The organism is Bacillus bruguierae (genome assembly GCF_037104725.1).
Classification (GTDB): domain Bacteria; phylum Bacillota; class Bacilli; order Bacillales; family Bacillaceae_G; genus Bacillus_A; species Bacillus_A bruguierae.
In genome coordinates this window covers 57,672-115,342 of sequence record NZ_JBAWSX010000007.1, presented here as the reverse complement: position 1 = coordinate 115,342, position 57,671 = coordinate 57,672, and the positions used below count along the sequence as shown (strand labels likewise).

Genomic DNA, 57,671 nt, shown 5'->3' with positions numbered 1-57,671 from the left:
TGGTTGTGATTCTCATATGCTTCTTTCCGATTACACTTAGTATTTTAGAAGGCTTTCAAACGGTAGACAAAGCGATGTTAAAGCTGCTGCAAACAATGCGGGCAAGCAAGTGGCAAGTCTATCAAAAAGTGAAGTTTCCAGCAGTACTGCCATATTTTTTTTCAGGATTAAAAATTGCCGTTACATATAGCGTAATGGGGGCTATTATTGGAGAATGGCTTGGGGCAAGTGAAGGTTTAGGCGTTATGCTGACAAGAGCGACGAAATCTTTTTTAACAGCTCGTGTGTTTGGAATCGCTGCTGTTATTGCCTGTGTGACACTACTCTTGTATTTTATTGTTGAATTTATGGCAAGACTAACAGCACCGTGGGTTTACAGAAAGGATGGAGAGAAATGAAAAAAGGGTTAAAAGCGTTATTAGCAGCTTCTTTATTATTTACATTTGCAGGCTGCTCAGCAGGGAAGAAAGAAGAGAGTAAAGAGAAGAAAGTAACCGTAGTATTGGATTGGTTTCCAAATACAAACCATACTGGCTTATATGTAGCAAAGACGAAAGATTACTATAAAAAACAAGGGTTAGATGTAGAGATTATTCAGCCAGGTGAAAATACGTCTGCTGAACAAATGGTTGCATCAGGAAAAGCTGATTTTGGTGTAAGTTATCAAGAGAACGTAACAACAGCAAGGGTTGAAGATATTCCAGTTGTATCAATTGGTGCGGTTATTCAACATAATACATCTGCATTTGCATCTTTAAAAAAGGATAACATCACATCTCCAAAAGCATTTGAAGGAAAACGATATGGCGGTTGGGGAGCACCGGCTGAAGAAGCTACTTTAAAAACAATTATGGATAAGCATCAAGCAGACTATAATAAAGTGCAAAAGGTTGTACTTGGACAAACAGATTTCTTTAAATCTATTGGCCGTGATGCTGATTTTGAGTGGATTTATTATGGCTGGGATGGTATTGAAGCGAAGAGAAAAGGCATTGAGCTAAACACGATTATGCTAAAAGATTTAGATCCAGCGTTAGATTATTATAGCCCTGTTATTATTACTAGTGAAAAACATGCAAAACAAGATAAAGATTTTGTGAAGAAGTTTATGAAAGCAACAACAGATGGCTATAACTTTGCAATTAAGGAGCCGCAAGCATCAGCGGATATTTTAATTAAAAATGTACCGGACATTAATAAAGAGTTAGTACAAGAAAGTCAAAAATGGTTAAGCACGAAATACCAAGATGATGCGAAAGCGTGGGGAGTACAGAAGGAAGAGGTATGGACGAATTATATGAATTTCTTATATGACAATAAGGTCATTAAAAAGAAAATTGATGTGAAAGCGGCCTTTACGAACGAATTCCTTCCGAGCGAAAAATGAACGGACTACAAGTAAAAGACGTTAAAAAAACATTTGATGGGAAAACAGTACTAGAGCATATGAACGTCTTGGTTCAAGAGGGTGAATTTGTCTCTTTCGTTGGACCAAGTGGTTGCGGAAAAAGTACGTTATTAAACATTGTTGCTGGGATTGAACAAGCAAATGATGGAGATGTGCTTTACGAAAACGAATCTGTTATGAATCGTAATATTGTTAGCTACATGCCGCAGCAAGATCTTCTGCTTCCATGGCGGTCTGCTCTTCATAATATTGTATTACCTTTAGAAATTGAAGGGCAATCCAAAAGAAAACGATTAGAAATTGGGATGGAAGCGCTAAGGCAATTTGGACTTGATGAATATGCAGACCATTACCCAGATGCTTTATCAGGTGGAATGCGGCAGCGTGTTAGCTTTTTACGTACGTATTTATGTGATAAACCGATTATGCTGCTTGATGAACCCTTTGGAAAATTAGATGCATTTACAAAAATGGAAGTGCATAGCTGGTTACTAGAATCATGGCAAAAAGGGAAACAAACAATCATTATGGTTACGCATGACTTAGACGAAGCGATTTTGTTATCAGATCGTGTCTTCATTATGTCACAGCAACCATCAACAATTGTTGGAGAAGTGAAAGTGAACTTACCGCGCCCTAGAACGATGGACATGTTAACGTCAGAAGAATTAAAAGAAGATAAAACAGAGATATTAAAAATATTGGCTCCTTATATGAGGAAATAAAGTATGGCCTCTTAACAGTTATTATTACAATTACTGTTAAGGGGTTTTTATTATATAAATTTATTTTGATATTTTGACATATAAGTCGCTGCTGTGCAAAACATGATCCGCATGTACTTTCTCCTTTTGTTTTAAACCTCGCATGTGGCAGAAAAAGGCCCTGACCGCTTCTATGCATGGCCAGATGCTCTCGTTTCCCTAAAAAGAAAGGGATTTTTACGGATTCTAAGCAGGAGTTTTAACAAATTTGCAGAATTTAGCATATGATAGAATAAATTTATGATTTTTGTTTATTCTATATGCAAATAATAATTTATAAAGAGGTGAAAGGATAAGATGACTTTATCAACTGTTCTTCAAATGGTTTTGGCTTGATAAGGGAGAAGTCTGCCCAATTTTTGAGTAAAAGCCAACCGAAAGACAGTAGATAAAGAACCTTATTCCTTTTTTACGATAATAATTTGTAATGGATAAGGTGTGTTTGCCTTATCCATTTTTACGTTTAGCGAATTGAATATTGTTTTTTTGTACTGTTCTCTCGTTTGGCTTTAGATGTAAAGCGAAAAGGAGAGAGTAAAATGAGTATGTTATCAGTTGAAAATCTTACCCATATGTATGGGGATAAAATAATCTTTCAAAATATTGGTTTTCGATTACTCCGAGGTGAGCATGTTGGTCTTGTAGGGAGCAATGGAGCGGGTAAATCGACATTACTGCGTATATTAGCAGGAGAGTTACTTCCTGATGAGGGAATGATTGAATGGTTTCCTCATATGAATATCGGTTTTTTACAGCAACATATAGATTTGCAGGCTGGAACAACTATTATGGAGTATTTACAAAGTGCCTTTGCCCACTTGTATGATATCGAAAATAATATGCTGCAAATAGCAGAAAAAATGGCAGTAGGTGATAACCTTGAAAAATTGTTAGTGCAATATGGAGAGTTACAAAGTGTACTAGAGCATTCTGATTTTTATCATATTGAGGAAAAAATAGAAATGGTCGCTGCGGGGTTAGGAATTTTAGAACTTGGTATGGATCGTAATGTAGAACAACTAAGCGGCGGCCAACGAACAAAACTGTTATTAGGAAAATTATTGTTAGAAGAGCCGCATGTTTTATTACTAGATGAACCAACAAACTATCTCGATAACGTGCATATTGAATGGCTGATGGGGTATTTGAAAAATTACGAACATGCTTATATTGTCGTTTCGCATGATGAAAGATTTTTAAATGAAATTACGAATGTCATTTATCATTTAGAGCATAAAGGACTGAAACGTTATATAGGTAATTATCAAACATTCATAACAAACTATGAGCAACATAAACAGCAATTACAAGTAGCGTATGATAGGCAGCAAAAAGAAATGGAAAGATTAAAGGATTTTATTCAAAAGAATAAAATTCGTAAAGCAAAACAAGCAAAAAGTCGTGAAAAAGTATTAGCAAAAATAAATCGAATCGGAAAGCCAACTGCTGTGCTGCAACCACGTTTTATGTTTCAGGTGTACTTGGAGCCTGTTAGCCGAATTTTAGAGACGAAAGATATGCAGATTGGCTATAAAGAGCCTTTATTTAGTCCTATTGATTTACAAATAAAGCGAGGTGAAAAAATTGCTATCGTCGGCTATAACGGGATTGGAAAAACAACAATGTTAAAAACATTGCTCGGGTATTTGCAGCCTTTAAGTGGCATAGTGCAAATAGGAGAGAGTGTAAACCCAGCTTATTTTGCACAAGAAGAATTTGCCACGGAGCAAACACCGCTTGAGGAAGTATGGTCATTGCGGCCGGATATGACGCAAAAACAGATTCGGCAGGCATTGGCAAGATGCGGTTTAACAGAAGAGCATATTTTACAGCCGCTTTGCTCTTTAAGCGGCGGGGAACAAACGAAAGTACGCTTATGTGAATTAATGTTGAAAGAAAGTAATGTACTTGTTTTAGACGAACCGACGAATCATTTAGATATTCGGGCAAAGGAAGCACTTAAGGAAGCTCTTATGGAATATGAAGGTACGGTTCTGCTTGTTTCTCATGAACCAGATTTTTATAAAGAATGGGTGACGCAAGTTTGGACGGTGCAAGACTGGTGTAAACGCGCTTAATAGTGGGGAAAGTATTTCTTGTTAATGGAATAAACTATAAAAGAGAGGAGGTGGTGGAGTCATGGATATCTTTTCGATTCTTGCTGAGGAACGTATTCGGCAAGCGATGAAAGATGGTGAATTTGCAGACCTGCCAGGGAAAGGGAAACCTCTTCAGTTAGAAGATTTATCGATGATCCCAGAAGAACTTCGCATGAGTTACAAGATTTTAAAAAATGCTGGTGTGATCCCTGAAGAAATGCAGTTACAAAAAGAGATGTTAAAAATTGAAGATTTATTGGCTTGTTGTCATGATGAGGCAGAGAGAAAACAATTACACGAAGAATTAACAGCGAAATCACTTCGTTTTCAGCAACTGATTGAAAGACGCAAATTAAAAGAAACGGCTTCATTTAATATATACCGCGATAAGATATTTCGAAAATTTTTGTAAGGGAGTTCGTATAATTTTGAAGTAAACAAGAGCTAACAATTGCTATCTGTACTATTAGTTTGAAATTAATCATAATATAGGTAAAAATGTAATTTTATTGGAGGATATGGAGGGAGTTTTGGCGAAATATTTAATTGTGATTGCTTTCCTTGAAAAATATAAATCGTACTCTAGTTGAAGGGTGAAAGGGGGATTTTAGAATGGAAATGGTAGTAGGCGTTATGTTTTTTATTTTACTGTTTGCCATTATTGTAAAGGCAAGTGCATCCAGTGGAAGAAAAAGAGGACGAAAACGATATAATTCCGATTCAACGGATAGTACAGGATATAGTGCACCAATATTTTTTGCAGGATCTAGTGATAGCTCGGGAGATTGCGGAAGTTCTTTTGGCGGAGATGGTGGCAGCTGTGGCGGTGGAGATGGCGGCGGCGGTGGAGATTAATGTAGAAACGCGCCTGAAAAGGCGCATTTTTTATTGTTTTGAAATGTAAACAAACGTTTGATTAGTTGGGGGAAAGCCTTGTGAAATGTATTAAACAAACGTTTGATTAATAAAGAGAAAAAGAGATAAAGAGGGAATATAGAATGGAAAAAAAGCCGAAAGTAAAAAACAAAGGGAAAATGATTGCATTTGCTGTAGTAGCAGGGGGAGTTGTTCTATTTAAGGTGGCGTTAAAAGTAGGGAAATTGTATACGATTCATAATTGGATCGATAAGATATTTTCTTAAATAAGAAAATTGCCTCTTGTAAGGAAGGGGCAGTTTTCGTTAAAATTAGACTGAACGGTCGGTTTGGTGAGGTGTAATGATGAGAAAGAGTGCTGAAGAAATTAAAAGAGAAATTGCTTATAAAGCTGAACAATTATTTTCAAAAACAGGGTATGCAGCAACATCTATGGAAGATATTTGTGAAGTTACTGAGCGGAGTAAGGGCAGTATTTACTACCACTTTAAAAGTAAAGAAGAATTGTTTTTATTTGTAGTGAAACAGCATACGTACGATTGGCTGGAAAAGTGGGCAGAAAAAGAAAAACAATACCATACAAGCACGGAAAAGTTATATGGCCTTGCTGAATATTATGTGGAAGATGTCCAAAACCCAATTTCTAGCACAATTGAAGAATTTCTAACGAGTCAAGTTGTAAGGAAAGATATAATGGATGAAATGATAGCCTTAACTCGTGAATCGTATAGTATTTTTAAGAAGCTAGTCGAAGAAGGGATGGCATCAGGTGAATTTCGCCAAGACGATGTAAATGATCTCATGTACGTTGTGAACGGTCTATTAGCTGGGCTTGGACCATTATATTATGAAATGAATGCAGAGGAAATGAAGCGGATTTATAAAAAAGCAATTGATGTTTTATTACAGGGAATGGCAGCTGGATCGTAATGTCAGCAGCTTTTCTTTTAAAACAAATTAGACTGAACGGTCGGTTTAGTGAAGGGGAGATATGATGAATGCTTTGTTAAAAAATCGAGTGTTTCTGCTTGTAATCGCTTCTGATATTTTACAGCAATTTGCGATTTGGATCCGAAATATGGCGCTTTTGTTTTTTGTTATGGAACATACAAATAATGATCCTGTTGCTGTCTCTTTATTGTCTGTCATGGAATATGCACCTATATTCATTTTTTCATTTGTTGGAGGTGCCTTGGCTGATCGGTGGAATCCAAAGCGCACAATGATTACAGGAGATATATTAAGTACGCTATCTATCGTCATGATTGTTTTCTTATTAAAGCTTGGATATTGGCAAGCGTTATTTGCTGCAACATTTGTGTCAGCGGTCGTCAGCCAATTTTCACAGCCAGCAACTTCACGCGTTTTTAAACATCATGTTGAAGAGGAACATGTTAGTGCAGCCATTGCAATATCTCAAAGTTTACAATCATTGTTCCTTATCTTTGGTCCAGTCGTAGGAACATTCGTATATACACAGCTTGGGTTATTTGTATCATTCTATAGCTTAATCATTATTTTTGCTTTATCAGCTCTTTGTCTTTCATTTCTGCCAGGATGGATGAAAGAAGTAGAGACGCGACAATCTTCATTATGGAATGATATAAAAGAAGGTTGGTTGTATGTGTTACGTTCGAATCCTTTACGAATGTTGGTGGCTACTTTTTCGATTATTGGCTTAGCAGCAGGTTTAGTACAACCGCTTGAAATCTTTCTCGTTGTGGAGCGATTAGGAATGGAGAAAGAAGCTGTCCAATATTTAACTGCAGCTGATGGCATTGGGATGTTAATTGGGGGCGGTGTGGCAGCTATGGTTGCTGCAAAAGTAAAGCAGAAACATCTACTTGTTTTTGGAATGCTTGTTTTAGCAGTCTCATTTGTTGTAGAAGGATTTTCGACTTCGTTTTGGATTACAGTATGCATGCGGTTTATAACAGGAGTTTGTTTAGCTTGTGTAAACATCGTAGTCGGAACGTTTATGATTCAACTTGTAGATGAGAACATGATTGGCCGGGTAAATGGAACGGTATTACCGCTATTTATGAGCACACTGTTAATCGGTGTTTCGCTAGGAGGAGTATTGAAGGAGACAACTTCGCTCGTAATCGTATTTAGCATAGCGGCAGTATTAGGATTAGCAGCTATTTTACCGGTACTTCGAATGAAAATGACACAAAAACAAGAAGGGTAAAAGAGAGGATACACTAGGAAAAGTAAATCCATCATAAGAACGCTCTCCCATATAAGCTGGGAGAGCGTTTTATTATAATGTTTCTGGTTTTTGAGAAGGTTCTGTTACAGAAGTAGACGAAACCTCTGGTACACGTGTTAACAGAAATCCTCCAATGATAAATAGTACGATAACACTTAAAACACCAGCGTTTGTTTTACCAGTTAACTGCGTTGTGACACCGACGAGAACTGGGCCCATAATGGCTGCAAATTTACCAAAGATGTTATAAAAGCCGAAGAATTCGTTTGCGGATTCTTTCGGAATAAGCTTTGCAAAATAGGAACGGCTTAACGCTTGAATCCCTCCTTGTGAAGTAGCAACGAGCATCGCTAAAATCCAGAAATCTAATGTTGTTTGTAAGAAATAAGCGTACGTACAAATAATAATATACATAATAATCCCAACATATAGCATTTTCTTGCCAGTAAATGTTTCAGATAACTTGCCATATAACAAGGCAAACGGACCGGCGACGATCTGCGTGACGAATAAAATAATTATTAAATTTGTTGCGCTAATTCCAAGGTCTGTTCCGTATGCTGTTGACATTGTAATGATTGTGTCGACTCCATCAATATAAAAGAAATAGGCAAGGAGGAAGAAGAAAACTGTTCGGTATTGACGGATATTTTTAAATGTATGAATAAGACGCTTAAAGCTTGTCACAACAGGATTGGGATCACGTTCGATAAAATAGTGTTGTTCCACATTTTTTAACATAGGGATTGTAAAGAGTCCCCACCAAAGCGCTGTAATTGCGAATGAAATTTGGCTTGCCACGCCGACTGATAATGGGATGATCTCTTTTTGCGAAAGAATAATAAGAGTCATGCAGCCGATAAATGGAATCGTGCTCCCAATATAGCCAAGGGCAAAGCCGCGTGTTGAAATACGGTTCATTCGTTCCTCTGTCGTCACATCTATTAAAAAAGCATCGTAAAAAATATTTGCTCCTGCAAATCCAATTAAGGCGAGCATATAACAGCAAAGTAAGAGAATCCACTGCGAAGTTGGTACGACTGCTAACATACTTGTAAAAATAATGCCTAATAGGAAAAAGAATGTGAAGAAACGTTTCTTAAATCCTTTATAATCAGCAATTGTGCCAAGAATTGGAGCGAGTATAGACACCATAAGTGTTGCAAAGGAATTGGCATATCCCCAATATGCAGTTGATGTTGTGCCTGCAAGACCAGCTTCTTTAGCAGCTGCTTTAAAGTAGATTGGAAATATAGCAGTTGTAATAACGAGTGAATATACTGAGTTTGCCCAGTCATATAATATCCAGCTTTTTTCTGGCCTGGACATTTTTTTCATATATGTTCCCCCTCTAATCAATGTAATGTTATTGTACAAAAAGGAATTTGTAAAAAAGATAAACTAACTGAAAATTTACATAATTTTTACATAGCTTTACAATTCCAATAAATCCTCTATAACCGTACCGTCTGTTTCACCAAGATGTAATCCAAGTAATCTTGCAATTGTAGGACCTTCATCAATTAGTCGCATGTGCGGAATAATCGCGCCTTGACGAATTCCTTTACCGGCTGCCATAAAAATCGTTTCGTAATTTGGCTTTGATGGAGAATAGCCGTGGGTACCAAACGTATACTTTTTACTAGAGGTCACATCTTTTCTTGTAATCTCTCTTATAAGGTCTCCAGTATGATTTTCTAAAAAGTAATAGCCTTCTCGTGCTTCCAGCATAAAGAGGCAATTTCCATCGGCACCGAAATCTTTTGCTTCCTCATCAGTTAATAGAAATTCTATGCCGTTTTCTTTATCTTGTATGAGTTCTTGTAGTAAACGGTGTACACTTCCGATTGTTTCTGTATCATTTTTATCTTTTACGTATACATATGCTGAGCCGTCACAGCTTTGACAATAAGCTTTCCAATTTATTACTTCTCCTTTTTTATTTACAGTAAGGAGTCCTTTTTCACGCAATAAGACATTTAATTGGATCGCTTTATGTTCATCTAATGCGCTGTGATCCCCCAGTACAACGATGGTTGTTTCTTCATACATATCGCTTTCGCGCAGCGCATCAATAATTGCACCTAGACGTTTGTCATGGCGATGAATCGCTGCGACTGTTTCCTCAGAAGAAAATCCATGATAATGGCGCTGTGTATCTAAGTCAGTGAAATGAACAAACATAAGATTTGGTTTTTTCTTTTGAATTGTATGTACCGCAGAAGCAAGTACAAAATCATCTAGCTCCGGTTGTGACAACCCATTCCGAATGTGACCAAAACGCTGATTTAATTCTAGTTGATACAATGGACTCCCGCTAAATAAGGAAACGAGCACTTGATTTTGCCATGGACGATTTGGAAAAATTTCTGGCATGTTGTAGTCAATTTTTGCTTTTCCTGTTACCGGCCATAGAAGTGCAGCTGTTTTTAAATTTGCTTTTCGCGCTTCATCATAAAGGGTTGTTCCTTGAATCGAGCGACGGTACCAGTGCCAGTCCGGGGATTCTTTTCCGGGCTGTAGTAATGTATTGTTCACAACCCGATGCTTTGCAGGGTAATTTCCGGTCACAATCGTTGTATGGCACGGATATGTAACAGATGGATAAATACTTTCAACTTTTTCGGCGTATGCACCACGTTTTAGTAAAGAACTGAAGTGAGGAAGGGTTTGTAATATAGGAAAATCTAAAGCTGATAAACAATCAAAAGATAAAACAATAACATGTTTTGCTGCAGGTTTGTTCATAGAAAATACCTCCAAAAGTTCTACAATCTATTTATATATATTACTATTAATACTTGGTAATAAAAACTACTGCTAATAAGAAAGTTTTTTTAGAATTTTGAGACTTATAAACATATAATAGAATTAAGGGAGTGAAAATGATGGAATTTTTTTTAATGAGTAGCATAATCACAACGGTTCTCATTTTTTTTATTTCGTTCACATTACGCAAAAGTTTTCCTAATCGTTCGCTTGATATTTTGTTCGGACTTATTATGATTATCATTTGCTTGGTTGGTTTTTTATGTACGTTATTTTTTATTGGTGGATGGGAAGGCATGGGATATGGTTTCTTATGTTTTTTTCTATTAATTGGAACACTTATTGGGATGATACTTCATCAAATCGTGAAATTTTTCCGTGAGAAATATATGTAACAAAAGTATAAAACAAAATAAACTGAAAATAATATATAAAAATCAAAAAATTCCCTATTGCGTTATAATTGGGTGTGTATTATGATAATCAACAAATTTATATTGTTATGACGATGAAAAAGGATTAGTACATATTCCATCTTTTTGCAGAGAGAGAATCCAGTGGCTGAGAGATTCTTAAAAGACAATATGGAACCTACCTTTGAGTTCTGCGTATGCAGCGGGAATTCCCGTTATCAAACAAGAGAGCATATACATATTGTATATGAATCAGGGTGGTAACGCCGGCAAAAAGCTCGGTCCCTATTTTAGGGATGCGGGCTTTTTTTATTTTTAGAAGGAGGAAAAGAAGATGAAAAAAGAACAAGTACAAGCCATTACAAAAATGGAAGAAGATTTCGCACAGTGGTATACGGATATCGTAAAAAAAGCTGAACTTGTTGATTATTCAAGTGTAAAAGGATGTATGATTTTACGTCCATATGGGTACGCTCTTTGGGAAAATATTCAAAAAGTAATGGATGAAAAGTTAAAAGAAACAGGTCATGAAAATGTATATATGCCAATGTTTATTCCAGAAAGTTTACTTCAAAAAGAGAAGGATCATGTAGAAGGTTTTGCGCCGGAAGTAGCGTGGGTAACGCACGGCGGGGATGAGGAATTAGCTGAGCGTCTTTGTATTCGTCCGACATCAGAAACGTTATTCTGTGAGCATTTCTCGAAAATTGTTCAGTCGTACAATGATTTACCAAAGCTATATAATCAATGGTGCTCTGTTGTTCGTTGGGAAAAAACAACACGTCCATTCTTACGCACAACCGAATTTTTATGGCAAGAAGGTCATACAATTCATGAAACAGCGGAAGAGTCACAGCAAGAAACGATTAACATTTTAAATATATATGCGTCGTTTTGTGAGGAGTATTTAGCGATTCCGGTTATAAAAGGGCAAAAGACGGAAAAAGAAAAATTTGCAGGGGCGAAAGCGACCTACACAATTGAAAGTTTAATGCATGATGGCAAAGCGTTACAAACGGGTACGTCGCATAATTTTGGCACGAACTTCACAGAAGCATTTGATATTAAGTTTCTAGATCGAAATGGGAAGTGGCAATATGCCCATCAAACATCTTGGGGTGTATCAACGAGAATGATCGGCGGCCTTATTATGGTGCATAGTGATAATAATGGACTTGTATTACCACCAAAGATTGCACCAACGCAAGTAATGATTGTACCAATTGCACAGCACAAAGAAGGCGTGTTAGAAAAAGCAACTGAGCTGCAAACTCGTATTCAAAAAGTTGCGCGGGTGAAAATGGATGCAAGCAACAAAACACCAGGCTGGAAGTTTAACGAATATGAGATGAAAGGTATACCAATTCGTTTAGAAGTAGGGCCGAAAGATATTGAAAAAAATCAAGTTGTCCTTGTGCGCCGTGATACGAAAGAAAAAGAATTTGTAGCTATAAATGAATTAGAAGAACGTATTACAAAGTTACTTGAGGATATTCAGCAGTCTCTATTTGAAAAAGCAAAAGCGCTGCGTGAAGAAAAAACGTATACGGCTATTACTTTTGAAGAGATGAAGCAAGTAGCAGCAGAAAAGCAAGGATTTATTAAAGCAATGTGGTGTGGAAGCCTTGCTTGTGAAGAAAAGTTAAAAGAGGAAATAGGCGTTACATCACGTTGTATGCCATTTGAAAAAGAGGAATTAGCTAAGCAATGTGTGTGCTGTGAGAAAGATGCAAAGCATATGGTGTATTGGGGTAAGGCATATTAAAGAATGGATATAGTTACTTGTGTGGCAGTAAATGAGTATAAGAGAAAAAGGTTAGTGAAATGCTAACCTTTTTCAGCATTGTAAAGTGCATTTTCTTTGATTTTATTAAATATTAATAATCTTCAAATAATTATAATAGTGGTATTTATGCTATAATATTAGATGAGAAAATAAGGAAAGGAAGTGAATAGAGAATATAAAAATCCTTATATTCTAATAAATAATGGAAAGAACAACGAAGCAAATAATAGCAGGTACATTTATAGCGACAGGAGCATCTCTTATTTCTACAAATGCTTTTGCACAAGAAGAAAGCACAGCTACAGTAAACGCGACAAATTTAAATATACGTCAACAACCAACAACACAAAGTCCAATTGTCGGACAAGTAAAGCAAGGAACAACTGTAAAGGTATTAGAAGCACAAAAAGATTGGGCAAAAATTTCTTACAATGGTAAAGAAGGATATGTTTCACTGCAGTTTTTAAAGATAGCAGGAACGAAGCCTACAATAGAATCGAAGCAACAACCGAGTATTAATAGTGAACAACGTGAAACGGGTGTTGTAACAGCAGCACGTTTAAATGTTCGTAATAGTCCTGAAATAGGTAGTACTCTTCTTGGAAGTGTTCAAAAAGGAGAGAGTGTTACCATTATAGGAAAAGCAAATGGTTGGGCAAAAATTGAATACAAAGGAAAAGAAGGATATGTTTCGCTAAAGTTTGTGAAGTTAGAAGGTAAGGCAGCAGAGAAGTCGGCAGAAAATATTGTGACAGGTACACAAGAGACAGGAATAGTAACAGCAGTAAGTCTGTGGGTAAGAAGCGAAGCAAACAAAAGCAGTGAAATTCTCGGGGATTTAAAACAAGGCGAGAAAATAACGGTACTGGGGAAAACAAACGGCTGGGCGAAGATTACATACAAAGGAAAAGAAGGATATGTTTCGCTAAAGTTTGTGAAGTTAGAAGGTAAGGAAGCAGAGAAGCCAGCGGAAAATATTGTGACAGGTACACAAGAGACAGGAATAGTAACAGCAACAAGTCTGTGGGTAAGAAGCGAAGCAAACAAAAGCAGTGAAATTCTCGGAGATTTAAAACAAGGCGAGAAAATAACGGTACTAGGAACAGCAAACGGCTGGGCGAAGATTACATACAAAGGAAAAGAAGGATATGTTTCGCTAAAGTTTGTGAAGTTAGAAGGTAAGGAAGCAGAGAAGCCAGCGGAAAATATTGTGACAGGTACACAAGAGACAGGAATAGTAACAGCAGCAAGTCTGTGGGTAAGAAGCGAAGCAAACAAAAGCAGTGAAATTCTCGGGGATTTAAAACAAGGCGAGAAAATAACGGTACTAGGAACAGCAAACGGCTGGGCGAAGATTACATACAAAGGAAAAGAAGGATATGTTTCGCTAAAGTTTGTGAAGTTAGAAGGAAAAGCAGCAGAGAAGCCGGCAGAAAATATTGTGACAGGTACACAAGAGACAGGAACAGTAACAGCAGCAAGTCTGTGGGTAAGAAGCGAAGCAAACAAAAGCAGTGAAATTTTGGGGAATTTAAACCACGGCGAGAAAATAACGGTACTAGGAACGGCAAACGGCTGGGCGAAGATTACATACAAAGGAAAAGAAGGATATGTTTCGCTAAAGTTTGTGAAGTTAGAAGGTAAGGAAGCAGAGAAGCCAGCAGAAAGTATTGTGACAGGTCCGCAAGAGGAAGGAACAATAACGGCACCAAGTTTACGAGTAAGAAGCGAAGCAAACAAAAGCAGTGAAATTTTGGGGAATTTAAACCACGGCGAGAAAATAACGGTACTAGGAACAGCAAATGGCTGGGCGAAGATTATGTACAAAGGAAAAGAAGGATATGTTTCGCTAGAATTTGTACAAATTCGTACAAGTTCGAATGCTAGTAATGGAAATAATGGACAAATAACAGAAGAAAGAGGGATTGTAAATACATCTTTATTAAATGTACGTCAAGGTCCTTCAACAAATACTTCAATTGTAGCGCGCTTGAAAAATGGTGAGTCAGTTTCAGTACTAGGCAAGGAAAATGGTTGGGCGAAAGTTCGAATAAACAGCGTAGAAGGTTATGTTTCTTTACAGTTCTTAAAGTTAAAACAAGCATCTTCTTATGAAGTGGTCACAGAAACAGGAAAAGTTCAAAAATCGAATGGTGTGGAAGCAGAAAAAGAGCTGCAAACAAGGCAAGAAGACGGTTATATTGTTAGCGATGGAAAAGTTGTGGATATGAAACAAGGTTTTGTACGAGCAAATGGTGTGATTAATATTTATGATATTATAACTGGTAAAAAGTTAACATATGTACGAGAGGGAGCTGACTTAAAGTTCGTAAAAGTGGATGGAGATCGTGTACATGTGAAAATTTATGGTACGACAGGATATGTCAATATAGAGGATGTTACTTTATTTCCAAATATGCTTCATGAATCAACGTCATATTATACAGTAAAAAGTGGAAGTCTTTATCATTATGTATATGATCATTCTAAGGGTGAGTATACGACATATAAAATCGGCAATGCGCCGAAGCATTTACAAGAAGGGAATCGCTATGAGGCATTTGATAAAACGCAAATCGGTGGACAAGATAGTTATCAATATTTTGAATATGTGCCGATTCGTGTTACATCTACTTATACAGCGAAAGACATTGATAATTTTTTAATGAAATATAGTGCAGACAGCCCGTTGATTGGAACTGGAGAATATTTTGTTAATGCAGCACAAAAATATAATTTAAATGCAGGGTACTTATTATCTCATGCCATTTTGGAATCCGGTTGGGGAAAAAGTCGTATTGCACAGGATAAGAAAAATTTATTTGGTTTTAGCGCGGTAGATTCTGATCCTTATAACGGTGCAACGGCATTTCAAACATGGGAAGAAGGTATTAACTTCTGTGCTTCGTATATTGATCAAAACTATTTAAATCCAAATGGCTGGACATATAATGGCGGGAATTTGGGGGATAAATCGCAAGGTATGAACGTCATGTATGCAAGTGATGAGAATTGGGGACAACAAATTGCTTCTCTTATGAATAGACTTGATGCCATGAACGGCGGAAAAGATTTGAATAAATATCAGCTAGGTATGCTGCAAGCAGGATCTGTGTTATTTAAAAATGTAGGCGGTGCACAAGCAAGTGTAGCACCTCGTAATATTACAGTTGCAATTAAGAATACGATTCAAACTTCAAGTGGAACATACTATGAGCTAGTTTCTGATAACACAGCGTATAATAGTGTGTATGCGAAAGTAAACTCTGTAAAACTTATATCCTCATATTAAAAAATAGCTAGATTCGTAATGTTGATATTACAGGGAAATCGGTCAATTGAAATGAATTCTTAATCATTTGGCATAAGTGAAGGACCTAGTTCCAGCGCATGAACGATTTATATGTCAAATATCGTCCAAGGGTCTTTATCCCGCATTAACGGGCAGTACAGGTTGTGGAAGCATGGAGAAGAAGACTGTCCGTAAAAGCCCGATTGGGCGGGCTTTCCATCAGTGAGAAAGTCGTCACTGATGGAAGTTTCACTTTATATTGTGTCGAATCGCCGATATATTAGTGGACACGTAAAAGGCCCTGACCGTTTCTATACGCGGCCAGATGTTCTCATTCCCTCCTAAAAAAGAATGGGGTTTTTAGGAGGGGATAATTTTGGAATTGTTTACTTCTTACATTGGTGCAGAGAAATAAAATAGATGTTTTCATATAATCGAAAAATTATTCTTTTTCTCAATCTATGAAAAATGCTACAATATAAAGGAAGAATACAATATTTTCCTAGTTGAAAAATGGTTTGTAGAAAGGAAGAGACTTCATGCCTATTATTTTAGAAAAAGGACAGAAGATCGACTTAACAAAAGGACAACCAGGGTTAACAAAATTACAAGTTGGCTTAGGATGGGATCCAATTGGAAAATCGGGTGGATTATTATCTTCACTGTTTGGAAGTAAGCCAAATATTGACTGTGATGCATCTGTGATCATGCTTGAGAATGATCGATTTTTACATAAACATGATTTAATTTATTTTGGAAATAAATTATCTTCTTGTGGAAGTGTTACTCATTCGGGTGATAATTTAACAGGTGAAGGTGGAGGCGATGATGAAACTATTTTTGTTGAATTACAAAAAGTTCCATCTAGAGTGAACCGCCTAATTTTTGTTGTAAATATTTATGATTGCGTGAACCGTCGCCAAGACTTTGGAATGATTCACAATGCGTATATTCGTATTCAAAATCCGCAAACACGCGAAGAGTTAGTACGTTATAACTTAACGGATAACTACGGTGGAAAGACAACTTTAATTGCTGGTGAAATGTACCGTCATAACAATGAATGGAAGTTCTCAGCAGTCGGAGAAGGAACGCAAGATAAAAATTTAAGTGAAATCGTTACGCGTTATCAATAATTTTTAAGGAGGCGCTATATATGGCAGTTATTTCATTACAAAAAGGACAAAAAGTAGATTTAACGAAAACAAATCCAGGTCTTTCAAAAGTAATTGTTGGTCTTGGCTGGGATACAAATAAATATGATGGACAGGCTGATTTTGATTTAGATGTAAGTATTTTCTTAGTTGGGGCTAATGGTAAAGTTGGCGGAGGGGAAGATTTCATTTTCTATAACAATCCAACTGGAGCAAATGGTTCTGTACAGCATTTAGGTGATAATCGTACAGGAGAAGGCGCAGGGGACGATGAAACAATCAAGGTTGATTTGAAAAATGTTCCTGCGCATATCGAACGCATTTGTTTCACGATTACAATTTATGATGGAGAAGGTCGTCGTCAAAACTTTGGACAAGTATCTAATTCCTTTGTTCGCATTTTAGATGAAGAGAAGAACACAGAGCTAATTCGCTATGACTTAGGTGAAGACTTCTCGATTGAAACAGCAGTTGTAGTCGGTGAATTATACCGTCATAACAATGATTGGAAGTTTAATGCAATTGGAAGCGGATTCCAAGGTGGATTGGCAGCTTTATGTAAAAACTTTGGTTTAGATGTAGAGTAAATAATCTATGTAAATAGAGGTGAATCCCTATGGTCATTCAGTTACAAAAAGGACAAAAAATTGATTTAGGTAAGACAAGCCCAGGCCTTACGAAAGCGATTATTGGTCTTGGATGGGATATTAAACAATATGACGGCGGATCTGATTATGATTTAGACGCATCTGCTTTTTTATTAAATCAAGAAGGTAAATGTACGAAAGAAACAGATTTTATCTTTTATAACAATTTACAATCTCCTTGTGGTTCTGTTACACATACAGGTGATAACCGAACTGGAGAAGGTGCAGGTGACGATGAACAATTAGTTGTTGATCTAAGCAAAGTCCCAGCTGATGTACACCGTATTGCGATTACAGTTACCATTTATGATGCTGAGGGCCGCCGCCAAAACTTTGGCCAAGTTGCTAACGCATTTGTTCGTTTAGCGAATGAAGAAACAAATGAAGAAGTGCTTCGCTATGATTTAGGGGAAGATTTCTCCATTGAAACAGCGGTTGTCTTTTGTGAATTATACCGTCATAATGGACAGTGGAAGTTTAATGCTGTCGGAAGTGGCTTCCAAGGTGGACTAGGTGCGCTTGTAAGAGCGTATGGCTTGGATGCATAAGAAGGAAGCGACTTTCGTTTCCTTCTTTTCCGCTTTTTAGAAATTTAAAAACAGAATAGGAGTCAAGAACTGTATGGAGATTTTACACGGAATTCTTGATACGTATGCCCAATTCTTTGATTTAGATATGTGGGTAAAAGTATTACAAGATCCAGTATCTTGGGGATTAATTGGTACGCTTGTTATTTTGGAAGGCTTGCTATCTGCTGATAACGCGCTTGTACTAGCTGTTATGGTAAAACATCTTCCAGAAGAAAAGCGTAAAAAAGCTTTATTTTATGGACTTATTGGTGCGTATGCATTTCGTTTTATTGCCATCGGAATTGGTATGTACTTAATTAAATTAGCGTGGGTAAAAGTACTTGGTGCTCTTTATCTTGCATGGCTTTCTTTGAAACACTTCATTGATAAATCTAAAGACAATGAAGAAGATGAAGAAGGTCAAGGTATGAAGCAAGACAGCATTCTATTTAGAATGTTTGGCATGTTCTGGGGAACAGTAGTAATGGTTGAGTTAATGGACATTGCGTTCTCTGTGGATAGCGTTCTTGCGGCATTTGGTGTTTCAAATGAAGTATGGATTTTACTTCTTGGCGGAATGCTTGGTATTTTAATGATGCGTGGGATTGCCGGTGTATTTTTAAGATTATTAGAACGTATTCCAGAACTAGAAACGACAGCATATATATTAATTGCAATTATTGCTGGGAAAATGTTACTTTCTGTATTTCATATTGAAATGCCGCATTGGTTATTCTTTATAGTTTTAGTTATTGCATTTGGTGCGACATTTATTTTACATTATATGAAAACATCTCGCCAAACTCGTGAAGAGGTGGCAGCTTCTAAGAAAGAGGATTAATAGGTTAATAGACTAAATGGGTTTGCTCGTCATATGAGCGCCCATTTTTTATAAACGTTTCGTTTGGAGGTGAACAAGTATGTTTTCACGTTTTACATTTCACCCACAGCTACTCGGCGGGGAAGAAGCATTAAAACAGTTTGAAGTCGGTTTAGCAAAGCGGCCGCATTATGAAGTCACAGAGAATGATCTGCATTTTAGCTACATAGGATGTCGCATTCTTGGAGTACCAAATGATACGGATGAGTACTATAATCAATTATTTGAGTATAGTCAAAATGAGAATATCACTGTACTTCATGAACAAAATTTAAATAAAGTCATTCCTTCAGAGAAGCTTCGTGATATTCAAGAAGTTTTTTCACTGCACCAACAGGCAGCAAGCGGTTTAACTGTAAATCGTCTCGTTGCTCATTTATCGGGAAAGCGTTTATTGCCCGAAGTAGATCATCCCGATATACAACACTACATACATACAACTTTCATTTCAATTTTAAAGCTGTACGAAAAACAACATAATCAATCATTAAAAACAGAAGGTTTTCGCCGTTTTTTAATTGATATGATAAAGTTAAGTGAAAATTACGTTTCAAAATGGTTTTCACAAAAGGATTATAAAGTACAAATGCCGCAAATTATCTGGTACGGTGATGCGTCGGAAAGTCGAATTTACTTTTTATACTTCCTTATTATGCTCGGATGTGATGTATTGTATTATCATCCAGAAGGAAAAGATGGTTTTGAAACAATCGATGAAGAAAATCGAACATTTGTGATTTCGCATCCAGGTCGAATTGCATTAGAATCATTTCCGGATAAAAAGAGAGAGCGCGTTGCAACGGTTGCTTATCAAGCCTCAAAAGAGATTGAGCAGGTGCTTCATCATGATAATTCGCTCTTGTATAAACCGTGGCAATTTAGGGCGTATACGCCAGTTGCTCGGACGTTAAAGACAACATATGATGAACTGTTTATCATTACGAAAGAAAAAGCATTTATAAGACCAACATTCTTTGTAGAAAATCAACATATTTATATCCCATCGTTATTTGCAAAAGTGTCTGGTGTCTCTAAAAATGAGAAAGAGTATTTTCAAAGATTAAAAACGTTAACATCATATGAAAATAGTCTGTTAATCAATCAGTTTCCATTTACAAAGGAACAGAAAGCGAATTTTCAATTTCATTATCGTGATGCGTTAAACCGTTCTGGAAAACTTGATGCACAGAACATCATTCAAAGCCATTGGTGGCCACATAAACGCTTACCGGAAGGGTTGCAATATGGCATTGCAGAGGCAATGATTCATACATGTGAAAGCGGGCTTTGCAAAAAAATAGGGAATGAAACAGAGCAAGACATTGCTTTATATGTGTTTGCGCAGCTTTCACAAATTCCACCGAACATACTTGAGCAGCTTGAGAAATTTGATTATTCGCAAGAAGTGCCGAAAATAGTCATATTTAACAATGAGAAAAATGGAGAACTTACGCGTTCTGATGCGGTATTAATGCTCTTTTTAAATCAAATTGGTATTGATGTTTTCCATTTTAATCCGACAGGACGTAATGATATCGAGCAGTACATTGAAGCAGGAGCATTTGATTCCCATTGGTTAGAAGAAGTAAGCTTTGATGTGGAGTTTCACGGCGTTTCGTCTTATAAAAATTTATCAAATACTTTAAAAGGGTTATTCCGGCCATTTTTATAAAGAAAGGAAGATACATATATGAATCCGATTGTATTAGATCCAACAACAGAATTGAATGAACAAACATCACAAAATCTTCGCCTGCAGTTAAGACAAGATCCTGAAGTGCAGCGCATTTATAATGGTGTAGATATAAAAGATCAATTGGAACTCATTGAGTTAGGGAAAGAGCCATCTGTAGAAATTTCAAGGTTTGCAGATCAAATCTTGCATACGATGACATTATCTAAGGTAGAAGATTCGGGTGAGCTATTAAAACAGCTTGGGAAAATTATGGACAAGTTTGATAGTAAAGATTTCGTTGAAGAAAAAAGCGGTTTTTTCTCTCGTTTATTTAAAAAAGGAAATCAAATGATTGAACAAATCTTCAATAAGTATCAAACGATGGGACGCGAAATGGATAAAGTATACGTGGAAATCACGAAATATCAAGATGAAATGAAGCGCTCAATTGGTACGTTAGATGGCTTGTATGAGCAAAACTTAAAATACTATTTAGATTTAGAGAAATATGTTGTTGCGGGTGAAATGTTACTTGAGCGTCTGCAAACAGAATTAGTTCCAATGTATGAAGAGCGCGTTCGTAATAATGATCAACTTGCAGGAATCGAGCTGGAATCATTAAAGAACTCTGTAGAGATTTTAGAGCAACGCATTGATGATTTAGAAAAAGCGCGTATGGTTGCGCTATTAACAGCACCGCAAATTCGCATGATTCAACGTGGTAACAACAAGTTAATCGGGAAAATTAATACAGCGTTTATTACAACAATCCCTATTTTTAAAAATGGTATTATTCAAGCTGTAAATGCAAAACGTCAAAAGCTTGTTGCGGACTCCATGGCAGAACTTGACCGCCGTACAAACGAGCTGTTGAAGAGAAATGCACAAAATATCGCGACGCAAAGTGTAGAAGTAGCGAAATTAGCGGGTTCTTCAAGTATTAAGATGGAAACACTTGAAGAGACTTGGAATATTATTTCGAAAGGTGTTCAAGAAACACAACAAATTGAAGAACAAAACAAACGTGAGCGTGAAGAAAGCCGTAAGCGTATGGCAGAATTAACGGATAGAATTAAGAAAGAAATGCAAGGGTAAGGATAGAAAAGGCAATGAAGAATCTCCTCATTGCCTTTTCAATATTTTTATTATTTCATTTATTAGCAGCGGGACGATACTTAATAATAAAACAAAGCCCCAATCTTTTACTGTTAAAGTATGTACACCAAATATGCTTGCAAGAGGCGGGATCGAAATAATACATACTTGTATACATACGCCGATAAGAAGAGAAAAAACTAAATATTTATTTGTAAATATCCCGATAGAGAAGATTGATTTTGTACGTGATCGTAGATTAAAAGAGTGAACGAGCTGTGAAAAGCTTAGTGTGACAAAAGCCATTGTTTGGGCATGTAATAAAGCATCTTCTGCAATTTTTGATGGAAAGAGAGGAAAAAGATTCGTATCCCCTGTATATAATTTTGCGCCAACAATAAAGGCGATTAACGTGATGAGCCCAATGATAATCCCGTTTAGAATGAGAAATGGTATACTGCCGCTAAATAAGCTTTCTTTTACACGGCGCGGCTTTTCCTTCATAACATCCGGATCTTCTGGATCAACCCCGAGTGATAATGCTGGAAGTGTATCTGTAATTAAATTCACCCACAAAATGTGAATGGGACGAAGGGGTGTAGCCCAGCCGAGTAAAATAGCTAAAAAGAGTGCAATGATTTCTCCGAAGTTACAAGAAAGCAAAAATAGAATAGACTTTTTAATGTTATGATAAATGTTTCTTCCTTCTTCGACTGCTTTGACAATTGAAGAGAAATTATCATCCGTTAACACCATATCTGCTGCACCTTTCGCCACATCTGTTCCGGTAATCCCCATTGCTACGCCAACATCTGCTTGTTTTAAAGACGGGGCATCATTTACCCCATCCCCAGTCATAGAGACGATATTTCCTTTTGCACGTAACGCTTTTACAATTTTTACTTTATGTTCAGGAGAAACGCGAGCAAAGACGTTTAAATGATTAATTTCGTTTGCGAGCTGTTCATCTGAAAGATTGTCTAATTGTGTTCCAACTATTACTTCAGATTCTTTTTTAGCAATTCCAAGTTCTTTTGCAATGGCAAAGGCTGTATCTTTATGATCTCCTGTAATCATAACGGTGCGAATGCCAGCCTTCTTGCACTCTTTAATAGCTGCCTTCACTTCTAGGCGAGGCGGGTCAATCATCCCTACAAGACCAATGAAGATAAGATTTTCTTCTGCCTCATAGATGTTAATATGCTCATTATCGTATTGCTTGAAAGCGAATGAAAGTACTCGTAACGCTTCTGTTGACATCGTTTGTGCTGCTGCTACTATTTCATTTTTATCACTTTCGGTTAGCGGCTGAACAATGCCATCTTTAAAAATATGTTTGCATCTTGGTAAGAGTCTATCGATTGCCCCTTTTGTCATGCTAAAGTAGCTGTCTTCGTATTCATGCAGCGTTGACATCATTTTGCGATTGGAGTCAAAAGGAAATTCACTTAGGCGTTTATGCTTCTTCTCTAAAACATCTTTTTGAAGATCAAAGGCAGCTCCCGCAACAAGAAGTGCAATTTCTGTTGGATCTCCAGTTTGTGATTCAGAATTATAAGATGCATCGTTACATAAAACCATGTTTTCTAATAATAGGCGCTGAACATCATTATTTACGTTTAAATTTTCTAATGCATCATATGTACAGTCACTATAAAAGTTGGTAACTGTCATTTTATTTTGCGTTAATGTACCTGTCTTATCTGAGCAAATAATCGTAACAGAGCCAAGTGCCTCGACAGCTGGAAGTTTACGGATAATGACATTTTGTTTAATCATACGCTGTACACCGATTGCGAGAACAATAGAGACGATAGCTGGTAAGCCTTCCGGGATCGCGGCGACTGCTAAACTAATAGCGGTCATAAACATTTCTAACGTGTCACGGCCTTGGAAAAAGCCAATAAAGAACATGATGATACATATCGCTACAGAGACAAAGCCTAAATATTTTCCAACTTGCGCTAAGCTTTTTTGAAGAGGGGTTGTCTCATCATCAGCTTGATGCAAGAGAGTAGCAATTTTTCCTATTTGTGAATGCATGCCTGTTTGGGTAGCTACTCCAACACCGCGACCATAGGTAACAAGCGTTGACATAAAAGCCATATTCTTTTGATCACCTATTGGTACTTTTTCGCAATTTTTCTTGGAAGGATTATACGCTGCATCTTTATCCACAGGAACGGATTCGCCTGTTAAAGCAGACTCTTCAATTTTTAAATTTGCTGCTTCGAGGAGCCGTAAGTCGCATGGAATATAGCGACCTGCATCAAGTAGAACAATGTCTCCCGGAACGACATTTTCTGATGGAATTTCTTTTAATTCACTATCTCGTTTTACAATTGCTTTTGGAGTCGCCATCTTTTTTAAAGCTTCTAGAGCCTGCTCTGCTTTTGATTCTTGAATGATACCAATTACAGCATTTAAAACGACAACAACAGCAATAATGCTAGCATCAGCCCATTCGCCTACAAAGGCAGAAATAAGAGCGGCAATTAAAAGGACATAGACGAGAATATCATTTATTTGGGCAAAAATACGTTGACCCAAAGTTCTTTTTTTCTTCATCACGAGTTCATTTTTTCCGTATTTTTTTAATCGGGCTTTCGCTATTTCTTCACTTAAACCTTGTTGTTCATTTGTTTCTAGTTCACGTAATGTCTGAGTTTTTGTCTTACTGTACCAATTGCTCATATAAAAGCACCTCCAGTAGAAAAACAGTTAGCAATTGTAGCGTAGAAATTTTGTATTGTAGTATGTACTTTGATGTGAAGTCTTTGATGAGGGGGTTACTATTATTGTACAGTATTTAGAATGTGTGCGAATGAAAGTGGGAAGTTGTCATAAAATTGTTGGAAATGAAAGGAAATGCCTGTGAGAGAGGGATATGTTTTATCGAATGATAAAAATTATTGTAACTACTCAGCTATACCTTTTAGAAATTTAGAAAAGGGTATGATTCTAGTGAAGATGTGCCTCTCTATTACTTGTAAATTCATTTTTTGGCATATAGACTTCTGTCTTGCAAACAGGGCAGGAGCCTGCATTTATTGTCTACTTTTGTTTTCAAACCTTGCACGTGGCAGGAAAAGGACCTGACCGCTCCTATGCATCGCCAGTCCCTCTCGCCCATTTAAAAAATGCTTTTCTGCCTTTTTTTCATAAAGTAACTGAGTAGTTACAAATTATTTTAATTTGGACATAAAAAGAGGCGGCTACCAAAAGCTTGGTGATTACCGAGTTTTTGGTAGCCGCTTTTTGTTATTTCTTGATTAGTGTGCCTAATTCTTCTGTAATAGCTTGCATTTCGCTAATGCTGAATGTGTCGCGTTTCATAACGTGTTCATAAATATCACGTAAGTCTTCATACATGTCTTCATTGAAGTTTGAAGCTCTCATTGCACCAGCGTTTACCATACGTAATTTTTCTTTAATTGCTTCTACCATATATTCAACGTTCTCTTGTGTTTTTACGGATAAATCCACGGAAGTGTCCCCCTTTAAAATAGCATAGACTTATCTTAACATTTTTTTATCATTTTCGTTAATGGAAGTTTGCAATCATAGTGAATGCCCTCTCCTTAACACTTCTACGAGTTGTTTGAAGAAGGGGACTTCTGTTGGACTTTTGTTAAATTGGTACTTATTTTCTTTATAAGTAATTGTTGATTGTTTATACTAAATATAACAAATGCATCGTGAAGGGAAGAAACAAATATGGTTCGAGTTTTATTTGTTTGTCTAGGAAACATTTGTCGTTCTCCGATGGCAGAAGCAATTTTTCGTGAGCTTGTCAAAAAAGAAAAATTAGAAACAGTAATTATTGTTGATTCGGCTGGAACTGGGGATTGGCATATCGGCCATCCGCCTCATCATGGCACACAAAAAATTTTAATGGAAAATGCAGTGTCCTTTGAAGGAATTAAAGCTCGTCAAGTAGAAAAAGAAGACTTAACAAAGTTTGATTATATTATTGCAATGGACAATAAAAATTTAGACGATTTAAAGGCTTTAGGTAAAGCAGGCGGTTATATTGGCAGACTATCCGATTTTGTTCCAGACGGTGGCTGGACAGATGTTCCGGATCCATACTTTACAGGGAACTTTCAAGAAGTATATGACCTTGTAACAGAAGGATGTGCAAAATTGTTAGCGTTCATTCGACATGAGCAGGGAATATAAGGATGTTAGTTCAGAAAGTATAATGTGAAACTTTCATCGGTGGTCTTTAGTGATGATTAGTTACACCAATTAAGCTCTTATGGAGAGTGATCTCAAGTGTTTTCCTTTGAGATTTTATTGTTCGTTAGAGTGAGATAACTTTCTAACAAAATAGATGAAAGGGTGAAGGAATATGGCGAAGAAGGGAAATCTTGTACGAAATATTGCAATCGGTGTAGCAGCAGGTGTGGCGGTTTCTATGTTAAAGAAGGAAAATCGTGAAAAGGTGAAGTATACAGCAGGAAAAGCGAAAACAAAAATGATTGAAATTGGTGAAAATGCAAAGCTAAAAGAAAAAGTGCAAACAGTTACAGATAAAGGTCGTGAACTTGCTGACTTTAATGTTGTAAAAGCAAAAGTAGCGGAAATTAAAAAGTTAACACCAGCTGTTGTTGAAACTTTAAAAGAAACGAAAGATATTTTTAGTAAGAGGAAGAACAATGTAAAAGAACAACCAGAAACAATTGAAATTCAAGGAATCGTGCCAACTGAAGAGTTAAAATCAGAAGAAGAGCTGGTTGCCGCAGAAGATGGCGGTATGAAGGAATTTATTGCAGAAGAGAAAAAATCAGAAGCGTTTATCGAGTTAAAACAAAATAAAGAAGAAAAGAAAAGCGTTTAAAAAAGATGAAAACATTTTTACAAAAAGCAAGAACTCATCATGTTTTCACATTTGGAAAAGATTTATATGATCGAACATTGCGAGATGATGTAGCGGGCTTAGCAGCACAGCTCGCTTATTTTTTCTTGCTTTCTCTTTTTCCAGCGCTCGTTTTTTTAATAACACTTCTGGGATATATTCCGATTCAGACGGAAGATGTATTAGCCTTTTTAAAAGATTATGTTCCTGAAGATGCAATGAGTTTGATTGAAGTAAATGTACATACAATAGTAAATAAGCAAAATGGTGGATTATTATCATTTGGTTTACTTGCCATGTTATGGTTTGCATCCAATGGTGTCAATGCGGTGATGAAGGCATTCAACCGTGCCTATGATATTAATGAAACACGTTCATTTATTACAACAAGGGCATTATCAATTGTATTAACATTGGCAATGATTTTTATGATTGTCTTTGCTTTAATTCTACCTGTATTTGGTCAATTAATTGGAGCAGCGATTTTTAAAGTTTTAGGTTTATCTGAGGAATTTTCATTCATTTGGAGTATTGTTCGATTACTACTAAGTTTTCTCGTATTATTTGGTTTGTTTTGTTTTTTGTATAAATTCGCTCCAAATCGTCATGTAAAGAGAAGAGAAGTGGTGACCGGGGCATTATTTGCTACAATTGGCTGGATTGTGGTATCGTATTCATTTGCATACTATGTCGATAACTTTGGAAATTATTCTAATACATACGGTAGTCTCGGCGGTATTATTATTTTAATATTATGGTTTTATTTAACCGCATGGGTGATTTTACTTGGTGGAGAAGTTAATGCGATTTTAAATTGTTATCGAACGGGTGACAATAATTCCCGTAATCAAAAATAATCTTCTGTTCCATACTAAGAGGGAATAGGGGGGATTATTCATGGGTCAAAATAAAACTGGCAATAGCAAAAATGATAAAAATCAACGTAAACAACGCAGCAGCTCGCAGCCAAAACATAAAACGAGCAGCAGTGCAAACGGACATAATAGTTATCATTAAAAAAGGGGTTCCATATCGGAACCCTTTTAATTATTTGCTTTTAATAATCGTAATCCATTTAAAATAACGAGAATAGTACTTCCTTCATGACCGATGACACCTAATGGAAGTGCTAAAAATTGTAGGAAGTTTGAACAAATAAGCAGCATGATGACAGTCAATGAAAAGATAACATTTTGCTTTACAATGCGATTCATTCGTTTTGATAAGCGAATTGCTTGTGCTAAGCGGGAAAGTTCATTTTTCATTAAGACAACGTCAGCCGTTTCTAAAGCAACATCAGTTCCTTCGCCCATAGCAACTCCAATACTTGCTGTTGCTAATGCAGGAGCATCGTTAATTCCGTCACCAACCATTGCTACTGTACCGTATTTCTCTTTCAATTGTTTTATTGTTTCTACCTTTGTTTCTGGTAAGCAAGATGCGTAATACTCTTTAATATTACTTTCAGCAGCGATTGCTTTTGCTGTTTGTTCATTATCACCTGTAATCATAATTGCTTTGACGCCAAGAGTTTGAAGCTCATGAATTGCAGCAATTGTTTCTTGGCGCAATGTATCTTTTAAAGCAATAAGACCAAGAATACCTTTTTCATCGCTTACATATACAACCGTTTTTCCTTCTTGTTCTAATTGCGCCCAAATACCGTTATAGAATGATCCGGTTTCTTCTCCAATAAAATCAGCTTTTCCAATTTGGTACGCTTTATTTTGCAATGTTCCTTTTAATCCGAATCCAGTTACATCTTCTACGTTTTCTGGTTTTGTTAATGTAATGTCATGTGCCCATTTTGCATATTTCACAATTGATTCAGCTAGAGGGTGTGTAGAATGACTTTCAATGGATGCTGTAATGTGTAATAACTCTTTTTCGGATATTCCATCACGAGTATATACATCTGTTACTGTTGGTTTTCCTTGTGTTAATGTACCCGTTTTATCAAAGGCAATGGCTTTTAATGAAGCCAATCTTTCTAAATGAACACCGCCTTTAAATAAGATGCCATGCCGTGCACCGTTTGAAATTGCTGATAACGTAGCAGGTGTAATAGCTGCAACAAGTGCACAAGGCGAAGCGACAACGAGTAGAATCATCGCACGGTAAAATGTTTCATTCCAGCTCCAACCAAGAGCATAATGAGGAACGAACATCATGAGTGATACAACAAGAAGTACACCTTTGACATAGGTTCCTTCAAACTTTTCAATGAAAAGCTGTGAAGGAGATTTTTCGCTTTGTGCGTTTTGTACGAGACGAATAATTTTTTGGAACAATGTTTGATCACTATGTTTTGTAATTTTTACTTCGATGGCACCGCGTAAGTTAACAGTTCCTGCGAATACCTCGTCACCAGATTTTTTTTCACTTGGAATTGGTTCACCTGAAATGGCCGCTTCGTCAATATTTGTTTCACCAGTGTGAATAATACCGTCAGCAGGAATGCGTTCACCTGGTTTAATTAAAATGATGTCATCGATTTGCAGCTGTTCGATTGAAACACGCTCTTCTCCGCCTCGAGAAATGCGCAATGCTTCTTCAGGTTGTAAGTCGAGCAGTGCTGAAATTTCCTTTTGACTTTTGCTCATCGTGTAAGCTTCCATAGCTCCGCTTAAAGCAAAGATAAAAATTAATATTGCCCCTTCTGTCCAGTAGCCGATAATTGCTGAACCGATAGCTGCAAAAAGCATGAGCATTTCAACGTTCAGCTCTTTTTCGGCAATTGTGTCTTCAATACCTTCTTTTGCTTTTGCATAACCCCCAATTATATAAGCTAATACGTAAAATATGGTTGCAGTTGTTGTAATGCCATTCTTTGTTAGTAACCAACCTATCAAAATCAAAACTCCGGATGTAATTGCAAAAATGAGTTCATAATGTTTTTGAAATGTTGCAAGCCAAGGTGAAGAAGTCTTAGTTCCTTGTTGCCTTGATAATGTTTTTACTTCAGAATTCATAGATTTTTTGCTCCTTTCTATTGAGAAAAAGAATCATCATCGAAAGCCTTATAAATCGGCGAAAGCTGCCATCCATCTAGATAGCAGCATTCTGTTAAGTTGAAACGTTCTTTTGTTTTAAAAATATTTTTACTTGTGAATTCATCTCGTTTCACTCCTTTCATTGAGAAAAAGAATCATCATCGAAAGCCTTATAAAACGACGAAAGCTGCCATCCATTCGGATAGCAGCATTTCCTAGAAAACACACTCTGTGTAGTTATTTACTTTATTATTACTATTCTAAATTGTAACATATGTTTCCTTATACGGAAAGTTTTTTACTTATTCCGCTATTTGTGGGGAGTAAGTACCCACCTCAAGATTGAGGGAGAAGTGAAAATACTTGTTTTTTTGACTCCGCTTTGTTATATATGAATATTGTTCATAAAAAGCACGGAAAGGAAGACATCCAGTGAAGGCAGAAAGATTTTTTACACATCCGCTCGGTGTATTTGTTGCAGCATTAAGTGCAACTTTTCTATGGGGCAGTGCGTTTCCATTTATTAAATTAAGTTATGTCCAGTTAGACATTCAGCCTCATGAAGTAGGCGAGCAAATTTTATTTGCAGGTTACCGTTTTTTCTTAGCAGGAATGATGCTGTTATTCTTCTTTAAAGCGTTAGGGAGAAATGTATCTTTTCAAAAAGGAACAACGAAGCAACTTGTTCAAATTGGTCTGTTTCAAACGTTTTTACAATATGTTTGTTTTTATATCGGCTTGAGCTATAGTACTGGGATTGAAGGAGCAGTTATTTCTGGAACATCGTCATTTTTTCAAATTGTATTAGCGCATTTTCTATATAAAGATGATTCTTTAAATATGAGAAAAATCGTTGGTGTATCAATTGGTTTTTGTGGCGTCATTCTTGTAAACATTCCAAAAGGAAATATGGATTTTCACTTTGGTATTGGTGAACTGTTATTATTAAGTGCGGCAATGTTGTACTCATACGGTAACATTTTGGCGAAAGAAGGAAGTAAAACGATGGATGTAGGCTATATGACCGCATATCAGATGATTATCGGTTCTTTAGGCTTATTGTTTATCGGGGTTTTACAAGTTGGATTGATGCCATTTACATTCCATATGCAAACGTTACTTATGCTGCTATACTTATCATTCTTATCAGCAGCGGGATTTTGTATTTGGAATACAGTGATGAAATATAACAAAGTCGGAAAAGTATCGATGTACATGTTTTTCATTCCTGTATTTGGTGTCATCTTATCAAGCTTGATTTTAGGCGAAGCAATTCATTCTTTCGTATTGTTTGGATTGGCATGTGTAGCGACCGGAATTATTATTGTGAATCGTACACGTAGTGAAAGAAACGCATCGCATGCAAAAAGTAGCGCAATGTGAAGAGGTTCATGGAGAGCCTCTTTTTCATATGGAAAGCGAAATTTCTATCAGTGTCCGTGAATAGCGTGATAAAGTTTGGAACAATTTTTTTATGAAAATTATAGATAAAAGAAAGGAAAATGATGATTTTATATCGAATAACAGAGATATTAATTCATCAAGGAGAAAGATATGAATGAAATGTACGTACTGTTAATAGGACAAGTAGTTTTATTTTTGTTCGGGACCATTTATGCAATAAGACAATCAGAACAAACAAAGGAAAATGAACCGTTACCCTTATTCATTCGTTTACTCCTCACTTTCTCATTAACTGGAGCTGCGATATGGATGTGGATACAGGACCCGGCAACACCTTATCGCCAGTGGGTTGCAATTGGTATGATTTTATCAACAATTGGTGACTTGTTTATGGCCGGCTTAATTCCATTTGGGCATCGTCTCATTGGTGGAATGGTGACATTTGCTATTGCGCATTGCTTATATGTTACGGCCTTTTTAGAAACGGGTATTTCGTGGAATGGCTTGTATATTGGTTTAGCGGGATACGGCTTGTTTTTAATTATTGGTTGGTTCTTTTTTATTCGAAATCATAAGCAGGATCGATTATTTACAATAGGTGCGCTTGTATACGGACTTTGGGTTGGTGGAATGGCGTGTTTTGCATTTGCGCTTGCTTATTTGAATCAAGATATGTGGTGGATTCCAGCGCTTGGTGGTTCTCTATTTGTCATTTCTGATTTTATTATTGGAATTACTGATATTGGTGGACGGAATGTAAAATATGATCCTCTTTTAGTTTGGGCAACATATGTGGGAGCACAAATGTGTATCATTTATGTTGGTATATAGAATGTGAAAGAAGAACTGCTTGAGAGCGGTTCTTTTTTGTTGTTAAAAAATAAGAAGCATGCAAAGCAACTTATGATGAATTTAACGGAGGATTTTGGTCCGATGAAAATTTCAAAAAATAAAATCTTTGTAATGGGAGATAATCGATTAGTTAGCCGTGATAGTCGTAATGGATTAGGATTAATTGATAAAGATGATGTATTAGGAAGTTTAATTTCCATATATTATCCTTTTAGCCGGTTGCAGATTATAGATTAGAAGGAGGGAAGTTATGGAAGAGATTGTTGGTCATGTTTTAGCTGGAATCGCACGGGGAGCAGTTGCAATCGGGGAAATAGCGGTAGATGCTACTAAAGTTATCGTTCGAGGAACAATCGGAGTTGTAAGAGTTATAGGAGAAGCTCTAGCAGAAGAACTTGTAGAGTTAGCGTTAGAAACTATAGAAGGAAGAGAAAAGCGAAAACAAAGAAGATTTGCTCGTCATGTGGAAAAGTTAAAGGGACATGATTGGTTTAAGGTTATATATGAAAATATAAAATGCCGAGGTATCATTCATACAGACAAACGTTATCTACACTTGTTGAGTAAGCGGCGGTATGTACAGAAACTGGCTCGTAATGAAAACGAACGTAAGCAATTTATTCAGCGAATCCGTATTGAAGCAAAGGTTGATGATGTGATTTGGGATATACAACAGGATTAATTTTTTACATACATATAAGAAGTAACAAAGCAGCCGATATTGGCCGCTTTGGTGGTTTTATCTATTACAATTAAAAAATCGACTCCATGTTTGTTTCTAACATTAACTCTGTATCAGGATTCTCCTTATCTATACTTAAGACTACTTCATACTGACGCAATCTTAGTTCAAAGAGTGTTACAGGATCACGATAAACTTCAGGATTTGATTTCATTTTATGCAGTGTATTTTGCTGTTCTTGTATTTCTAAATGCGTGTGTTCCACAGCTTGTTTCAATGAACTAAATGGATCTCTAAAGAACATAGTAATATCTCGCTCTAATGCATTTTCAAATAACTCAAACTGCAAGAAAAACTTGTTTATAATAGAAGTAGTTACATCAGTAAAATCTTCATTTTCTAAATACTGTTTGTATTTGTTATACAGCATTGTTTTATTTTTAGGAAGAGATCCGAATAATTTTCCTGCACTTTTTAGTAAAAATTGCGCGGGCGTAAACCGGCGGAAGATATTTACTTCTTCCATTTGTATTCTATTCGTCATTCTATCTGTATCTCGGCGCCAATCATCAAGTATTTTAAAGTCGCATTCTAACTGGATTCGATTTTCTCCACATAACGAGTTAAGTCCTTCACTTATTTCTTCTAAGTATGATTGACTTTGAAGGAACTCGTTATTAGAAGTTTCAATCCAATTCTGCATGGATGAAGCGAAGTTAGGTAATACAGTTTGTTCTAGATAGTTTCGAATTCTCTCATTCATCGCGGTATTTAATTCAATATCAATGTGTCTAAAATCGCTGTCTTCACTGATTAGATCAGAGCAGCCTTGCAGTAGCCTCGGAATATGCTCTGTAAGATCGTTCGTAATTTTATGTTTCATTGTACGATATGAATCTGTAATAAAATGAATTTTTTCCTTTTCAAAAGCAGTGACATTATTAATAAAGCCATTTAGTCTCACTAAAATATCTTCATTCCAACTAATAGAATCCACTAAGTTGTTTTCCATCTCAACTCGTTTATCTAAAAGATATTGAATTGCTTTTCGAATGAAAAATAGTATTTTTTTCGTACGTTCTTGATCAAGATTTTTATACTCAAAGTTAAAATTGACAAAATCAGTTAACTCGTTTAGCTGTTGAGTGTTTGTATATAACGATGAATAAGGTAAAACCCTCGCATGTGGGAAATATGTGTGTATTCTTGTTTGCGTATCATGTATAACTCGTTTTACTTCAGCTTCGCTGTAAATGTTATCAATTTTATTTAATAAGAAATGAATTTGTAAATCTGGTGCATGTGCTTGAATGTTTAATAAAATGTCACGTTCTTTATCAGTAAAAGGAGAATCTGCATTCAATACGAATAACAAACTGTCTACTGAGTTTAAATATCCGAATGTTTCATTTCTAATATCGTTGTTTCTATTAAAGCCAGGTGTAACAACGAATGCTAGTTTGTTTTTACTTAAAAACTTGCAAGGTAATTTAAATTCAATACATGTTTTTTCTCTATATGTTTGTCGGTGCATAGACATCATGTTATGGAAATCTGAGAAATTATTAGTCGTTGAAATTGTTGCATCTGTTATTGCATTAATTTCTGTATGAGCGTCATCCTTAAAGATAACTGTATTTGAGCTTGAATCTTCTAATATATTTTCTCCTAGTACAGAGTTGATAAATGAAGATTTTCCGTTTCCAGAAGTTCCTGTTACTAAAAGACGGTTTGTTCTTAAATCTGCAAGCTCACAGACCAACCATCTAAAGCGATGTCCCATTTCTAAATCATTGTTTTGTGCCCACTGTGTAATAGAATCAAAAAGATGTAAACTATAGTCTAAATCATCCGTGTAATTGGTGGAATGTAACAATAGTTTTTCTGCATGTTGCACGTCTGCCGAATCTATTTTAGCAGGGAAAATCTCATCCCATGCCAATACTGCTGCAGATGGAAAGACAGAGCGAGAAGGATTGACCATTTTTAACCAATTCGTTAAAATATTCGGAACAATATCATGTAATTGTCTCAGCATATACTGGCCTTGAATTAATTCAAAATACGTTTCTTCATAAAGAGAAGAAATGTTGTCCCATTCATCGGTTGAATGTACTTCGATATGTGAGAAAAAGTCATTTATTGTTTTAAGCCAAAGCAAATAAGTTTGCTCATTCTTATAGCTGTGCCAAAGTGATGAAACAATTTGTGTAAATTGGATTAGGTCTACATTGTGTAATGTAACTAGTACCTTATAGAAATAATCTGGTGAAATGGTTTTCGTAAATCCTTTATCAATATATTCTTTTAAAATCTCAAACCATTGGAAGGACTCTGTTCGAATCATTTCATTTATTGCAAGTTCCACCGCACTATCCCAATCTTGCTGTTCTTCATAAAAGGAACGAGCAATGGTTGTAACGTTTGGATAATCGGGATTTACAGAAACAGCGTCTTTAATAACTTTGAAGGCTAAATCCAGTTTGTTTTGTTCTATGTAAAGAGAGAGTAATTGCAATGAAATTTCGGTCATAAGTATTTTATTATCAGTAGTAATGGACGTATACACAGTTTCGGCAGCTGATAATTGATTGAGTTCGAAGTAAGCATCTGCAATATTCTTCTGTGCCCATGGTTCTAATTCATTATTGACTTTCTCCCATTTAAAAATAGCGGATTCAAAATCTTGATGGTGATAATAAAACTCACCTTGTGCAAAACGAATATAAGATCCATCCGAAAATTCATTTTTTTGCTCAGCTAAATAAGCTTCTCCAAGTACTTGAAGAGGCGGATGTGTTTCATTTTCCATTAAAAATGTTTCATAATATATTTTTTTTATTAACTGTTTTTCTAGTGTCATGTTTTTCCCCCACTATATCTTGAAAAGTGTATATTCCTTTATATGTCAACACTTTTTTGCATTGATGCTCTTTATTCTAGCAAAGATTTTCTTTTGAAAAATTTCATTTTCCTTTCATTTTTAGAGTAGGATTGAATTTTCATGCATAAAGTTTCAGTTTTTTTTCAATTTCCTTTCAGTTCTGAAACAACATTGGCTCTTCCTAATAACATAATAAGACTATAATATTCTACATGAAGTTGTAACATTGGATGTAGAGTTCGTCATAAAAACAATGTATAGTGAATATGTATACCATGTTTGCTTTATTGATGGAGAGGGTACAATGTGGAATAACGATAACGTATAGGATGTGTCGTGCGAATGGAACAACATATTGGTGAATTAATCGCACACTACGGTTATTATGGAATTATTATTGCGCTTGCTGGAGGAATTGTTGGATTACCAATACCAGATGAATTTCTACTTACATTTGTCGGATATAATATTTCAAGGGGATATATGTCAGGAACAGAGGCGTTTACGAGCGGCATGGCTGGGGCTATAATTGGGATTACATTAAGTTATATGCTTGGTTTAAAACTTGGACTCCCTGTATTGAAAAAATATGGTTCTAAAGTGGGGATTAAAGAAGCTCAAATCGAGAAGACTCATATTTTATTTGAGAAGTATGGTCCTTTTTTATTAGTGTTTGGCTATTTTATACCTGGTGTTAGACATTTAACTGCTTATTTTGCAGGAATGTCGGGCTTAAAATGGGGTAAGTTTTGTTTATATGCGTATGGCGGTGCTTTCATTTGGGTGAGCGTTTTTATTGGACTTGGGTGGAAATTAGGAGAAAAGTGGCGAGATGTAGAGTACAATTTACATCGATACGGATTTTGGATTGGTGTTGTTTCAATCGTCATCGCTTTGATTGTTTATACATATGTAAAAATACAAAAAGATAAGAAAAACCGCTAATGTATATAGCGGTTTTTTATATGCTACTCTGTGATTTCTTCATATAAGAAGTACGTCACATTATAAATATGTTCTACTTCGTCATCTGTCATATACATAAGTTCTTCTCGTTCAATTCCTTTTTTCTTTTCAATAAATTCAATCATATTTTTCCGTTCTTCTCTCTTTATCATTTTTATTTCTCCTCCCAATCTGTTTTAATACAGTTTATTTAAGTTAGTACTATTATATAACAGAATCTTTAGAAAGTTCCACCTTTTTCAATTTTTTTTGGATAAGAACTTTTCGACAAAACAAGACCTCGCAAAATATTAAGTATATATGTATTAGAGAAGTAAGGTAAGAATGCGTGGTTTCTTACGATACGGTGTAATACGAGAGATACCAGTTTTTTTATAGTTTTCTTGCTTACTTAATAAAAACTCATCATTTACTTCAGCATGATTGTTAAGCTGATTTTTTCTTTCTTCAGGAACGTATTTTACAATATAACCTAACTCCACTTGTAGAAACATTGATAACATTTCTTCTTTCCTAAACATCGTTATTTTCAGTCAAATACACCTAACAAACTCATACCATAATCTCAGTTCCATCTATTTTTGTGCGCAAAGAAAATATAAAAAAGCATCCGTTATTTCACGAATGCATTTTATCTCATCATTTGCTTAATAAGTTCCCGGTTACGTTGTTTAAAAACATCATTATGGGAAGAAACCATGCCATATTCACTTGCATCCGGCTGAATAAATTGTTTTGCTTTATTCACGGCGTTCCCAGCATCTTGAAAAGCACCAGCGATTAAATGCAATTTACCCTCGTGTTTTAAAATATCTCCCGCAGCATATAACCCTTCTATGGAAGATTCACTATTTGCATTACCTGCAATAAAGTAATCATCTATTATTTCAATATTTAGTTCACTATTCTTCAATAATGTCATATCGCGTTCGTATCCATGATTAATAATGACTTCATCAATTGGTAAATATGAAACTTCTCCTGTTTCATGATTTGTTAATTCCACACGCTCAATTGCTTCATGATTATCACCTGTAATTAACTTTGTAATTGTTGTATGCAAGAAGCATGTTGCAGAGCTATTCATAAGTTGGGTTACTTGTGCTTCATGACCAGACAAAGTATCTTTTCTATATGTTAAATACACTTTTTTTGCGATCGGCTCCAGTTCATTAGCCCAATCGATTGCAGAATTGCCTCCGCCTGAAACAATGACCGTTTTATCTTGAAAATGTTTTAAAGATTTTACAGTATAATTTAAATTCGATACTTCGAATCTTTCAGCACCTGCAATTGCTAATTTTTGTGGCTTTAATATTCCGCTCCCTGTTGCTACAATAACAGTCTTTGAAAAATGTCTTTTTCCAGAGGATGTCTTTAATACAAAGATTCCTTCTTCATTGCGAGTTATCGATTCTACTTTTTCATTTAATACTACTTCTGGATGGAATGTTAGTCCTTGCTCTACAAGTTGATCAATTAACTTAGCCCCCATAACTGGTGGCAATCCTCCAATATCCCAAATCATTTTTTCTGGATAAACATGTATCTTTCCACCTAATTGTGGCTGAAATTCAATAATCTTCGTTTTCATTTCTCTTAATCCACTATAAAACGCTGAATAAAGCCCTGCAGGTCCACCACCAATCACAGTTATATCAAATAATTCCTCTTGATTCATTCGCGTTCACTCCTCAGTTTTTAATGTATATTGATTATCATTCTCAGTAAAATATAACCTGTTTCGATTAGATTTACAATCCAAATTACTATTGACAATATAAAAAGATAAAATTATATTATTAAGTGATTGAAATTGATAATCATTTTCAATTTGTAAACTATTAACAAAAATCGGAGGGAATATAACGCTTCATTGATTTATAAATCATTCAATTACTTTTATTGCAATAAATCTCGATAGCAAGATTTGTAAGCCCAATGTAGAACGAATTGTGAGATATCATCCTGTTAGAAAGCTATATATTACGTTTATTTTATAAAAAGGAGAAGACGAATGAAAAAATTATTCATTTCACTTACAGTTCTATTTGTACTTGTTATGAGTGCTTGTAGCAACGGATCAACAGATAAGAAAAACGATTCAAGTGCAAAGAGAAGTAAATCAGAAACAATTACATACCAATCTGAAAATGGTAAAGTTGAAGTCCCTGCAAATCCCAAACGTGTCGTTGTATTATCATCATTCGCAGGTAACGTAATGTCTTTAGGTGTAAATCTTGTTGGGGTAGATTCATGGTCCAAACAAAATCCACGTTTTCAAGAGAAATTAAAAGATGTTGCTGAAGTGTCAGATGAAAATATCGAAAAAATTATTGAATTAAATCCAGACTTAATTATTGGTTTATCTAATATCAAAAACGTTGATAAGTTAAAGAAAATTGCTCCAACTGTTACATTCACATACGGAAAAGTAGATTACTTAACTCAACATTTAGAAATCGGTAAATTACTAAATAAAGAAAAAGAAGCAAAAACTTGGGTGGACGATTTCAAGAAACGTGCACAAGCGGCAGGGAAAGATATTAAAGCAAAAATTGGAGAAGATGCAACTGTTTCTGTTATTGAAAACTTCAACAAGCAAATTTATGTATACGGCGAGAACTGGGGCCGTGGAACAGAAATTCTTTATCAAGAAATGAAATTAAAAATGCCTGAAAAAGTAAAAGAAAAAGCATTAAAACCAGGTTATTATGCATTATCTACTGAGGTTCTACCTGAGTATGCTGGGGATTACTTAATTGTAAGTAAAAATAAAGATACTGATAACTCATTCCAAGAAACAGAATCATACAAAAACATTTCAGCTGTGAAAAATAATAGAGCATTCGAAGTAAACATGATGGAATTCTACTTTAATGATCCACTTACATTAGATTTCCAACTAGACTTCTTCAAGAAAAGCTTTCTTGGTCAATAATACAACAATGAGGAATTCTTATTTTAAGAATTCCTCTTCCTTTATTCTATGAAAAGAAAAGATGTGAAACGAATGACAAAAAACAAGCCACGTGTAGCCTCCTTTACGTACAAATTTATTTTAGGAATCATTGCGTTTTTCCTTATTTTTATAATCGCGATGTTGTTTGGTGCGGCAGATACAACTGTAAAGGATGTATGGTTAGCGCTTACTTCTTCAGCCAAAGGAGAAAAGCTTTCCCTGATCCGTGAACTACGCTTACCACGTGAAGTTGCAGCTATTTTTGTTGGGGCCGGTCTCGCTGTTTCTGGTGCAATTATGCAAGGACTAACCCGCAATCCACTTGCGGATCCAGGTCTACTTGGTCTAACTGGTGGTGCTAACGCTGCACTTGCTATTACCATTGCCTTTGTACCCTCTGTAAATTATTTTTATATGATGATTGCCTGCTTTATTGGAGCAGCAATCGGTGCAATTATGGTTTTGGGCATCGGGTTGATTCGAAAGGGAGGGCTTTCTCCCTTTCGAATCGTCCTTGCTGGATCGGCAGTTTCAGCGTTCTTAGTTGCGGTTTCAGAAGGCATTGGAATTTACTTCAAGATTTCGCAAGACGTATCTATGTGGACAGCAGGAGGTGTAATTGGAACAACATGGAGCCAGCTACAAATCATTATTCCAGTTATTTCAGTAAGTATATTCATTGCCATTTTATTTTCAAAGAAATTGACGATTCTAAGTCTAAGTGAAGAAGTCGCAATTGGGCTTGGTCAAAAAATTATCGTCATTAAAACCGTTCTTTTTATTGTTATCATTTTGCTTGCAGGTGCCTCTGTTGCACTTGTTGGAAACATGGCATTCGTAGGTTTAATGGTGCCCCATATGGTACGACCAATCGTCGGGCCAGACTATCGCTTTGTTATCCCGATGTCTGCAATTGTTGGCGCTTCTTTTATGCTACTTGCTGACACAATCGGACGTACAATGAATGCTCCATATGAAACACCACTTGTTGCCATTGTTGCCATTGTAGGTCTACCATTCTTCCTATTTATTGTACGTAAAGGAGGAAGAACATTCTCATGATTCAACAATCAATTTTAAAAAAACAACGACTCATTATAATGGCTTTACTTATACTTATTATCGCAACAATCATAGTCGGTATGGGATTAGGAGCTGCTTCACTCTCCTATGATAGGCTGCTTCCAACATTATTTGGACAAGGAACATTTAAAGAAGAATTTGTTTTATTCTCTCTTAGATTGCCTAGAATTACAATTACACTATTAGCCGGCATGGCACTTGCCTTATCAGGGGCTATATTACAAGGGATTACTCGAAACGATTTAGCTGAACCTGGAATTATCGGTATTAATTCAGGAGCAGGTGTAGCGATTGCAATTTTCTTTTTGTATTTTCCAATCGATGCAGGTTCATTTGTATACTTACTACCAGTTGTTGGATTTATGGGGGCTTTTATTACAGCTTGCCTGATTTATGTCTTTTCATATAAAAAAGCTACGGGACTTCAGCCGATAAATTTAACATTAACGGGGATTGGATTTTCATTCGCACTCTCAGGAACAATGATTGTAATTATCTCCTCTGCTGAACGTACCAAAGTAGATTTTATCGCAAAATGGATTTCCGGAAATATTTGGGGAGATGATTGGGTCTTTGTATTGGCTATCCTTCCATGGTTAGCTATATTGATCCCGTTCACATTATATAAGGCAAACCGTCTAAACATTCTTGCCTTAAGCGAACCCGTAGCGATTGGCGTCGGGATCGAAATTGAAAAAGAACGCCGCTCTCTACTACTAGCCGCCGTTGCATTAGCCGCCGCTGCAGTTTCAGTTACAGGGGGAATCGCCTTTATCGGGCTTATGGCCCCGCACATTGCAAAATCTTTAGTTGGGCCAAGACATCAAATGTTTGTCCCTGTAGCCATTCTGATCGGTGGATGGCTATTATTACTTGCAGATACAATTGGTCGGCATATTGTAGAACCAAGTGGAATTCCTGCAGGTATTATGGTTGCTTTTATTGGTGCTCCTTATTTTATGTATTTGTTACTGAAAAAGTAGAAAAAGCCTTCGAGAATCTCCTTTCTCAAGGCTTTTTCTATTTCTTATTATTGACCATATCCTTCAAATTATATTTAAAATCTAACGAAGTCTTGTTTTGTTCGTTATCCCGCTATTTGTGGGCAGTAAAGGCTGGGGAAGCACGGGGGAAAAACTGCCCGTAAAAGTCCGATTGGGTGGGCTAACCATCAGTGGGGGAAGTTTCACTTTATAGACGTAAAAACTCTGGTTGTGTTGTACCAGCACTATCAATGTAATAAATGGTATCAGGATTAATTTTTATTAACACGTAATTTGGATCTTCAGGACCAAGTAACCAACGTTTTAAACTATTTGTCCAAAATTTATTTTTTAACGTACTGTCTTCTTCAATAGAAGCAATGCCTTCTATTTCAAGATATTCTTCTTCCCAGTGCTTTCCCTGGCGACCAAGTAAAACATGAACATTTGTATTTTGTTCGATATCTGTTATTTTTTTTGATTGCCGATCTGTTGCAGCGTACAATACGAAATCTTCATGAAAAAACATCATAAAGCAGCTATACGGTTTGTTGTCACGAATGGTTGCGAGGACACCAATTTGTTGGTTTTGGATAATCTTTTCAATTTTTTCTTTTAGATGCATTTGTTTCTGCTCCTTTCTAGTTAACGCTCATATTTTTCTAAAGAGGAATTTCTCGTAAGAGTCCAATCGGTTTTACTAATTGCACTTACGTTAGTGAAATTTTTTGCTCGCTCTTACTTTTTTCTTCAATGCTCTTTTTTAAACGTAATTATGATAAAAATTGGGTAAATTAGAAGAATAATAATGGTAATATAAAGAGTGATTGAGAAAGAAATGGAAGGATGAAAAGGATGTTTAATAAGATTTTTTTATTTGTTGCAGTCATTGGTGTACCGCTTTCTGTTCTTGGTAACGTAATGCATTGGCCACAAACAATTATGTTTGCTGTATATTGCGTTACAATTATTGCACTGGCCGGTTTTATGGGGAGAGCAACGGAAAGTTTGGCGGTTGTGTCAGGCCCCCGTATAGGCGGATTGTTAAACGCAACATTTGGTAACGCAGTTGAACTTATTATTTCTATTTTTGCATTGCAAGCTGGGTTAACGGAAGTAGTACTCGCTTCGCTAACAGGTTCTGTTCTCGGTAACTTATTGTTAGTTGGTGGACTTTCCTTTTTTATAGGTGGTCTAAAGTATAAACGTCAAAGCTTTAATGTTTATGATGCGAGACATAATTCATCTTTATTAATTTTTGCAGTCGTTGTTGCTTTTGTGATTCCCGAAATATTTTCAATGAAAATGAACGTCGAGAAAACGTTCCAACTTAGTATCGGCATTGCTATTATTATGATTGTTTTATATTTAGCAGCATTGTTTTTCAAACTTGTTACGCACCGCGGCGTATATCAGCATAAAGAAGAAGAAGTAGAGCATGATGAAGAGCCGGAATGGTCAAAAGGAAAAGCGTTGCTTATTTTAGCGATTGCAACAGTAGCAGTTGCCTATGTATCAGAGGCACTTGTACATACAATTGAAACAGTTGCTAAGACATTTGGCTGGAGTGAATTATTTATCGGGATTATCATTGTGGCGATTGTCGGAAATGCAGCAGAGCATGCATCGGCTATAGTTATGGCTTATAAAAATAAAGTTAATATTGCTGTTGAAATTGCAGTTGGTTCAACATTACAAATTGCTATGTTTGTTGCGCCTGTACTCGTCATTATTTCTATGTTCTTTGCGGTAAATATGCCTCTTGTATTCACGATTCCAGAATTGGTAGCAATGATTACGGCTGTATTTTTGACAATTGCCATATCAAATGATGGCGATACAAACTGGTTTGAAGGTTTAACATTACTTGCCGCTTATCTCATTATGGGGATCGGTTTCTATTTATTATAAAAAGTTTGGATAACAATAGAGAGCAGGGAAAAGAATATAACCGTATAGTCCCATTAGGAAGGAGCTTTACGGATGAAACGAGTGTGCAATATTTATATCACCATTATGTTCTCGTTTATCTTTTTATTTCCTTGTAGTAGTTTTGCGAAGACAGAATTGAATGTGAAAGTTCCGCCATCTGTTTTAAACGTTTCCAAAGAAAATACGTATCCAAATCCAACAGAGGACCTGCCGCGCTTACAACCGAGTGAATTAGCAAAAACGTTGCTTGAGACATCGCCGATAAAGATTGAAAATCCGGATTTAATTCGAATGTTTAATGAAACATCTATTTCAAATGCACCACTTGCAGTTGGATATCGCGCGAAAATTTATTTAGGACAATGGCCTTTAAATTATGAATCGATTGAAACAACAATGAACTGGGAATACAGGCAAGTCAATCGGAATGTTCATGATAATCGCGGTGGACAGGGATTTTATCCACTTCGCTATAAACAAGAAGCACAAAAACTAGTAGAAAGTGGGCTTACTTCTTACATTAAGGATGCAGAAGATGTGAAGAAGATGATGCTGTTAAAAGCGATGGAAAAAGTACGTTTACCTCTTTCGTTTAAAACAATTATTGGTTATGGAACCCAGCATGAACGAGTATATAATATTAGTCCGAAACAACTTGGATATTTATATGCGTATACGCCAGCAGTTAACGAAAAAGGAAAAGTAACATTTGGCGAAGTATATCTTGTCTTAAAAGGGAATCAGCGAAAATTGATGATTAAAAATATCACATCACAAGGAATTGGAGCATCCATACCAATTCAAGATCATCTTTCCTTTAAGTTTATTTCGTCTCCTGATCCAAGGTAAAGGTTCATACAAAAAACGTCAGCATGATAGTACGCTGACGTTTTTTCTTACAACGTGATGTTTGCTTGTTTCGTTAAGAAATTTTCTGTTGGATAATAACTATTTTTTACAAGAATGTTTGGTCCAAGGCATTTAACAGCTGGACAATGACAGCCTAATTCTTTTGCTGTTTGTGAGGAACTCCACTTGTCATAAGCTTCTTGCAGTGTATTTGTTTGAACATTTCCGAGCATTGGAACGTCACCGAAATCTGTAACGATAATACTGCCGTCAAAAATATTTACATTTAAACGAGAACGACCGTCTGGATCATTACGTACTGTGACATTTTTACTTGTATGCAGCTTTTTGAATACTTCTAAATCACGTTCGTCGTTGCTACATGCATAGAATGGCAATGTTCCAAATAGCATCCATACATTTTCATCGCGAATATCAAGAAGGTGTGAAATGGCACTCAAAATTTCATCTTTCGTTAAAATTTCAAGATTGCTAGCAAAATCACTTGGATACATTGGATGTACTTCATGACGTTTACAACCCATCTCTTCAACGATTTGACGGTGAATATGTTCAATATGCGGAAGTGTACGTTTATTGAGCATTGTTTCAGCAGAAACAAGAACACCTGCTTCTGATAAGGCTTTACTATTTGAAATCATCCGTTCAAATAATTTGGCACGTTGTTCATATGACGGTTTGCGCTCCATCATCGCAAATCCGCCCTCAACGAAATCATCAATCGTTCCCCAGTTATGAGAAATATGTAAAACATCGAGATAAGGAATAATTTGTTCATAACGGGCTAAATCTATAGTTAGGTTAGAGTTAATCTGGGTGCGAACGCCTCGTTCGTGAGCATATTTTAAGAGCGGTGTTACATAGTTATCAACAGATTTTTTGGAAAGCATAGGTTCGCCGCCTGTAATGCTTAAAGAACGTAGATGTGGAACTTCATCTAATCGTTGTAATAATAAATCAAGCGGAAGTGGGTTTGGATCTTTTGGCTGTAATGTATAACCAACAGCACAATGTTCACAGCGCATATTGCATAATGTTGTCGTTGTAAATTCAACGTTTGTTAATAATAATTTGCCATACTCTTCAAGGTCCATATAAGCTTCCCATGGATCATAAGAAGGAGTAATCGGCTTCATTTTTTGTGATGTATCCATTTATGAAATACTCCTTTGACTATTGAAATAACAATTTGTCCATCCTCTATGATAGAAGAAGATTGCTTTTTAATAAAGTGAAACTTCCAGCAGTGGGGAGTTTTTTTCCTTCCCACTGCTGGTTAGTTGAACCAATCGGGCTTTTACGGACAGTTATCCCCGCCTATCTCTTTTGCTTCTCTCTTCATCCTAGGAAGGGGATTTACTGACCGTTAATGCGGGATAAAGTGAAACTTCCAGCAGTGGGAAGTTTCACTTTATCCCTCGTCTATCTTTTTTGTTCTTTCTTCATCATAAGATGATGGAGTTTACTGTCATTAAATGGCCGGATAAACCATTTTACTAAAATTTCATGACCGCGATAATCGCTTTTGCTGTATAATGAAATAAAGATTCAACAAGTACACAAATGAGTATGCTAGATAGGAAATTAGGATAACTCGAATAAAAAGGAGAGAGCACCTATGGGAAATGCTACTTACGATAAGGATTCACAATTAGTATATTTGAAAGAACGTTTAAATATGTTTATAGAGGTTATTGATACAATTGAACCAGAAGACGTGGAACTAGAAGATGTAGATCGCCTTCTTGAAATGTTAGATGATATTGAGTTTAAGTGTGAGCAATTTAAAAAGAGTGAGTAATCAGAAGTCGACAACAAAGGTTGTCGACTTTTTTATTTTCACTGTAAATAGGATGAAAATATACTTTATAATGTGAATATGGAAAAGGAGGAATTATATGTCATATCATTTGATGGAGCCTATATTACAAGGAAAACAAGCAAGAGAAACAAAAACGTATAATATTTATAACTTTTTTGTTATTGGATTTATTTTTGGGATTATTCCGATTATGATTTTAGGAACTTGCAATGCGATTTGGTTAAAAGAGTCCAAAAAGAAAATATACACACTTCTTATGATAGGAATAATGACTTTATTAGCAATGTTCATCTGTGCGGCTCTAATTGGCGATATATATGTGCTAAAGATTGCTTCTCGAATAGCTGCTGTAGTCGTAACAGGTGTGTATGTATATGCGCTGCGGGAACGGTTTCGAATTCATAATTTAGTAAATGAAAATGTAGAGTCGTTACGTCGGATAGGTTTAATCATTGGAATAGTTGGTATCATTGCCCAAGCGGCATTGATAGCAGGAGGGGAGATGCTCCATGTCAACTTCACAAAGTGAAACGATGTTGTGGCAAGAAGCGTTGCATTATTACGAGATTGGTCATATTGAAACAGCACAGCAGAAATTGGAAAAATTGCTTTCTCATAATCCGCAGCATGCGGAGGGATTGTACTTTTTGGGATGTTGCTATGCAGATTTAGAACAATATGATGAAGCAAAAGAGCTTTGCTTATCAGCTTTGCAACATGGTTATACCCCAGAAGAAGTTCACTATACACTTGGACATATATATACAAATACGAATGAACTTGAAAAAGCGGAGCAAAGTTTTTTGAATGTCCTGTATTCAGACCCTTCCAATGCGCAAGCGATGGCGAAATATGCATACATTTTATTAAAAACAGGTCATATTGAAAAAGCTAAGCAACTTATACAAGAAGCAGTAGAAGTTAATCCGAACCATCCTACCGTTCTCCATTATCAATTTATTTTATTACTCGCAATAGGAACGAAACAAGAAATAGAGGAATCTTTAAAAGATAATTATTATGTATCAGATAACGAGGTAAACTTTTTAGTGAAGTTAGGACTCCATGCATCATCAAGGAAAAGGTATAGAGAAGCATACAAATATTACCGACAAGCGTTCTTGTTGGCGCCTAATAATAAAGATTTACTTGAAATTTTAGAAGAAGCAGAAGAGCTGATTCATCCGATTTTCTTTCCGAATGTCCTCATAGGTAAAGTAGGCGGTTCACTTATCTTTTCGGCAATAGGTTTTGGAATGTTAAGTTTATTCGCTGCATTACATTGGGAAGTTATGATGAGAGTCGTACTTTTATTGTATTTTATTATTTTTATATGGGGTTGTTTTTCTACACCGATGTACAAATTGTATAAAAAAATAAAAGAATCATGATGGGAGAGCGCAGGGTGAATAAAATAGATGTATTAAAACAAGTGGTAGCACAAGATGAAGAAAATGGATTGATTTGGTATTTGATTGGGGTGGAGTATAAAGAGCAGGGAGAGATAGCAAATGCGCTGCAAGCTTTATCGAAAGCCCTTCAGTATGGTGATCAAGAATGGAAGGATAAAGTTGCTGCTGAACTTGCAGCTTTATCAAAGGCGCTTACAAATCCGAAAGAAGCAATACATGTAACAGAAGAAGAGAGCCATTTTGAAAAAAACGAGCATTACGTAGTAGAGCCATCTCCGGAAAAAGAAAAACAGTTACATACAGCTTATGTAAATGAAAACGCGGAAGAAAATGTGATTCCGATGAACGTGCTTCAAGGCGGGAGAAGCAAACAAAAACATGAACAAGATCAGATTACATTTAAAGATGTCGGCGGTTTGCATGATGTGAAAAAAGCGATCCAAATGAAAATTATAAAACCTTTTACTTCACCGGGGTTATTTGAACGGTTTAAGAAAAAAGTTGGTGGTGGTATTTTATTATATGGCCCTCCTGGCTGCGGTAAAACATATATTGCAAAAGCAACTGCAGGAGAATGTGGAGCGCATTTTGCGACAATGAGTATTACGGATATTCTTGATCCGTATGTTGGCGTAAGTGAACAAAATGTACGGGAAATTTTCCGATATGCTCGTTCTAAAAAGCCATGTATTTTATTTCTAGATGAAATGGATGCACTTGGATTTAACCGGAGCAAAGCATCAGGGCATCCGACACTAAGAACAGTTATAGATCAATTGTTAACAGAAATCGAAGGTATTGATACGAATACAGACAAATTATTGTTAATTGGGGCGACAAATATGCCGTGGGATATTGATCCTGCATTTAAAAGACCAGGTCGCTTTGACAAAATGATTTTTGTTTCACCGCCCGATTTAGAAGCACGGAGCAGTATTTTTAAGATTAAGTTGGCGGGAAAACCAATTTCAACAATAGATTACGATATGCTAGCGAAAGAAACAGAACTCTATTCTGGTGCTGATATTGAGAATGTAGTGGAGCTAGCTTTAGAAAATGTTTTAGAAGAAATTATGACAACGGGCATAGAGCGGACCATTACAATGAAGGATTTAACCGATGCTATAGTAGAAACGAAACCATCTACATTAGAGTGGTTCCGTACAATTAAAAATTACATTAAATATGCAAATGAAAGCGGTGCATATGATGATGTACAAGCATATTTAAAAAGATACAAAAAAATATAATCCCATTGAGATGCTATTGAAAATAGAAGGAATAGAAAAAAAAGAGTATAATCAAATTGTGAAATTTTGCAATGCGTTTTGGTAGCGTTCACAATTGAGGGGGAAGTAATCATGAAAAAGCTTCAAGAAAGCATGTATCAACTAATTGTTGAAACGTCAACAAATTTACCGAAAGATGTTCGACGTGTGATTCAACAAGCGAAAGAGCGAGAAAGTGCAGGAACTCGTTCAGCGATGGCGCTTGGCACAATTACAAATAATATTAAAATGGCAGATGATAATATTTCGCCAATTTGCCAAGATACAGGGATGCCAACTTTTAAAGTGTACACACCAGTTGGTGTAAACCAATTACACATTAAAGAAGCAATTTACAAAGCGATTGAACAAGCGACGAAAGATGGGAAGCTTCGTCCGAACTCTGTAGATTCTCTGTTTGGTGATAACAGCGGAAATAACTTAGGGCCAGGAACACCTGTTATTAAGTTTGAACAATGGGAAAAAGATTATATCGATGCACGTCTTATTTTAAAAGGCGGTGGCTGTGAAAATAAAAATATTCAATACAGCTTACCTTGTGAACTTGAAGGGCTAGGACGAGCTGGTCGCGATTTAGAAGGAATCCGTAAATGCCTTCTTCATGCGGTATATCAAGCACAAGGTCAAGGATGTAGTGCTGGCGTAATTGGCGTCGGTATCGGAGGAGATCGCACGTCTGGTTATGAGCTTGCGAAAAACCAATTGTTCCGTGCGTTAGATGATGAAAATCCAATTCCAGAATTGAAGCAACTTGAAGATTATATTATGGAAAATGCGAATAAGCTTGGTATTGGAACGATGGGATTTGGCGGCGAAACATCATTACTTGGCTGTAAAATTGGTGTATATAACCGTCTTCCAGCTAGCTTCTATGTTTCTGTTGCGTATAACTGCTGGGCATATCGCCGCCTGGGTGTAACGATTCACCCAGAATCAGGTGAAATTATTGATTGGTTATACCAAGAAGGTGAAGATACGCTAAAACATGAGGAAACAAACGAAGAAGCAAATACGCAACGTGAAATCGTCTTACAGGCTCCAATTACAGAGGAACAAATTCGTGAGCTTCGCGTTGGTGACGTTGTAACGATTAACGGTATGATGTATACGGGCCGCGATGCAATTCATAAACATTTAATGGATAACGACTGTCCAGTTGATTTAAATGGACAAGTTATTTATCACTGTGGACCAGTTGTTGTAAAAGACGAGAATGACAATTGGAACATTAAAGCGGCAGGACCAACAACAAGTATTCGTGAAGAACCGTACCAAGGCGATATTATGAAGAAATTTGGTATTCGCGCTGTTATTGGTAAAGGCGGTATGGGTGCGAAAACATTGGCAGCACTAAATGAACATGGCGGTGTATATTTAAATGCAATTGGCGGTGCAGCGCAGTACTACGCAGAGTGCATTAAAGAAGTAAAAGATGTTGATTTCTTACAATTCGGTATTCCAGAAGCAATGTGGCATTTACGTGTAGAAGGATTTAAAGCAGTTGTAACAATGGATTCTCATGGTAATAGCTTACATGCTGATGTAGATAAATCATCTTTAGAGAAGTTAGCAACGTTTAAAGAACCAGTTTTTAAATAAGAAAGAGGAGCTGATTGTTGTCAGCTCTTTTTTGTGCGTCGAACGTTGTCGAAGGATCTTTATATTGTGTCGAGTCGCCGATATATTGCAAAGAGTGGTCGATATATTGATTGCTTTGTATTGGCATAAATGGAAAAACGTGTTCAGCATGAAACAAATTAGAGACACAGAAACTACAAGTACGATTCTATGTGAAAAGGAGCTTATACAATGAAGCGTAATTGGTTATACATTGGTATTATCTTTTCAATTATGATGGTACTTGTTCCGGCTTCTGTGCTTGCTTATGTGAATACACCAAATCATTGGGGAATTCCGCGTGCGAAGAATGAAACTCCTCCGGATGCTGGTCAGAAGTTTACAGAACTGCTGCAGAAAAATGGAGGGTTTTATTTAGGGGATACAAAGAAAAAAGATATTTATTTAACGTTTGATAATGGATATGAAAATGGCTTTACGGGAAAAATTCTCGATGTGTTAAAAGAAAAGAAAGTACCGGCAACGTTTTTTGTGACAGGACACTATATTAAAACTCAAGAAGATTTATTAAAACGAATGGTGAATGAAGGGCATATTGTTGGAAACCATTCACAGACTCATCCAGATTTTACAACGGTAAACGACGCAAAGCTTCGTGAAGAATTGCAAGTTGTAACAGATGAAATTAAAAAGGTAACAGGACAAAAAGAAGTACTATATGTTCGGCCGCCGCGCGGAATTTTTAGTGAACGTACATTAGCACTGGCAAAAGATATGGGCTATTATAATGTCTTTTGGTCACTTGCTTTTCTCGATTGGAAAGTGGATCAGCAAAGAGGATGGCAGTATGCTCATAATAACGTAATGAATATGATTCACCCTGGAGCAATTATTTTATTGCATTCTGTTTCGAAGGATAACACAGAGGCACTTGCGAAAATCATTGATGATTTGCGCGCGAAGGGGTATCATTTTAAAAGCTTGGATGATTTAGTAAAAAGCAATCAACCGTAAGCATGTATGCTTGCGGTTTTCTCATGCTATAATGATGTGTAAAAAGGATGAGGAATGTATGTGGAGCGAACAAATTACGTTAGACTATCCATATCGTTTTGAAGAAGTATTAAAGCGTTTATCTTTTGACCCGTTAAATATGATTCATTTAGAAGATAAAACAATTCATGTTCCGCTTACCATAGATGGAGAACAAATTGTTGTCCGTGTACAAGGGAAGGGGACAACAGAAAAGCCGCAATTTTGGATTTCTAGTCAAAGCAATAAACAAGACGAAATTATGAAGCGTATTTCTTCTATTTTTCAATGGAATCAACCTTTTCATGAGATTCAGCATCATTTTTTAAACACATCATTACGGCCGCTTTTTGAAACATTTGCATATACTCCAATTATTTTAGAGTTCGGTTATTTTGCTTGCCTTCTTCGTTGTATTATTCATCAACAAGTTCATTTGAAATTTGCGACAAAACTTACAGAACAATTTGTGAAAACATATGGCACAGAAAGAAAAGGAGTATTCTTTTTTCCGACACCTGAACAAGTAGCGAATATTACAGTAGAAGAATTGAGAAATCAAAAATTTAGTCAGCGGAAAGCAGAATATATGATTGGGCTTGCGAAACATATTGTGGATGGTAAGTTAAACTTAGAAGAGTTAGAAGGAAAAATGGACGAAGAAGTGAAGGCGATTTTAATGCCGCTGCGAGGTATTGGAGCATGGACTGTACAAAATTTCTTATTGTTCGGACTTGGACGTCAAAATATGTTTCCAAAAGCAGATATCGGGATTCAACGTGCGCTTCAACAGTTATTTCAATTAGAACAAAAGCCAGATGACGTATTTTTAGAACGAATGAAAGAAGAGTGTGAACCATATTGCAGCTATGCATCATTGTATTTATGGAAAAGTATAGAGTAGAGGTGTAACAATGATACAAAAACAACATGAGAGTAAGTTAGAAGTTGGTCAAACGTTTCCGGTGACAATTAAGCGTCTTGGGATTAACGGAGAGGGCGTAGGTTACTTTAAAAGACAAGTTGTCTTCATTCCAGGGGCACTTCCAGGAGAAGAAGTTGTTGCAGAAACAACGAAAATTCAGCGTGGTTTTGCGGAAGCAAAAGTGAAAAAAATTCGTAAAGCTTCGCCGCATCGTATAAAACCGCCATGTGCTGTATATGAGAAATGCGGTGGTTGTCAGCTTCAGCATTTAGATTATCAAGAGCAATTAAATCAAAAGCGCGATATCGTTGTACAAGCATTTGAGAAGTACATGAACGGAAGTATGGAAGATAAGATTCGTAAGACACTTGGCATGGGAGATCCATGGCATTATCGTAATAAAAGTCAATTACAAGTAGGACGCAAAGATGAAAAAGTAATTACAGGATTATATGAGCAAAGCTCTCATCGTTTAATTGATATTTCTCATTGTATGATTCAACATAAAGCAACAAACGAAGCAACAAAAGTGGTAAGACGTATATTAGAAAAACTGAACATTTCTATTTACAATGAAAGAAAACAAAAAGGTCTTGTACGTACAATTGTAACGCGTGCTGCAGTACAAACAGGGGAAGTACAAGTTACATTAATTACGAAAAAAGAAGAATTGCCGAATAAAGAACAGTTTATTGCAGAAGTGCAGAAACAAATGCCATCTGTAAAATCGATTATGCAAAATGTGAACTGGCGTAAAACATCTGTCATTTTTGGTGATAAAACATTCCGCTTAGCTGGAAAAGAAGTGATTCAAGAAACACTTGGTGATTTATCATTTGAATTATCTGCACGCGCATTCTTCCAATTAAATCCTGAGCAAACCGTTGTGTTATATAACGAAGCGAAAAAAGCAGCTGCTTTAACAGGAAAAGAAAAAATCGTAGATGCGTATTGTGGCGTTGGGACAATCGGACTGTGGCTTGCAAAAGATGCAGCCGAAGTACGCGGTATGGATGTCATTCCAGAAGCGATTGAAGATGCGAAGAAAAATGCGAAGCGTCACGGCTTTACAAATACAAAATACGAAGCTGGAAAAGCGGAACAATGGCTGCCAAAATGGGTAAAAGAAGGCTGGCGTCCTGATGTAATCGTTGTGGATCCGCCGCGTACAGGCTGTGATGATAAATTACTCGAAACAATTTTAAAAGTTCAACCGAAAAAGGTTGTGTATGTATCTTGTAATCCATCATCACTTGCGCGTGATGTGAAAACGTTAATGAAGAGCTATGACGTAGAATATGTACAGCCAGTGGATATGTTCCCGCATACGGCGCATGTGGAGAATGTTGTGAAGCTTGTTAGAAAAAGTAGCTAACTAAAATAAATTTTTTGCCCTTTTCGTTGAAGTAAAAAAGGATAATTCCTTCTGTTTTTTCCATCAAACTGGCGCTCTGTCGGTGCAATGAATTTAATTAAAAGGGCTGTTAGGAACTTAAATATTTACAGAGAAAGAAGCTAATCATCTATTATATGTAGAAGATTGGCTTTTTCCTCTAGATATGCTAAATTCCCTATTTGAACAATGAATCAATTTTTTCTCGACCATCACATGAGTGAGAAATTCAAAACCTAGAAAAGGAGTTACTATGAGAAATATAAAAGATTTATTTATAGCTTCCTTGCTCGGTGGTGCTATCGGTGATGCTCTTGGTTATACTGTGGAGTTTATGACACTAGATAAAATTAAATCCAAGTTTGGGGAGCATGGAATAACAGGGTTAAAGTCAGATAAAGTCACTGGTAGGGCTCTTATATCCGATGATACACAGATGACCTTATTTACAGCAGACGGAATGATATGGGCATACCAGCGTTGTAGCGAGAGAGGCATTGGATCTTTTGCTGGGAGCGGCATTTATCAATCCTACCTTCGTTGGTACTATACACAGACTGAAAAAACGCCGACTGATGATGGTAAGTTTTGGCTGGAATCACAGCCACATGAAGAAAGAAATAGTATTTTGGATTATAAGGAATTGTTCTCTAAAAGGGCACCAGGACATAGCTGCTTAATGGCTCTTGGAAGTGGGAAAATGGGAACAGTGAAACAGCCAATCAATAATAGTAAAGGCTGTGGAGGAGTAATGCGTATTGCACCAGTAGGTTTGTTTCTTCATAGAGAACCGGAATATGCATTTCGAACTGGAGCTGAAGTTGCGGCAATCACTCATGGGCATCCTACAGGATATCTTGCAGCAGGAGCACTTGCCGTTATTATTGCGGAACTTATAAATGGAAAAAGCGTTATTGAAAGTATAATGATTGCAATTGATGTACTTAAAACGCATAAAGGCTGTGAGGAAACTTTAAATGCAATAGAAAAGGCCATAGAGCTTACCAAAGGTGATGAAGACCCCCAACGAGCTATTCAAAAATTAGGTGAAGGTTGGATTGCAGAAGAAGCATTAGCCATTGCTTTATATTGCGCGTTAAAGACATCTACTGTTAAAGAAGCTCTCATTATGTCCGTCAATCATGATGGTGATAGTGATTCTACAGGAGCAATTTGTGGTAACATTCTCGGTGCAGCTTATGGCATAGCCGCTTTGCCAAAGGAATGGATAAACAATCTTGAGTTAAAAGATTTGATAACAGATATGGGAAGTAAATTGTTTGATATGTCAAATCAGGTGGATTTTTGTTGTAGTTGAATATAAGCATATAACTGTTCTTCCATCCCGTACAGGAGAAGTACGGAACATAAATAATAAAAAAGAAGCAGAAAATCACTTAGGATTTCCTGCTTCTTTATTTTTATAAAGAAAATACTTGAGATACTGCTATTTACTAGTACACCACAACCGGTTCATAAGTACTGAGATTATCATACACGGTTTTCGCAATACTAGGAGAGAGATTGACACATCCGCCTGAACCTCCCGTTAAATAGGCAGTATTTGCCCAGTCTGTACGCCAGCCGGCATCGTGGAACCCTTGTCCGCTGTTTGTGAACGGAGCCCAGTAATCTACTTTAACGGAATAATCAGGTTTACCTACTGCACTGCCTTTGAGTGTGTACGGTGATCGTTTATAGAGGATATACCACACTCCCGGTGATGTATCTTCATTGGTGCTATGTTTACCTGTCACTACATTCGTTGTGACTGCCAATTTTCCATCTTTGTAAATCCAAATTTGCTGTTCTGCAATTGACACTTCCGCATACGTGTCTCCAATGCCGTTATTCGATGTTGTTTCATAACCGATGCCTTCATTATTCCAGCCATTTCCGTGAATATTAGAAGCGGAAAGCGATTTTTCGCCTTTTTCAAAGGCTTGTTGGACTTGCCTTGTTTCTTTTTCAATATCTAGTGCCCAGCCATAGCCTTGTCCTTTTACTGATATGACCGAACCAGAATGGGTTTTAAATGTGAAGTCTTTATTTAATGTTGATTTAGAATTATTAATTTCAGCAATCTTGTTCTTAATGTCGCTCGCGTCGATTGTAACTTTCATATCCTTTGACATAGAGGCATTTTTAATTAGATCTTTAGCTTTTAAAGAGTACACTTCATTTTGTACCTTATAATCAACAGACTGTTGCAGGAGATCCTGTAGCCTTTTCTCCTCTTCTTTGACAACCGGATTGTTTTCTTTAATAGGCTGTATGTATACAGGCTTCAGATGGATTTCACTTTTATACTTCTGCTTGTCGTAATCCTTCAATAGACCAGCAACATCATACTGTTTTCCATCAATGCCTTTTGAGATAATAACTTTGCCCTGTTCGAGCTTCGCCATAGCATCTTGAGGCGCTTTTAAATTTTTATTCATAGATAAGAGCTTTTCTTCTACAAGTTTTTTCATCGTTTCGCTTCGATACTGATCCGCCTTTTCCGGTAGCAGCGAATAATTTTTTTCCTTTGAGGAAGGGAAAAATGTCCACTGGCTTTTTAATAGTTTCTTAACTTTAGGCAAATCTTCTTCCGTAAGTTCCGTTTGCGTATTTTTTTCATCTAAAATTTGTTGTTGGCCGATATAGACTTTGTTTTCTAATCCAGATATTTTTAATTTCTGTATTGTCTGATCAGCAGTCAGACCGCCGACTTTTGTGTCATTAATCGTAACCTGTGAATTGAAACGAGTTGTCTGATAATAACTCATTCCCCCAAGGAGAAGTGCAATTATACCGCCACCCGCTGTGATAAACTTCCAATTTGTAAAACGTTTGCTTGAGTTTACTCGTTTTTTATCAACTTCTTCAACTGAATCATTTACTGTATTGTTGTTCATAAGCTATTCCTCCACATACATCAACGTCAACCGATTTTAAACTAAAACCATTGATTAGTTTACCTTATTATTCTTAAATTTTCATTATTTTTGACTAGATTTTATTGTATTAAATTGGTCGGATTTGGATTTTGAATAGAATGACATATAAAAATGATAGCCAAATTCTTTCGATTCACACTGAATAGCCCCTTACAATCTCCTTGCAAGCCCATCAAAAGCCCCTTACAAGTAATAAATCATTACAAAAACAAAATAAAAAAATTACTACTACAAGAATCATCCCGAAAGAAATAAAATCATAGTAGTTATTTTTTATAAAAGCAAATTACCAAATTTCCTCACTCGTCTTTATATCTATTATGGAAACGGCAATTTATTCACATTTTATGAACAAAACTTTGGCGGCTTGTCACCATATACAAAGGATGAACTGAATGCGTGGATGGATGACCTGTCAGATGAACTTGTATTGAAAGCACTCCAGAATGCCCTTCACATAAGCAAGCATACGCTTGCTTATGTGAAGGGCATTTTACGGGACTGGCATGAGAGAGGATGTACGAAGCTTAGTGAAGTAGAGGAAGCAGTAAAGACTAAGGCGTTAGCAAAGATTGAAAGGCTTGAAGATGAAATAAGACAGCTCGATATAGCCATGGCTGCCGATCATATCGAGTATGAGGAGCTTAATCAGCTATATGGTAGGAAACTTGAATTACATCATGAACTAGATTCGGCGATGGAGTTGTGGTTAAGTTTTGGGGATTAATTTGAATAATTAAGCGTGTATACAAGAGACCGAGTAAAATCGGTCTTTTTGTATATTCCTCATCTACCATGATGCTTTATATCATGGTATTTTTAAATGTAGAGGTTTAGAGGTACACTGATTAAAAGGGTTCAGTGTATTTTCTAGATATAAGAAAGGCGGTGAGTCTGTTACTAAAAACAGAATAGGCTTAGTAACAGAAAACAATGAACAACTACAAATTAACAATTCAATATGATGGCAGTCGCTATAAAGGCTGGCAGCGGCTCGGCAATAGTGAAAATACCATTCAAGGAAAAATAGAAAATGTATTATCTGAAATGTTAGGAAGAGAAATTGAAATCATTGGATGCAGCAGAACAGACGCGGGTGTACATGCTCTTAATCAAGTAGCTAACTGTAAGATTGATGAGAATTTGACGGAACCTAAAGTGAAAAAG

52 protein-coding genes, 2 pseudogenes and 1 other annotated feature (2 of these 55 cut by a window edge) are annotated in these 57,671 nt (G+C 36.3%); of the genes and pseudogenes, 42 read left to right on the top strand and 12 right to left on the bottom strand.

Translation table 11 applies throughout. The features are described 5' to 3' along the window. The 9 genes from WAZ07_RS13625 to WAZ07_RS13585 form a co-directional block, all read left to right on the top strand. Window positions 1-398, top strand: the final stretch of a protein-coding gene (locus WAZ07_RS13625; protein WP_336472888.1) for an ABC transporter permease. Its footprint begins 403 nt before the window's first position; only the last 398 of its 801 coding nucleotides appear in the window; its start codon lies beyond the left edge, outside the window; the stop codon is at window positions 396-398. Further along, window positions 395-1,387, top strand: coding sequence for an ABC transporter substrate-binding protein (locus WAZ07_RS13620; RefSeq protein ID WP_336472887.1), 993 nt, complete (start codon window positions 395-397; stop codon window positions 1,385-1,387). Before WAZ07_RS13625 ends, WAZ07_RS13620 begins: the two co-directional genes overlap by 4 nt. After that, window positions 1,384-2,133, top strand: coding sequence for an ABC transporter ATP-binding protein (locus WAZ07_RS13615; protein ID WP_336472886.1), 750 nt, complete (start codon window positions 1,384-1,386; stop codon window positions 2,131-2,133). The genes WAZ07_RS13620 and WAZ07_RS13615 overlap by 4 nt, the downstream gene beginning before the upstream one ends. Before the next feature lie 578 nt (window positions 2,134-2,711). Continuing rightward, complete coding sequence (locus WAZ07_RS13610; protein ID WP_336472885.1) at window positions 2,712-4,250, top strand: ABC-F family ATP-binding cassette domain-containing protein; 1,539 nt, start codon at window positions 2,712-2,714, stop codon at window positions 4,248-4,250. Between the two features lie 61 nt (window positions 4,251-4,311). Next, a complete protein-coding gene (locus tag WAZ07_RS13605; protein ID WP_336472884.1) occupies window positions 4,312-4,683 on the top strand; it encodes a DnaJ family domain-containing protein in 372 nt (123 codons plus the stop codon). 200 nt (window positions 4,684-4,883) lie between these two features. After that, window positions 4,884-5,126: a hypothetical protein gene (locus tag WAZ07_RS13600; protein ID WP_090917788.1), complete on the top strand. Its 243-nt coding sequence runs from the start codon at window positions 4,884-4,886 to the stop codon at window positions 5,124-5,126. 143 nt (window positions 5,127-5,269) lie between these two features. Next, window positions 5,270-5,413 carry a histidine kinase gene (locus WAZ07_RS13595; protein WP_090917790.1) on the top strand — a complete coding sequence of 48 codons (144 nt, stop codon included), beginning with the start codon at window positions 5,270-5,272 and terminating at the stop codon, window positions 5,411-5,413. 79 nt (window positions 5,414-5,492) lie between these two features. After that, complete coding sequence (locus WAZ07_RS13590; RefSeq protein ID WP_090917792.1) at window positions 5,493-6,077, top strand: TetR/AcrR family transcriptional regulator; 585 nt, start codon at window positions 5,493-5,495, stop codon at window positions 6,075-6,077. A gap of 64 nt (window positions 6,078-6,141) precedes the next feature. Then, window positions 6,142-7,338: an MFS transporter gene (locus tag WAZ07_RS13585; protein WP_336472974.1), complete on the top strand. Its 1,197-nt coding sequence runs from the start codon at window positions 6,142-6,144 to the stop codon at window positions 7,336-7,338. Window positions 7,339-7,410: 72 nt separating this feature from the next. On the opposite strand, the gene WAZ07_RS13580 is transcribed toward WAZ07_RS13585, so the two are convergent. Next, entirely contained in the window at window positions 7,411-8,697 is a 1,287-nt protein-coding gene (locus WAZ07_RS13580; RefSeq protein WP_336472883.1) for an MFS transporter, read from the bottom strand. 96 nt (window positions 8,698-8,793) lie between these two features. Next, complete coding sequence (locus WAZ07_RS13575) at window positions 8,794-10,107, bottom strand: alkaline phosphatase family protein (protein WP_336472882.1); 1,314 nt, start codon at window positions 10,105-10,107, stop codon at window positions 8,794-8,796. Window positions 10,108-10,247: 140 nt separating this feature from the next. On the opposite strand from WAZ07_RS13575, the gene WAZ07_RS13570 reads away from it, so the two are divergent. The 9 genes from WAZ07_RS13570 to WAZ07_RS13530 all read left to right on the top strand — a co-directional run bounded on the left by WAZ07_RS13570 (window position 10,248) and on the right by WAZ07_RS13530 (window position 21,639). Continuing rightward, window positions 10,248-10,523 carry a YesK-like family protein gene (locus WAZ07_RS13570; protein ID WP_336472973.1) on the top strand — a complete coding sequence of 92 codons (276 nt, stop codon included), beginning with the start codon at window positions 10,248-10,250 and terminating at the stop codon, window positions 10,521-10,523. A gap of 104 nt (window positions 10,524-10,627) precedes the next feature. Further along, window positions 10,628-10,831: a binding site (T-box leader), on the top strand. 44 nt (window positions 10,832-10,875) lie between these two features. Then, complete coding sequence (proS, locus tag WAZ07_RS13565) at window positions 10,876-12,306, top strand: proline--tRNA ligase (RefSeq protein WP_336472881.1); 1,431 nt, start codon at window positions 10,876-10,878, stop codon at window positions 12,304-12,306. A gap of 223 nt (window positions 12,307-12,529) precedes the next feature. Then, the gene (locus tag WAZ07_RS13560; RefSeq protein WP_336472880.1) at window positions 12,530-15,619 is read left to right on the top strand and encodes an SH3 domain-containing protein; all 3,090 of its coding nucleotides are present in this window, start codon (window positions 12,530-12,532) and stop codon (window positions 15,617-15,619) included. Between the two features lie 539 nt (window positions 15,620-16,158). Further along, entirely contained in the window at window positions 16,159-16,755 is a 597-nt protein-coding gene (locus tag WAZ07_RS13555; RefSeq protein ID WP_090916849.1) for a TerD family protein, read from the top strand. Window positions 16,756-16,775: 20 nt separating this feature from the next. Next, window positions 16,776-17,360 carry a TerD family protein gene (locus tag WAZ07_RS13550; protein ID WP_090916850.1) on the top strand — a complete coding sequence of 195 codons (585 nt, stop codon included), beginning with the start codon at window positions 16,776-16,778 and terminating at the stop codon, window positions 17,358-17,360. A gap of 29 nt (window positions 17,361-17,389) precedes the next feature. Then, window positions 17,390-17,968 (top strand): TerD family protein, encoded by a 579-nt coding sequence (locus WAZ07_RS13545; RefSeq protein WP_090916852.1) that lies wholly within the window; start codon window positions 17,390-17,392, stop codon window positions 17,966-17,968. A gap of 73 nt (window positions 17,969-18,041) precedes the next feature. Then, entirely contained in the window at window positions 18,042-18,830 is a 789-nt protein-coding gene (locus WAZ07_RS13540) for a TerC family protein (RefSeq protein WP_336472879.1), read from the top strand. Window positions 18,831-18,909: 79 nt separating this feature from the next. Then, window positions 18,910-20,541 (top strand): YceG family protein, encoded by a 1,632-nt coding sequence (locus WAZ07_RS13535; RefSeq protein WP_336472878.1) that lies wholly within the window; start codon window positions 18,910-18,912, stop codon window positions 20,539-20,541. 18 nt (window positions 20,542-20,559) lie between these two features. Beyond that, on the top strand, window positions 20,560-21,639 hold the full coding sequence (locus tag WAZ07_RS13530; RefSeq protein WP_336472877.1) for a toxic anion resistance protein: 1,080 nt from the start codon (window positions 20,560-20,562) through the stop codon (window positions 21,637-21,639). A 27-nt stretch (window positions 21,640-21,666) separates the two neighbouring features. Here WAZ07_RS13530 and WAZ07_RS13525 read toward each other — a convergent pair whose 3' ends face one another. Beyond that, window positions 21,667-24,333, bottom strand: coding sequence for a cation-translocating P-type ATPase (locus WAZ07_RS13525; RefSeq protein WP_336472876.1), 2,667 nt, complete (start codon window positions 24,331-24,333; stop codon window positions 21,667-21,669). A gap of 567 nt (window positions 24,334-24,900) precedes the next feature. Continuing rightward, on the bottom strand, window positions 24,901-25,125 hold the full coding sequence (locus WAZ07_RS13520; protein WP_020061147.1) for a DUF1128 domain-containing protein: 225 nt from the start codon (window positions 25,123-25,125) through the stop codon (window positions 24,901-24,903). Window positions 25,126-25,356: 231 nt separating this feature from the next. Between WAZ07_RS13520 and WAZ07_RS13515 the strand changes: the two genes are divergently transcribed. The 3 genes from WAZ07_RS13515 to WAZ07_RS13505 all read left to right on the top strand — a co-directional run bounded on the left by WAZ07_RS13515 (window position 25,357) and on the right by WAZ07_RS13505 (window position 27,357). After that, on the top strand, window positions 25,357-25,821 hold the full coding sequence (locus tag WAZ07_RS13515; RefSeq protein ID WP_336472875.1) for a low molecular weight protein-tyrosine-phosphatase: 465 nt from the start codon (window positions 25,357-25,359) through the stop codon (window positions 25,819-25,821). 172 nt (window positions 25,822-25,993) lie between these two features. Then, window positions 25,994-26,482, top strand: coding sequence for a DUF4075 domain-containing protein (locus WAZ07_RS13510; protein ID WP_336472874.1), 489 nt, complete (start codon window positions 25,994-25,996; stop codon window positions 26,480-26,482). 5 nt (window positions 26,483-26,487) lie between these two features. Next, on the top strand, window positions 26,488-27,357 hold the full coding sequence (locus WAZ07_RS13505) for a YihY/virulence factor BrkB family protein (RefSeq protein WP_336472873.1): 870 nt from the start codon (window positions 26,488-26,490) through the stop codon (window positions 27,355-27,357). Between the two features lie 186 nt (window positions 27,358-27,543). On the opposite strand, the gene WAZ07_RS13500 is transcribed toward WAZ07_RS13505, so the two are convergent. Continuing rightward, on the bottom strand, window positions 27,544-29,472 hold the full coding sequence (locus WAZ07_RS13500; protein WP_336472872.1) for a heavy metal translocating P-type ATPase: 1,929 nt from the start codon (window positions 29,470-29,472) through the stop codon (window positions 27,544-27,546). Window positions 29,473-29,925: 453 nt separating this feature from the next. On the opposite strand from WAZ07_RS13500, the gene WAZ07_RS13495 reads away from it, so the two are divergent. From WAZ07_RS13495 to WAZ07_RS13480, 4 genes and pseudogenes are all read left to right on the top strand, one after another. Then, window positions 29,926-30,876 (top strand): DMT family transporter, encoded by a 951-nt coding sequence (locus WAZ07_RS13495; RefSeq protein ID WP_336472871.1) that lies wholly within the window; start codon window positions 29,926-29,928, stop codon window positions 30,874-30,876. A 171-nt stretch (window positions 30,877-31,047) separates the two neighbouring features. After that, on the top strand, window positions 31,048-31,728 hold the full coding sequence (locus WAZ07_RS13490) for a lysoplasmalogenase (protein ID WP_336472870.1): 681 nt from the start codon (window positions 31,048-31,050) through the stop codon (window positions 31,726-31,728). 39 nt (window positions 31,729-31,767) lie between these two features. Further along, a pseudogene (locus tag WAZ07_RS13485) lies at window positions 31,768-31,986 on the top strand (S26 family signal peptidase); the annotation flags it as partial. 13 nt (window positions 31,987-31,999) lie between these two features. Further along, window positions 32,000-32,431, top strand: coding sequence for a hypothetical protein (locus WAZ07_RS13480; RefSeq protein ID WP_336472869.1), 432 nt, complete (start codon window positions 32,000-32,002; stop codon window positions 32,429-32,431). A gap of 70 nt (window positions 32,432-32,501) precedes the next feature. Here WAZ07_RS13480 and WAZ07_RS13475 read toward each other — a convergent pair whose 3' ends face one another. Continuing rightward, window positions 32,502-35,294, bottom strand: coding sequence for a dynamin family protein (locus WAZ07_RS13475; protein WP_336472868.1), 2,793 nt, complete (start codon window positions 35,292-35,294; stop codon window positions 32,502-32,504). Window positions 35,295-35,657: 363 nt separating this feature from the next. On the opposite strand from WAZ07_RS13475, the gene WAZ07_RS13470 reads away from it, so the two are divergent. Then, window positions 35,658-36,260: a DedA family protein gene (locus WAZ07_RS13470; RefSeq protein ID WP_336472867.1), complete on the top strand. Its 603-nt coding sequence runs from the start codon at window positions 35,658-35,660 to the stop codon at window positions 36,258-36,260. 23 nt (window positions 36,261-36,283) lie between these two features. On the opposite strand, the gene WAZ07_RS13465 is transcribed toward WAZ07_RS13470, so the two are convergent. The 3 genes from WAZ07_RS13465 to WAZ07_RS13455 form a co-directional block, all read right to left on the bottom strand. Then, entirely contained in the window at window positions 36,284-36,430 is a 147-nt protein-coding gene (locus WAZ07_RS13465; RefSeq protein ID WP_139207695.1) for a BH0509 family protein, read from the bottom strand. A 156-nt stretch (window positions 36,431-36,586) separates the two neighbouring features. After that, window positions 36,587-36,784 carry a hypothetical protein gene (locus tag WAZ07_RS13460; RefSeq protein WP_336472866.1) on the bottom strand — a complete coding sequence of 66 codons (198 nt, stop codon included), beginning with the start codon at window positions 36,782-36,784 and terminating at the stop codon, window positions 36,587-36,589. 128 nt (window positions 36,785-36,912) lie between these two features. Then, window positions 36,913-37,962, bottom strand: a complete 1,050-nt coding sequence (locus WAZ07_RS13455) for an NAD(P)/FAD-dependent oxidoreductase (protein WP_336472865.1) — start codon at window positions 37,960-37,962, stop codon at window positions 36,913-36,915. Between the two features lie 336 nt (window positions 37,963-38,298). Here WAZ07_RS13455 and WAZ07_RS13450 point away from each other — a divergent pair, with 336 nt between their 5' ends. The 3 genes from WAZ07_RS13450 to WAZ07_RS13440 are packed head-to-tail and all read left to right on the top strand — an operon-like array spanning window position 38,299 to window position 41,309. Next, a complete protein-coding gene (locus tag WAZ07_RS13450; RefSeq protein WP_336472864.1) occupies window positions 38,299-39,222 on the top strand; it encodes an iron-hydroxamate ABC transporter substrate-binding protein in 924 nt (307 codons plus the stop codon). A gap of 48 nt (window positions 39,223-39,270) precedes the next feature. Further along, on the top strand, window positions 39,271-40,305 hold the full coding sequence (locus WAZ07_RS13445; protein ID WP_336472863.1) for a FecCD family ABC transporter permease: 1,035 nt from the start codon (window positions 39,271-39,273) through the stop codon (window positions 40,303-40,305). Beyond that, window positions 40,305-41,309: a FecCD family ABC transporter permease gene (locus WAZ07_RS13440; RefSeq protein WP_336472972.1), complete on the top strand. Its 1,005-nt coding sequence runs from the start codon at window positions 40,305-40,307 to the stop codon at window positions 41,307-41,309. The genes WAZ07_RS13445 and WAZ07_RS13440 overlap by 1 nt, the downstream gene beginning before the upstream one ends. Before the next feature lie 208 nt (window positions 41,310-41,517). Here WAZ07_RS13440 and WAZ07_RS13435 read toward each other — a convergent pair whose 3' ends face one another. After that, window positions 41,518-41,934: a pyridoxamine 5'-phosphate oxidase family protein gene (locus WAZ07_RS13435; protein WP_336472862.1), complete on the bottom strand. Its 417-nt coding sequence runs from the start codon at window positions 41,932-41,934 to the stop codon at window positions 41,518-41,520. A 230-nt stretch (window positions 41,935-42,164) separates the two neighbouring features. Here WAZ07_RS13435 and cax point away from each other — a divergent pair, with 230 nt between their 5' ends. Then, complete coding sequence (gene cax, locus WAZ07_RS13430) at window positions 42,165-43,220, top strand: calcium/proton exchanger (RefSeq protein ID WP_336472861.1); 1,056 nt, start codon at window positions 42,165-42,167, stop codon at window positions 43,218-43,220. A gap of 72 nt (window positions 43,221-43,292) precedes the next feature. Further along, window positions 43,293-44,090 (top strand): YfkD famly protein, encoded by a 798-nt coding sequence (locus tag WAZ07_RS13425; protein WP_336472860.1) that lies wholly within the window; start codon window positions 43,293-43,295, stop codon window positions 44,088-44,090. 47 nt (window positions 44,091-44,137) lie between these two features. On the opposite strand, the gene yfkAB is transcribed toward WAZ07_RS13425, so the two are convergent. Further along, window positions 44,138-45,265 carry a radical SAM/CxCxxxxC motif protein YfkAB gene (gene yfkAB, locus WAZ07_RS13420; RefSeq protein ID WP_336472859.1) on the bottom strand — a complete coding sequence of 376 codons (1,128 nt, stop codon included), beginning with the start codon at window positions 45,263-45,265 and terminating at the stop codon, window positions 44,138-44,140. Between the two features lie 464 nt (window positions 45,266-45,729). Here yfkAB and WAZ07_RS13415 point away from each other — a divergent pair, with 464 nt between their 5' ends. The 9 genes from WAZ07_RS13415 (at window position 45,730) to WAZ07_RS13375 (ending at window position 54,880) form a co-directional block, all read left to right on the top strand. Further along, entirely contained in the window at window positions 45,730-45,912 is a 183-nt protein-coding gene (locus WAZ07_RS13415; protein WP_020061169.1) for an SE1561 family protein, read from the top strand. Window positions 45,913-46,009: 97 nt separating this feature from the next. Then, window positions 46,010-46,462, top strand: a complete 453-nt coding sequence (locus tag WAZ07_RS13410; protein ID WP_336472858.1) for a hypothetical protein — start codon at window positions 46,010-46,012, stop codon at window positions 46,460-46,462. After that, the gene (locus tag WAZ07_RS13405; RefSeq protein ID WP_336472857.1) at window positions 46,443-47,324 is read left to right on the top strand and encodes a tetratricopeptide repeat protein; all 882 of its coding nucleotides are present in this window, start codon (window positions 46,443-46,445) and stop codon (window positions 47,322-47,324) included. The genes WAZ07_RS13410 and WAZ07_RS13405 overlap by 20 nt, the downstream gene beginning before the upstream one ends. 14 nt (window positions 47,325-47,338) lie before the next feature. Then, the gene (locus tag WAZ07_RS13400; RefSeq protein ID WP_336472856.1) at window positions 47,339-48,595 is read left to right on the top strand and encodes an AAA family ATPase; all 1,257 of its coding nucleotides are present in this window, start codon (window positions 47,339-47,341) and stop codon (window positions 48,593-48,595) included. A gap of 111 nt (window positions 48,596-48,706) precedes the next feature. Next, window positions 48,707-50,233 carry a fumarate hydratase gene (locus WAZ07_RS13395; RefSeq protein WP_336472855.1) on the top strand — a complete coding sequence of 509 codons (1,527 nt, stop codon included), beginning with the start codon at window positions 48,707-48,709 and terminating at the stop codon, window positions 50,231-50,233. Between the two features lie 210 nt (window positions 50,234-50,443). Beyond that, complete coding sequence (gene pdaA, locus WAZ07_RS13390) at window positions 50,444-51,226, top strand: delta-lactam-biosynthetic de-N-acetylase (RefSeq protein WP_336472854.1); 783 nt, start codon at window positions 50,444-50,446, stop codon at window positions 51,224-51,226. A 58-nt stretch (window positions 51,227-51,284) separates the two neighbouring features. Then, on the top strand, window positions 51,285-52,148 hold the full coding sequence (locus WAZ07_RS13385) for a DNA-3-methyladenine glycosylase family protein (RefSeq protein WP_336472853.1): 864 nt from the start codon (window positions 51,285-51,287) through the stop codon (window positions 52,146-52,148). Window positions 52,149-52,158: 10 nt separating this feature from the next. Beyond that, window positions 52,159-53,544: a 23S rRNA (uracil(1939)-C(5))-methyltransferase RlmD gene (rlmD, locus tag WAZ07_RS13380; protein ID WP_336472852.1), complete on the top strand. Its 1,386-nt coding sequence runs from the start codon at window positions 52,159-52,161 to the stop codon at window positions 53,542-53,544. Between the two features lie 271 nt (window positions 53,545-53,815). Continuing rightward, window positions 53,816-54,880: an ADP-ribosylglycohydrolase family protein gene (locus WAZ07_RS13375; RefSeq protein WP_336472851.1), complete on the top strand. Its 1,065-nt coding sequence runs from the start codon at window positions 53,816-53,818 to the stop codon at window positions 54,878-54,880. 136 nt (window positions 54,881-55,016) lie between these two features. Here WAZ07_RS13375 and WAZ07_RS13370 read toward each other — a convergent pair whose 3' ends face one another. Beyond that, window positions 55,017-56,462 carry a L,D-transpeptidase family protein gene (locus WAZ07_RS13370; RefSeq protein WP_336472850.1) on the bottom strand — a complete coding sequence of 482 codons (1,446 nt, stop codon included), beginning with the start codon at window positions 56,460-56,462 and terminating at the stop codon, window positions 55,017-55,019. A gap of 370 nt (window positions 56,463-56,832) precedes the next feature. Here WAZ07_RS13370 and WAZ07_RS13365 point away from each other — a divergent pair. Together WAZ07_RS13365 and truA are read left to right on the top strand one after the other, a co-directional pair. Then, window positions 56,833-57,051, top strand: a pseudogene (locus WAZ07_RS13365) (DnaD domain-containing protein); the annotation flags it as partial. 386 nt (window positions 57,052-57,437) lie between these two features. Further along, window positions 57,438-57,671, top strand: the start of a protein-coding gene (gene truA / locus WAZ07_RS13360) for a tRNA pseudouridine(38-40) synthase TruA (protein ID WP_336472849.1). The gene runs 504 nt beyond the window's last position; 234 of the gene's 738 nt are visible here — the first part of the coding sequence; it begins with the start codon at window positions 57,438-57,440; the stop codon falls past the right edge of the window.

Bases quoted from the DNA above. Each gene is read 5' to 3' on its own strand.
- WAZ07_RS13510 (WP_336472874.1), top strand. From the start codon at position 25,994: ATGGCGAAGAAGGGAAATCTTGTACGAAATATTGCAATCGGTGTAGCA.
- WAZ07_RS13530 (WP_336472877.1), top strand. From the start codon at position 20,560: ATGAATCCGATTGTATTAGATCCAACAACAGAATTGAATGAACAAACA.
- WAZ07_RS13585 (WP_336472974.1), top strand. From the start codon at position 6,142: ATGAATGCTTTGTTAAAAAATCGAGTGTTTCTGCTTGTAATCGCTTCT.
- WAZ07_RS13385 (WP_336472853.1), top strand. From the start codon at position 51,285: ATGTGGAGCGAACAAATTACGTTAGACTATCCATATCGTTTTGAAGAA.
- WAZ07_RS13370 (WP_336472850.1), bottom strand. From the start codon at position 56,462: ATGAACAACAATACAGTAAATGATTCAGTTGAAGAAGTTGATAAAAAA.
- WAZ07_RS13580 (WP_336472883.1), bottom strand. From the start codon at position 8,697: ATGAAAAAAATGTCCAGGCCAGAAAAAAGCTGGATATTATATGACTGG.
- WAZ07_RS13435 (WP_336472862.1), bottom strand. From the start codon at position 41,934: ATGCATCTAAAAGAAAAAATTGAAAAGATTATCCAAAACCAACAAATT.
- WAZ07_RS13600 (WP_090917788.1), top strand. From the start codon at position 4,884: ATGGAAATGGTAGTAGGCGTTATGTTTTTTATTTTACTGTTTGCCATT.
- WAZ07_RS13405 (WP_336472857.1), top strand. From the start codon at position 46,443: ATGTCAACTTCACAAAGTGAAACGATGTTGTGGCAAGAAGCGTTGCAT.
- WAZ07_RS13535 (WP_336472878.1), top strand. From the start codon at position 18,910: ATGTTTTCACGTTTTACATTTCACCCACAGCTACTCGGCGGGGAAGAA.
- WAZ07_RS13555 (WP_090916849.1), top strand. From the start codon at position 16,159: ATGCCTATTATTTTAGAAAAAGGACAGAAGATCGACTTAACAAAAGGA.
- WAZ07_RS13560 (WP_336472880.1), top strand. From the start codon at position 12,530: ATGGAAAGAACAACGAAGCAAATAATAGCAGGTACATTTATAGCGACA.
- WAZ07_RS13500 (WP_336472872.1), bottom strand. From the start codon at position 29,472: ATGAATTCTGAAGTAAAAACATTATCAAGGCAACAAGGAACTAAGACT.
- WAZ07_RS13475 (WP_336472868.1), bottom strand. From the start codon at position 35,294: ATGACACTAGAAAAACAGTTAATAAAAAAAATATATTATGAAACATTT.
- WAZ07_RS13615 (WP_336472886.1), top strand. From the start codon at position 1,384: ATGAACGGACTACAAGTAAAAGACGTTAAAAAAACATTTGATGGGAAA.
- WAZ07_RS13490 (WP_336472870.1), top strand. From the start codon at position 31,048: ATGAATGAAATGTACGTACTGTTAATAGGACAAGTAGTTTTATTTTTG.
- rlmD (WP_336472852.1), top strand. From the start codon at position 52,159: ATGATACAAAAACAACATGAGAGTAAGTTAGAAGTTGGTCAAACGTTT.
- WAZ07_RS13545 (WP_090916852.1), top strand. From the start codon at position 17,390: ATGGTCATTCAGTTACAAAAAGGACAAAAAATTGATTTAGGTAAGACA.
- WAZ07_RS13590 (WP_090917792.1), top strand. From the start codon at position 5,493: ATGAGAAAGAGTGCTGAAGAAATTAAAAGAGAAATTGCTTATAAAGCT.
- WAZ07_RS13575 (WP_336472882.1), bottom strand. From the start codon at position 10,107: ATGAACAAACCTGCAGCAAAACATGTTATTGTTTTATCTTTTGATTGT.
- WAZ07_RS13455 (WP_336472865.1), bottom strand. From the start codon at position 37,962: ATGAATCAAGAGGAATTATTTGATATAACTGTGATTGGTGGTGGACCT.
- WAZ07_RS13410 (WP_336472858.1), top strand. From the start codon at position 46,010: ATGTCATATCATTTGATGGAGCCTATATTACAAGGAAAACAAGCAAGA.
- WAZ07_RS13570 (WP_336472973.1), top strand. From the start codon at position 10,248: ATGGAATTTTTTTTAATGAGTAGCATAATCACAACGGTTCTCATTTTT.
- yfkAB (WP_336472859.1), bottom strand. From the start codon at position 45,265: ATGGATACATCACAAAAAATGAAGCCGATTACTCCTTCTTATGATCCA.
- WAZ07_RS13395 (WP_336472855.1), top strand. From the start codon at position 48,707: ATGAAAAAGCTTCAAGAAAGCATGTATCAACTAATTGTTGAAACGTCA.
- proS (WP_336472881.1), top strand. From the start codon at position 10,876: ATGAAAAAAGAACAAGTACAAGCCATTACAAAAATGGAAGAAGATTTC.
- WAZ07_RS13375 (WP_336472851.1), top strand. From the start codon at position 53,816: ATGAGAAATATAAAAGATTTATTTATAGCTTCCTTGCTCGGTGGTGCT.
- WAZ07_RS13460 (WP_336472866.1), bottom strand. From the start codon at position 36,784: ATGTTATCAATGTTTCTACAAGTGGAGTTAGGTTATATTGTAAAATAC.
- WAZ07_RS13450 (WP_336472864.1), top strand. From the start codon at position 38,299: ATGAAAAAATTATTCATTTCACTTACAGTTCTATTTGTACTTGTTATG.
- WAZ07_RS13470 (WP_336472867.1), top strand. From the start codon at position 35,658: ATGGAACAACATATTGGTGAATTAATCGCACACTACGGTTATTATGGA.
- WAZ07_RS13480 (WP_336472869.1), top strand. From the start codon at position 32,000: ATGGAAGAGATTGTTGGTCATGTTTTAGCTGGAATCGCACGGGGAGCA.
- WAZ07_RS13595 (WP_090917790.1), top strand. From the start codon at position 5,270: ATGGAAAAAAAGCCGAAAGTAAAAAACAAAGGGAAAATGATTGCATTT.
- WAZ07_RS13425 (WP_336472860.1), top strand. From the start codon at position 43,293: ATGAAACGAGTGTGCAATATTTATATCACCATTATGTTCTCGTTTATC.
- pdaA (WP_336472854.1), top strand. From the start codon at position 50,444: ATGAAGCGTAATTGGTTATACATTGGTATTATCTTTTCAATTATGATG.
- WAZ07_RS13445 (WP_336472863.1), top strand. From the start codon at position 39,271: ATGAAAAGAAAAGATGTGAAACGAATGACAAAAAACAAGCCACGTGTA.
- cax (WP_336472861.1), top strand. From the start codon at position 42,165: ATGTTTAATAAGATTTTTTTATTTGTTGCAGTCATTGGTGTACCGCTT.
- WAZ07_RS13515 (WP_336472875.1), top strand. From the start codon at position 25,357: ATGGTTCGAGTTTTATTTGTTTGTCTAGGAAACATTTGTCGTTCTCCG.
- WAZ07_RS13620 (WP_336472887.1), top strand. From the start codon at position 395: ATGAAAAAAGGGTTAAAAGCGTTATTAGCAGCTTCTTTATTATTTACA.
- WAZ07_RS13505 (WP_336472873.1), top strand. From the start codon at position 26,488: ATGAAAACATTTTTACAAAAAGCAAGAACTCATCATGTTTTCACATTT.
- WAZ07_RS13605 (WP_336472884.1), top strand. From the start codon at position 4,312: ATGGATATCTTTTCGATTCTTGCTGAGGAACGTATTCGGCAAGCGATG.
- WAZ07_RS13550 (WP_090916850.1), top strand. From the start codon at position 16,776: ATGGCAGTTATTTCATTACAAAAAGGACAAAAAGTAGATTTAACGAAA.
- WAZ07_RS13415 (WP_020061169.1), top strand. From the start codon at position 45,730: ATGGGAAATGCTACTTACGATAAGGATTCACAATTAGTATATTTGAAA.
- WAZ07_RS13540 (WP_336472879.1), top strand. From the start codon at position 18,042: ATGGAGATTTTACACGGAATTCTTGATACGTATGCCCAATTCTTTGAT.
- WAZ07_RS13610 (WP_336472885.1), top strand. From the start codon at position 2,712: ATGAGTATGTTATCAGTTGAAAATCTTACCCATATGTATGGGGATAAA.
- WAZ07_RS13525 (WP_336472876.1), bottom strand. From the start codon at position 24,333: ATGAGCAATTGGTACAGTAAGACAAAAACTCAGACATTACGTGAACTA.